At 74.7% G+C, this 57671-nt stretch carries 55 protein-coding genes and 1 pseudogene (2 of these 56 running past the window's edge); 19 read left to right on the top strand and 37 right to left on the bottom strand.

The annotated features are described in order from the left end of the window. From fliG to WAB14_RS09690, 10 genes are all read right to left on the bottom strand, one after another. Positions 1-1107, bottom strand: partial view of a flagellar motor switch protein FliG gene (gene fliG / locus WAB14_RS09735; protein ID WP_340269388.1) — the 5' portion only. Its footprint begins 12 nt before the window's first position; the window shows 1107 of its 1119 coding nt (coding positions 1-1107); it begins with the start codon at positions 1105-1107; its stop codon lies beyond the left edge, outside the window. After that, the gene (gene fliF, locus WAB14_RS09730; protein WP_340269387.1) at positions 1104-2762 is read right to left on the bottom strand and encodes a flagellar basal-body MS-ring/collar protein FliF; all 1659 of its coding nucleotides are present in this window, start codon (positions 2760-2762) and stop codon (positions 1104-1106) included. Before fliF ends, fliG begins: the two co-directional genes overlap by 4 nt. Further along, on the bottom strand, positions 2759-3118 hold the full coding sequence (gene fliE, locus WAB14_RS09725; protein ID WP_340269385.1) for a flagellar hook-basal body complex protein FliE: 360 nt from the start codon (positions 3116-3118) through the stop codon (positions 2759-2761). The genes fliF and fliE overlap by 4 nt, the downstream gene beginning before the upstream one ends. Continuing rightward, complete coding sequence (locus WAB14_RS09720) at positions 3115-3522, bottom strand: flagellar basal body rod protein FlgC (RefSeq protein WP_340269384.1); 408 nt, start codon at positions 3520-3522, stop codon at positions 3115-3117. The genes fliE and WAB14_RS09720 overlap by 4 nt, the downstream gene beginning before the upstream one ends. Before the next feature lie 5 nt (positions 3523-3527). Then, a complete protein-coding gene (locus WAB14_RS09715; protein WP_340269383.1) occupies positions 3528-3881 on the bottom strand; it encodes a flagellar basal body rod protein FlgB in 354 nt (117 codons plus the stop codon). Between the two features lie 166 nt (positions 3882-4047). Next, positions 4048-4395, bottom strand: coding sequence for a hypothetical protein (locus WAB14_RS09710; RefSeq protein ID WP_340269382.1), 348 nt, complete (start codon positions 4393-4395; stop codon positions 4048-4050). 4 nt (positions 4396-4399) lie between these two features. Continuing rightward, on the bottom strand, positions 4400-4867 hold the full coding sequence (locus WAB14_RS09705) for a flagellar export chaperone FliS (RefSeq protein WP_340269381.1): 468 nt from the start codon (positions 4865-4867) through the stop codon (positions 4400-4402). Beyond that, entirely contained in the window at positions 4864-6207 is a 1344-nt protein-coding gene (gene fliD, locus WAB14_RS09700) for a flagellar filament capping protein FliD (protein WP_340269380.1), read from the bottom strand. Before fliD ends, WAB14_RS09705 begins: the two co-directional genes overlap by 4 nt. 111 nt (positions 6208-6318) lie before the next feature. Next, complete coding sequence (locus tag WAB14_RS09695) at positions 6319-7140, bottom strand: flagellin N-terminal helical domain-containing protein (protein ID WP_340269379.1); 822 nt, start codon at positions 7138-7140, stop codon at positions 6319-6321. Between the two features lie 106 nt (positions 7141-7246). Then, positions 7247-8179, bottom strand: a complete 933-nt coding sequence (locus WAB14_RS09690) for a sigma-70 family RNA polymerase sigma factor (protein ID WP_340269378.1) — start codon at positions 8177-8179, stop codon at positions 7247-7249. A 138-nt stretch (positions 8180-8317) separates the two neighbouring features. Between WAB14_RS09690 and flgN the strand changes: the two genes are divergently transcribed. The 5 genes from flgN to WAB14_RS09665 all read left to right on the top strand — a co-directional run bounded on the left by flgN (position 8318) and on the right by WAB14_RS09665 (position 12571). Then, entirely contained in the window at positions 8318-8803 is a 486-nt protein-coding gene (gene flgN / locus WAB14_RS09685; RefSeq protein WP_340269377.1) for a flagellar export chaperone FlgN, read from the top strand. Next, positions 8803-10212, top strand: a complete 1410-nt coding sequence (flgK, locus tag WAB14_RS09680; RefSeq protein WP_340269376.1) for a flagellar hook-associated protein FlgK — start codon at positions 8803-8805, stop codon at positions 10210-10212. Before flgN ends, flgK begins: the two co-directional genes overlap by 1 nt. Then, the gene (gene flgL / locus WAB14_RS09675; RefSeq protein WP_340269375.1) at positions 10212-11090 is read left to right on the top strand and encodes a flagellar hook-associated protein FlgL; all 879 of its coding nucleotides are present in this window, start codon (positions 10212-10214) and stop codon (positions 11088-11090) included. Before flgK ends, flgL begins: the two co-directional genes overlap by 1 nt. Positions 11091-11152: 62 nt before the next feature. After that, a complete protein-coding gene (gene fliW / locus WAB14_RS09670; RefSeq protein WP_340269374.1) occupies positions 11153-11536 on the top strand; it encodes a flagellar assembly protein FliW in 384 nt (127 codons plus the stop codon). Between the two features lie 144 nt (positions 11537-11680). Further along, positions 11681-12571 (top strand): endonuclease domain-containing protein, encoded by an 891-nt coding sequence (locus WAB14_RS09665; RefSeq protein ID WP_340269373.1) that lies wholly within the window; start codon positions 11681-11683, stop codon positions 12569-12571. A 77-nt stretch (positions 12572-12648) separates the two neighbouring features. Here the strand turns inward: WAB14_RS09665 and purS are convergent, their stop codons facing one another. After that, entirely contained in the window at positions 12649-12894 is a 246-nt protein-coding gene (gene purS / locus WAB14_RS09660; protein WP_340269372.1) for a phosphoribosylformylglycinamidine synthase subunit PurS, read from the bottom strand. A 9-nt stretch (positions 12895-12903) separates the two neighbouring features. After that, positions 12904-13542 carry a hypothetical protein gene (locus WAB14_RS09655; RefSeq protein ID WP_340269371.1) on the bottom strand — a complete coding sequence of 213 codons (639 nt, stop codon included), beginning with the start codon at positions 13540-13542 and terminating at the stop codon, positions 12904-12906. An 84-nt stretch (positions 13543-13626) separates the two neighbouring features. Here WAB14_RS09655 and WAB14_RS09650 point away from each other — a divergent pair, with 84 nt between their 5' ends. Then, a complete protein-coding gene (locus tag WAB14_RS09650; RefSeq protein ID WP_340269370.1) occupies positions 13627-14289 on the top strand; it encodes an MBL fold metallo-hydrolase in 663 nt (220 codons plus the stop codon). 24 nt (positions 14290-14313) lie between these two features. On the opposite strand, the gene WAB14_RS09645 is transcribed toward WAB14_RS09650, so the two are convergent. Then, a complete protein-coding gene (locus WAB14_RS09645) occupies positions 14314-15219 on the bottom strand; it encodes a phosphoribosylaminoimidazolesuccinocarboxamide synthase (RefSeq protein ID WP_340269369.1) in 906 nt (301 codons plus the stop codon). A 35-nt stretch (positions 15220-15254) separates the two neighbouring features. Between WAB14_RS09645 and WAB14_RS09640 the strand changes: the two genes are divergently transcribed. Beyond that, complete coding sequence (locus tag WAB14_RS09640) at positions 15255-16799, top strand: S10 family peptidase (protein ID WP_340269368.1); 1545 nt, start codon at positions 15255-15257, stop codon at positions 16797-16799. Positions 16800-16812: 13 nt separating this feature from the next. On the opposite strand, the gene purD is transcribed toward WAB14_RS09640, so the two are convergent. Next, the gene (gene purD, locus WAB14_RS09635; RefSeq protein WP_340269367.1) at positions 16813-18078 is read right to left on the bottom strand and encodes a phosphoribosylamine--glycine ligase; all 1266 of its coding nucleotides are present in this window, start codon (positions 18076-18078) and stop codon (positions 16813-16815) included. Positions 18079-18146: 68 nt separating this feature from the next. Here purD and WAB14_RS09630 point away from each other — a divergent pair, with 68 nt between their 5' ends. Then, positions 18147-19178 carry a zinc-binding dehydrogenase gene (locus WAB14_RS09630; protein ID WP_340269366.1) on the top strand — a complete coding sequence of 344 codons (1032 nt, stop codon included), beginning with the start codon at positions 18147-18149 and terminating at the stop codon, positions 19176-19178. Between the two features lie 25 nt (positions 19179-19203). Here WAB14_RS09630 and WAB14_RS09625 read toward each other — a convergent pair whose 3' ends face one another. The 5 genes from WAB14_RS09625 to WAB14_RS09605 form a co-directional block, all read right to left on the bottom strand. Beyond that, entirely contained in the window at positions 19204-20487 is a 1284-nt protein-coding gene (locus tag WAB14_RS09625; RefSeq protein ID WP_340269365.1) for a multidrug effflux MFS transporter, read from the bottom strand. A gap of 81 nt (positions 20488-20568) precedes the next feature. Beyond that, entirely contained in the window at positions 20569-21858 is a 1290-nt protein-coding gene (locus WAB14_RS09620; RefSeq protein WP_340269364.1) for an adenylosuccinate synthase, read from the bottom strand. 84 nt (positions 21859-21942) lie between these two features. Continuing rightward, entirely contained in the window at positions 21943-23043 is a 1101-nt protein-coding gene (locus WAB14_RS09615; RefSeq protein WP_340269363.1) for an NAD(P)/FAD-dependent oxidoreductase, read from the bottom strand. 112 nt (positions 23044-23155) lie between these two features. Beyond that, positions 23156-23617 (bottom strand): DUF3151 family protein, encoded by a 462-nt coding sequence (locus WAB14_RS09610; protein ID WP_340269362.1) that lies wholly within the window; start codon positions 23615-23617, stop codon positions 23156-23158. Continuing rightward, a complete protein-coding gene (locus WAB14_RS09605) occupies positions 23614-26295 on the bottom strand; it encodes a SpoIIE family protein phosphatase (protein ID WP_340269361.1) in 2682 nt (893 codons plus the stop codon). Before WAB14_RS09605 ends, WAB14_RS09610 begins: the two co-directional genes overlap by 4 nt. Before the next feature lie 196 nt (positions 26296-26491). Between WAB14_RS09605 and WAB14_RS09600 the strand changes: the two genes are divergently transcribed. After that, entirely contained in the window at positions 26492-26878 is a 387-nt protein-coding gene (locus WAB14_RS09600) for an STAS domain-containing protein (protein ID WP_340269360.1), read from the top strand. Between the two features lie 29 nt (positions 26879-26907). Here WAB14_RS09600 and fbaA read toward each other — a convergent pair whose 3' ends face one another. After that, a complete protein-coding gene (gene fbaA, locus WAB14_RS09595; protein WP_340269359.1) occupies positions 26908-27942 on the bottom strand; it encodes a class II fructose-bisphosphate aldolase in 1035 nt (344 codons plus the stop codon). Positions 27943-27983: 41 nt separating this feature from the next. On the opposite strand from fbaA, the gene WAB14_RS09590 reads away from it, so the two are divergent. Next, positions 27984-30428: an HAD-IB family hydrolase gene (locus WAB14_RS09590; RefSeq protein ID WP_340269358.1), complete on the top strand. Its 2445-nt coding sequence runs from the start codon at positions 27984-27986 to the stop codon at positions 30426-30428. A 38-nt stretch (positions 30429-30466) separates the two neighbouring features. On the opposite strand, the gene WAB14_RS09585 is transcribed toward WAB14_RS09590, so the two are convergent. Genes WAB14_RS09585 through WAB14_RS09575 form a run of 3 tightly spaced genes read right to left on the bottom strand, consistent with a single transcriptional unit; the run spans position 30467 to position 32513 of the window. Then, positions 30467-30841, bottom strand: coding sequence for a hypothetical protein (locus WAB14_RS09585; protein WP_340269357.1), 375 nt, complete (start codon positions 30839-30841; stop codon positions 30467-30469). Beyond that, positions 30838-31572: a DUF4386 domain-containing protein gene (locus WAB14_RS09580; RefSeq protein WP_340269356.1), complete on the bottom strand. Its 735-nt coding sequence runs from the start codon at positions 31570-31572 to the stop codon at positions 30838-30840. Before WAB14_RS09580 ends, WAB14_RS09585 begins: the two co-directional genes overlap by 4 nt. After that, entirely contained in the window at positions 31572-32513 is a 942-nt protein-coding gene (locus tag WAB14_RS09575) for an NAD-dependent epimerase/dehydratase family protein (protein WP_340269355.1), read from the bottom strand. The genes WAB14_RS09580 and WAB14_RS09575 overlap by 1 nt, the downstream gene beginning before the upstream one ends. A 127-nt stretch (positions 32514-32640) precedes the next feature. On the opposite strand from WAB14_RS09575, the gene WAB14_RS09570 reads away from it, so the two are divergent. After that, a complete protein-coding gene (locus WAB14_RS09570) occupies positions 32641-33372 on the top strand; it encodes a TetR/AcrR family transcriptional regulator (protein WP_340269354.1) in 732 nt (243 codons plus the stop codon). 26 nt (positions 33373-33398) lie between these two features. Beyond that, positions 33399-34622: a zinc-dependent alcohol dehydrogenase gene (locus WAB14_RS09565; RefSeq protein ID WP_340269651.1), complete on the top strand. Its 1224-nt coding sequence runs from the start codon at positions 33399-33401 to the stop codon at positions 34620-34622. A gap of 19 nt (positions 34623-34641) precedes the next feature. Here the strand turns inward: WAB14_RS09565 and WAB14_RS09560 are convergent, their stop codons facing one another. From WAB14_RS09560 to WAB14_RS09545, 4 genes are all read right to left on the bottom strand, one after another. Further along, entirely contained in the window at positions 34642-35547 is a 906-nt protein-coding gene (locus tag WAB14_RS09560; protein WP_340269353.1) for a molybdopterin-binding protein, read from the bottom strand. Continuing rightward, complete coding sequence (locus tag WAB14_RS09555) at positions 35544-36440, bottom strand: NTP transferase domain-containing protein (RefSeq protein WP_340269352.1); 897 nt, start codon at positions 36438-36440, stop codon at positions 35544-35546. The genes WAB14_RS09560 and WAB14_RS09555 overlap by 4 nt, the downstream gene beginning before the upstream one ends. Positions 36441-36486: 46 nt before the next feature. Next, positions 36487-37572, bottom strand: coding sequence for a hypothetical protein (locus WAB14_RS09550; protein ID WP_340269351.1), 1086 nt, complete (start codon positions 37570-37572; stop codon positions 36487-36489). 98 nt (positions 37573-37670) lie between these two features. Then, positions 37671-39260, bottom strand: coding sequence for an adenylate/guanylate cyclase domain-containing protein (locus WAB14_RS09545; RefSeq protein ID WP_340269350.1), 1590 nt, complete (start codon positions 39258-39260; stop codon positions 37671-37673). A 35-nt stretch (positions 39261-39295) separates the two neighbouring features. Here WAB14_RS09545 and WAB14_RS09540 point away from each other — a divergent pair, with 35 nt between their 5' ends. The 5 genes from WAB14_RS09540 (at position 39296) to WAB14_RS09520 (ending at position 45103) form a co-directional block, all read left to right on the top strand. Beyond that, the gene (locus WAB14_RS09540; RefSeq protein WP_340269349.1) at positions 39296-40297 is read left to right on the top strand and encodes a cyclic nucleotide-binding domain-containing protein; all 1002 of its coding nucleotides are present in this window, start codon (positions 39296-39298) and stop codon (positions 40295-40297) included. A gap of 39 nt (positions 40298-40336) precedes the next feature. Then, a complete protein-coding gene (larAH, locus tag WAB14_RS09535) occupies positions 40337-41968 on the top strand; it encodes an NPN-dependent hydroxyacid isomerase, LarAH14/15/16 family (RefSeq protein WP_340269348.1) in 1632 nt (543 codons plus the stop codon). Further along, on the top strand, positions 41965-42909 hold the full coding sequence (locus WAB14_RS09530; RefSeq protein ID WP_340269347.1) for a lysophospholipid acyltransferase family protein: 945 nt from the start codon (positions 41965-41967) through the stop codon (positions 42907-42909). The genes larAH and WAB14_RS09530 overlap by 4 nt, the downstream gene beginning before the upstream one ends. 1 nt (position 42910) lies before the next feature. Next, positions 42911-43888 (top strand): type I phosphomannose isomerase catalytic subunit, encoded by a 978-nt coding sequence (locus WAB14_RS09525; protein WP_340269346.1) that lies wholly within the window; start codon positions 42911-42913, stop codon positions 43886-43888. 63 nt (positions 43889-43951) lie between these two features. Beyond that, entirely contained in the window at positions 43952-45103 is a 1152-nt protein-coding gene (locus WAB14_RS09520) for a beta-carotene 15,15'-dioxygenase, Brp/Blh family (RefSeq protein WP_340269345.1), read from the top strand. 408 nt (positions 45104-45511) lie between these two features. Here the strand turns inward: WAB14_RS09520 and WAB14_RS09515 are convergent. From WAB14_RS09515 to WAB14_RS09495, 5 genes and pseudogenes are all read right to left on the bottom strand, one after another. Next, a pseudogene (locus WAB14_RS09515) lies at positions 45512-46060 on the bottom strand (TrmH family RNA methyltransferase); the annotation flags it as partial. A gap of 24 nt (positions 46061-46084) precedes the next feature. Continuing rightward, on the bottom strand, positions 46085-46660 hold the full coding sequence (locus WAB14_RS09510) for a LemA family protein (protein WP_340269344.1): 576 nt from the start codon (positions 46658-46660) through the stop codon (positions 46085-46087). Positions 46661-46669: 9 nt separating this feature from the next. After that, positions 46670-47434 (bottom strand): hypothetical protein, encoded by a 765-nt coding sequence (locus tag WAB14_RS09505; protein WP_340269343.1) that lies wholly within the window; start codon positions 47432-47434, stop codon positions 46670-46672. After that, complete coding sequence (pyrE, locus tag WAB14_RS09500) at positions 47431-47997, bottom strand: orotate phosphoribosyltransferase (protein ID WP_340269342.1); 567 nt, start codon at positions 47995-47997, stop codon at positions 47431-47433. The genes WAB14_RS09505 and pyrE overlap by 4 nt, the downstream gene beginning before the upstream one ends. Next, a complete protein-coding gene (locus WAB14_RS09495) occupies positions 47994-48803 on the bottom strand; it encodes an SDR family NAD(P)-dependent oxidoreductase (protein ID WP_340269341.1) in 810 nt (269 codons plus the stop codon). The genes pyrE and WAB14_RS09495 overlap by 4 nt, the downstream gene beginning before the upstream one ends. 61 nt (positions 48804-48864) lie before the next feature. On the opposite strand from WAB14_RS09495, the gene WAB14_RS09490 reads away from it, so the two are divergent. Continuing rightward, positions 48865-49698 (top strand): exodeoxyribonuclease III, encoded by an 834-nt coding sequence (locus WAB14_RS09490; protein WP_340269340.1) that lies wholly within the window; start codon positions 48865-48867, stop codon positions 49696-49698. Then, on the top strand, positions 49695-50663 hold the full coding sequence (locus WAB14_RS09485; protein WP_340269339.1) for a DUF368 domain-containing protein: 969 nt from the start codon (positions 49695-49697) through the stop codon (positions 50661-50663). The genes WAB14_RS09490 and WAB14_RS09485 overlap by 4 nt, the downstream gene beginning before the upstream one ends. A gap of 39 nt (positions 50664-50702) precedes the next feature. Here the strand turns inward: WAB14_RS09485 and WAB14_RS09480 are convergent, their stop codons facing one another. The 5 genes from WAB14_RS09480 to clpB form a co-directional block, all read right to left on the bottom strand. Continuing rightward, positions 50703-51467 (bottom strand): AMIN-like domain-containing (lipo)protein, encoded by a 765-nt coding sequence (locus WAB14_RS09480; protein ID WP_340269338.1) that lies wholly within the window; start codon positions 51465-51467, stop codon positions 50703-50705. A gap of 119 nt (positions 51468-51586) precedes the next feature. Continuing rightward, positions 51587-53188 carry a M28 family metallopeptidase gene (locus WAB14_RS09475; protein ID WP_340269337.1) on the bottom strand — a complete coding sequence of 534 codons (1602 nt, stop codon included), beginning with the start codon at positions 53186-53188 and terminating at the stop codon, positions 51587-51589. A gap of 201 nt (positions 53189-53389) precedes the next feature. Next, a complete protein-coding gene (locus WAB14_RS09470) occupies positions 53390-55258 on the bottom strand; it encodes a PA domain-containing protein (RefSeq protein ID WP_340269336.1) in 1869 nt (622 codons plus the stop codon). 130 nt (positions 55259-55388) lie between these two features. After that, on the bottom strand, positions 55389-56906 hold the full coding sequence (locus WAB14_RS09465) for a sugar porter family MFS transporter (RefSeq protein ID WP_340269335.1): 1518 nt from the start codon (positions 56904-56906) through the stop codon (positions 55389-55391). Positions 56907-57008: 102 nt separating this feature from the next. Then, positions 57009-57671 carry the end of an ATP-dependent chaperone ClpB gene (clpB, locus tag WAB14_RS09460; RefSeq protein ID WP_340269334.1) on the bottom strand. It continues 1941 nt past the right edge of the window, so only the last 663 of its 2604 coding nucleotides appear in the window; its start codon lies off the right edge, out of view — the gene reads right to left on this strand; the stop codon is at positions 57009-57011.

Raw genomic sequence — 57671 nt, 5'->3', positions numbered from 1 at the left:
CTCGTCGTCCCCTCCGCCGCGCCGGACCACGAGCTGGCCCGACTCCTCGAGGGCGCGGATGACCTGGACGATCGTCGCCTGGGCCTCCTCGACCGCGCTGACCCGGACCGCACCCATGACCTCGATCTCCTCGAGGAGGTCGGCGCGGGCACGCTCGGAGACGTTCTGCAGGACCTTGTCGCGGACGTTCTGCGCGACGCTCTTGAGGGCCGTCGCGAGGACGACGGAGTCGACCTGCCGCAGCACCATCTGCACGGCCCGGTCCTCGAGGCCGACGATGTCGGCGAAGACGAACAGGCGCGCCTTGACCTCGTCGGCGAGGGCGGCGTCGGTCGCCTCGAGCCCCTCGAGGATGGACTTCTCCGTCGCGGCGTCGGCGCGGTTGATGACCTCGACGAGGGACTGCACGCCTCCGGTCGCGGTCTCGCTCTGCGACTGGGGCAGCACCGACGACGTGCGGGCCTTGAGGGCGTCCTGGAGCACGACGAGGGCGTGCGGGGAGAACCGGCCCGTGGTGGCGATGCGACGGGCGACGGCGGCCTGGTCGGCCGGCGACAGACCGGCCATCACGACGGAGGCCTGGTCGGGACGCAGGTGGACGAGCACCGCCGCGAGGGTCTGGGGGTGCTCGCCGCGCAGGATGCTCATGAGCTGCTGCGGGTCGATGTCCTGGAGGAACTTCAGGGGCCGCTCCGCGACGACGGAGGCGATCCGGCGCATGACGTCGCCCGCGGACTCCTTGCCGAGGGACCGCTCGAGGACCTCGCGGGCGAACCCCTCGCCACCGGCCCCGACCACGCCCTGCCGGACGGCGAGGGAGTGGAACTGGCTCAGCACCTCGCCGGCGACGACGGGCGGCACGTCCCGCAGCCGCACGACCTGTGCGACGAGCTCGTCGAGGTCGGTGCCCTTGAGGTGGGTGAGGACGCTGGCGGCACGGTCCTTGCCGAGCATGACGAGGAGCACGGCGGCCTTCTGCAGCCCGCTGAGGTCGACTGCGGGTGCGGGCCGGGCGGCCGCCTCGACGGCGGCCAGGGCCTGCTCGACGGTCGGGGCGGTACCGGCGGCACCGGTGGCACCGACCGCCTCGGCGACGGGCGCGGTCACGAGCTCCTCCGGTCGGCGAGCCAGGAGCGGAGGAGCTCGGCCACCTCGGCCGGCTCGCGGTCGACGAGCTCGAGGACCTCCTCGCGCTGCCGCGACAGGGCGTCTAGCTGCATGCGCTCGGCGTCCGCGGCCGGCGGCAGGGCCTCCCGGGGAGCCGGGACGGGCGGCAGGGGCGCGGGCTCCGGCTCCTCCTCGAGGGGGGCGTAGAGGCCGAGGTCGACGGGCTCGCTGCGACGGCGGCGCCCGCGGGCCCCGAGGATGATCGAGAGGATCACGACGACGAGGACGAGCCCGGCGAGGGCGGCGTTCCAGATCGTCTGCTGCTGGCCGGCCGCGGCCTCCGCGGCCTCCGCGGCCTCGAGCTCCTCGGCGACGGCCTCCGCGTCACCGGTGTCGAACGGCATCTGCGTGACGTTGATCTGGTCCCCGCGTGCGGCGTCGAACCCGACGGCGGCGGACACCGTGTTCTGGAGGGCGAGCATGTCGGTCCGGGCGACGGCGTCACGGTCGACGACGACGGAGACGTTGAGCCGCTGCACCGCGCCGGGCGCGGACTGGACCTTCTCCGTCACCTTGCCGACGGCGTTGTTGACGGTGCGGGACTCCGACTCGTACGCCGACTCGGCGCCTCCGAGCGTCCCGTTGGGGACGACGATGTTGTCGGGGCCGAGCACCCCGGCCTCGCCGCTGCCGGCGCCGGTGTACGTCTCGGTGTCGCTGGTCTCGCTGAGCGGCGGGACGCCGTCCTCGGCGATGAAGCGCTCGGTGGTGGTGTCGCGGGCGTCGAAGTCGAGGTCGGCGGTGACGGTCGCGACGGCCTTGCCGCGGCCCACGACGGTGTCGAGGAGGGTCTGGAGGCTGCCCGCGACGCGCTGCTCGTACTCGGCCGTCATGTCGGCGGCCTCGCCGCCGCCCATGGAGCCCGCACCGCCGACTCCCGTGCCGGAGGCCGACAGCAGGGTGCCCTCGCCGTCGACGACCGTGACGGCGTCCGGCTCCATGCCCTCGACCGAGGACGAGACGAGGTTGACGACCGCCTGGACCTGCCCCTTCTCGAGGCTGCGGCCGGCCTGCGTCTTCACGAGGACGCTGGCGGTGGGGGCGTCGTCGGCCTCGAGGAAGACGTCCTTCTCCGGGATCGCGAGGTGGACGACCGCCGCCTCGACGCCGTCGATGGCCTGGATCGTGCTCGCGAGCTCGCCCTCGACCGCGCGCTGGTAGGCGACCTTCTGCTGGAACTGCGACGCCGTCACACCCTGCTCGTCGAGGAGGGAGTAGCCGCCGCCGTCACCGGAGGGAAGGCCCGCGGCCGACATCTGGAGGCGCTGCTCGTAGACCTGGTCGCTGGGGACGAGGACGGTGGCGCCGCCGTCGGTCAGCTTGTAGGGCACACCCGCGGCCTGGAGCTGCTGGACGACCGCGCCGCCGTCGCTGCTCGACATCCCCGTGAACAGCGGGCCGTAGGCGGGCGTGCTCTGCCACTGCCAGAAGGCGTAGCCGCCCGCGAGGAGCGCGACGAGCACGACCGTCGCGACGGTCTTCTGGGCGCCGGGAAGCTCCGACCACGCCGAGCGGGCCTGGCGGGCCTTCTGCGTGGCGAGGACCCGGGGGTCGTTGCTCACGACCTGGCCCTGACGGGGTCCGCGGGGGCTCACAGCTGCATCCTCATGATCTCCGAGTAGGCCTCGACGGCCTTGTTGCGCAGCGCCACCGTCATCTGCGTCGCGAGGTTCGCCTCGGTGGCGGCGATCGTGTACTGGCTGGGGTCGGCGAGCTGGCCGGTGACGGCCTTGACGGCGAGGTCGTCGCTCGTCGCGTGCAGGCGCTGGAGGTCCTCGAGCCGGCCGACGGCCGACGCCCCGAGGCTGCTGCCGGTGGCCTGCGCGAGGGCCGCGTCGAAGCGGCCGCCGGCGGCGGGGTCGGCGTCGAGCGCCGGCAGGGCGGGCGTGAGGCCCGCGACGGGTCCGGTCGGCGCGGTGGGGGCCACGGAGGTGATGGGCTGGAGGCTCATGCGTTCCGCCCGACGTTGATGGCGGCGCTGTAGGCGTCGCGGGCGCGGTCGACGACGGCGAGGTTCGCCTGGTAGCCGCGCTGGGCCATCATCAGCTGGGTCATCTGGCTGCCGAGGTCGATGTCGGGCAGGCGCACGTAGCCGCCCTCGTCGGCGAAGGGGTGCGTGGGGTCGTAGACCATGCGGCCCTCGGCGCTGCCGAGCCGGATGCCGCCGACGGTGACGCCCCCGACGCCGGGCTCGAGCTGCGTGGCCTGCGCGATGACGTACCGGGCCCGGAACGCGGCCTCGCTCGTCGGGCGGACCGTGTTGATGTTGGAGATGTTGTCGCTGACCGCGTCGAGCCACTTGCGGTAGACCGCGACACCGGAGCCGGCGACGCCGAAGACGGGGAAGGTCGTCATGGTGCTCAGCCCTGGGTCCGCAGCGCGGCACGGACGAGACCGAACCGGTCGTCGACGGCGCGGAGCGCGAGCTGGTAGCGCAGGCCGGTGTCGATGGACTGCAGCGTCTCGGTGTCGAGGTTGACGTTGTTGCCGTCGAGGCGGGTCGGCTCGAGCGAGAGCGCCTGCGTGAACCCGGTGCGCTCACGGGAGCCGGACCGGGCGGCCGCGGCGACGGCCTCCTCGAACGCGACGCGACGCGACTGGAAGCCGGGCGTCTGGACGTTCGCGATGTTGTCGGCGATGGCGCGGCTGCGCGCGCCGAGGCCGTCGACGGCGCTGCGGAGGGCGGCGCCGGTCACGGACGCGATGGCGGTCACGGGGGCTCCGATCGGCGGACCCCGCGCCCGGTGGAGCCGGTGCGGGGTGGATCGACGTGGCCTGTCCGTGGCCGGTGCGGGGCGCGGTCCGTGCGTCCCGGGTGCTGCGTTGTGTCTCTCGTCCCGTCGGGGCCGGGAGTTCATGCGCCGTTCGGGTGAGTCGCGCTCAGAGCCGCGCGTCGACGTACATGGGCCGCGGTTCGCGCTCGACGAGCCGGCCGACGACGTCCTGGTGCTTGCGTGAGGCGGTCATCGCGGTGCTGAGGCGTCCGGCGACGCTCAGCTGGCGCTCGAGGAGGAGCTCGGCGCGCTCGCGCAGCGACTCCGGCAGCGGGGCGCCGATGGCCGGCGGCGTCCACCCGCCCGGCGGGACGGGGTCCGCGGCGCCGGCCGGGGAGTGCAGCGCGTGCAGGAGCGCCTCGGCCCGGTCGACCTCCAGCTCGAGGTCGTCGAGGGCGGCGTGCCAGGCGGCCGTGAAGTCGTGGCCGACGTCGGTCGCCGTCCTCGTGGTCACGGTGTCACCCGACGGCGCTGATGCGCTGGGCGGGGACGCCGGTCTGCTGGGCGGCGGGCGGGGCGCCCTGCTGGCTCGCGGCCTCGCGCCACGCCTCCGCGAGCGGCGCGACGAGCGCGCGGCACGCGAGCGTGCGGTCCGGGGCCTTCTCGACGTTGGCGCGGACGAGCTCGGCGAGGAGGAACGTGTAGATCGACATGAGGCGCGGCCCGCCGTCCCACGCGTCGACGTCGAGGGTGCTCGCGAGCTCGCTGACGATCGCCTGGGCGTGGACGAGCTGCGTGCCGGCCGCCAGGTGGTCGCCGGCGGTCTGCGCCTCGTGCGCCCGGTCGATGTCGAGCAGCAGCCGGTCGTAGAGCCGCACGAGCAGCTGACCCGGGGTCGCGGTCGTGACGGCGTCGGCCTTGAACTGGTCGAGGCGCGCGGCGGCGGGCCGGCCGAGCGCGTACCCGAAGCCGGTGGCGGTGGTCACGAGTCCCTCCCGAGGCCGGCGTTGAGGCCGGCGAGCTGACCGGCGAGCCAGCTCGACTGCGAGTTGAGGCGCCCGAGCGAGACCTCGAGCGCGGAGAACTGGCGCTGCAGGGTCGCCTTCCGGAGCTCGAGCCGGCGGTCCCAGGAGTCGATCTGCGTCTGCAGGTCGCGCTTGGTCGTCTCCCGGCCCTGGATCGCCGTGGTGATGAAGCCGCTCCCGGCGTTGGTGGCGGCGTCGACGACGGCCCGCAGGCGCGCGACGACCCCCGGGCCGCCGTCGGCCGGCGCGAGGAGCCCGCGCACCGCCGCGGGGTCTGCCGCGAGCGCGGACCCGAGCGTCTCCTTGTCGAGGACGAGGGTGCCGTCACGCGTCGACTGCAGGCCGACGGTGGCGGCGCTCGCGCCGCCCAGCGCATCGGTGACCGCCTGGACGATGCGGCCCGTCAGTGCGCGCACCTGCGTGTCGGACGCGAGCGGGCCGCGGGACGACGCGTTCGGGTCGGTCGCCGTCTGCTTCTTCAGGACGGCGATGGCGTCGTTCGCCGCGGTGACGAGGGCCTCGACCGCGGAGACCGTGGTCGGGGTGTCCGCAGCCAGCGCGATGCTGGCGGCGCCGGGGCGGCGCAGGGTCGCGTCCACGCCCGTCACGAGGTCGATGATCGAGTTCGAGGGGGACGTCGCGACGATCCCGCCGGTGCCGTCGGTGCTGCCGACGCGGTACTGCGCGTCCTGGCCGGCGGCGCGGACGAGGTCACCGGCGGCGAAGCCGGTGATGCTCGTGGGACCGCCCGCCGCGCCGGTGGTCGTCGACACGATCTGCAGCCGGTAGGTGTCGGTGGAGACGCGCACCGCGACGGCGCGGACACCGAGCCCGTCGGCGCTGTTGATGGCGGACATGACGTCCTGCAGCGACCCGGAGGCCGGCTGGAGGGAGACGAGGGTCCCATCGGCCCTGGTCACGTCGATGGTCGGCGCGGGCACGACCTGGTCCTCGAGCCGGTAGGCGGCCTGGGTGGTGAACGCCGTCGCGGTCGCGAGCTGCTCGACCCAGACGTCGACCGGCGCGGTGGGAGCGCCCGGCTTCGCGGTGGCGGCGAGCGCGTCACCTGTGACGGACGCGGTGACCCCCGTCCACGTCCTCGTGTCGGTGAGGGCCCTCGCGGCGTCGTCGAGCTTCTTCAGTGCGCTCGCGACGGCCTGGTACGCGGTGATGGTCGAGGTCTGCTGGGTGACCTGGTTCTGCAGCCGGTTGCGGGGGATCCGCTCGATCTGCATGAGCTGGCCGATGAGCGCAGTGGTGTCGAGGCCGCTGACGAGGCCGTCGACCGCGAACGAGCTCATGTCGCCTCCGGGTCTGGGTGCGCAGGTGTGGCGCGGGGGATACGGGCGACCGCCGGGGACCTCGCGGGTCCCCGGCGGTCGGCCGTCAGGCTGCTACCGGGGTGGCCGGGATCAGCGGAGGAGCTGCAGGACGCCCTGGGGGGCCTGGTTGGCCTGCGCGAGCATCGCGGTGCCGGCCTGGGACAGGATCTGGTTCTTCGTGAAGTTGACCATCTCGAGCGCCATGTCGGTGTCGCGGATGCGGCTCTCGGACGCGGACAGGTTCTCGACCGCGACGTTGAGGGACTTGATCGTCGACTCGAAGCGGTTCTGCGAGGCGCCGAGGGTGGAACGGGCGGTGGAGACCGCGGTGATCTGGGCGTCCGCGGCGGTGATGCCCGCGGCACCGCCGCCGGCGGCCGTGACGTCGATCGCAGCGACGGCCGTGGCGACGGCCGTGATGTCGGTGAGCGCGACGTCGACCGTGTCACCGGAGTTGGCGCCGGTCTGGAAGGTGAGGGTGGCGTTGGTGCCGTCGAGCAGGGCCTTGCCGTTGAACTTCGTGCGGGTGGCGATGTCGCTGACGGCCTCGCCGAGCTGGTCGATCTCGCCCTGGATCGCGGCGAGGGAGTCCGCGTTGTTCGAGCCGTCGTTGGCGGCCTGCACCGAGAGGTCACGGACGCGCTGGAGGATCGAGTGGACCTCGGTGAGCGCGCCCTCCGCGGTCTGGACGACGCTGATGCCGTCCTGGGCGTTGCGGACGGCCTGCTTGAGCCCACCGACCTGGGCGCGGAGACCCTCGGAGATCGAGAGGCCGGCCGCGTCGTCGGCCGCGCGGTTGATGCGGAGACCGCTCGAGAGCTTCTCCAGCGACTTCTCCATCTGCCCCTGGGTGACCGAGAGGTTCCGGTAGCTGTTGAACGCCGCGATGTTGTTGTTGATCTGAAGACCCATGGTCTGTGTGCTCCTCCGTGATGGTGGTGGGTGGCCTTCCGTGGCCGGGGTGGTGATCGGCGCTAGCGGTGTCGACCTGAGGCGCTCGGGACTTGAGCGGCCCTGATCACCCGATCGCCGAGAGCGTGCTGGTCGCCCACCGGCTGCGTGGCGCCGGGACACGGCCGCTGAGGACGCTCGCGCCCGTCGCGACGCTCGCGCGGACGTCGGCGGCGGCGGCGACCGTCGCGACGTACGCCTGCGTGCGCGCCGTCGCACGCTCCGCCGCGGGCCGGTCGCCTTCTGCGGCGAGGGCCGCACGGAGCATCGCGATGCCCTCGGCTCGTAGCTGGGAGACGCGGGACTCCGTCACCCCGAGGCGGGCGGCGATCGCCGCCATCGGCTCCTCGTCGATGTAGTGGCCGCGCACGGCCTCCCGGACGCGCTCCGGGAGCAGGTCGACGGCGGCGAAGAGCGCTCCGACGTGCTCGGCGAGAACCACGTGGTCCTCCGGCGAGCGACCCGGGTCCGCGACGGTGTCGTGGGCGCCGCCCTCCCCCGCCTCACGCGCCTCGTCGAGGCTCGTGAGGTAGGCGCGGTGGGTCTCCGCCCGTACCCGGTGCACCTGGTCGGCGGCGACACCCATGGCGTCGGCGACCTCGTCCGTCGTCGGCACCCGGCCGAGGTGGGCCGTCAGGTGCTCCTGCGTCTGCTGCGTCTGCCGGGCGCGCGACCTTGCGCCGCGCGAGGCCCAGTCGGCGGCGCGGAGCTCGTCGACGATGGCGCCGCGGATCCTCGTGCGGGCGTGCGCGGAGAACGGGACGCCCGTCTCGGGCCGCCAGCTGCGGGCGGCCTGCACGAGCCCCTCGACGCCGGCGCCGGCGAGGTCGTCGCGGTCGACGTGGGACGGCAGCCGCGAGATCACCTCACCGACGCAGTGCCCGACGAGCGGCAGGTGCGCGAGGACGAGGGCCTCGGGGTCCGTGCGCTCGGCGGCGGCGGGCGGGGTCTGCACCCTGCCGATGTCGTCGCCGACCTGAGACCGCTTGAGGATTTCCACGCCTCCGGCGCAGCGCTGCGCCGAACGGGTGACGGCACGGCCCGGGGGCGCCCGGATGCCCTCGAGCCCTCAGATCGGCCCTCTGCCCGCCGACCCCGTCCACGTGACGGACCGGCCGTCGCACCGAGGGGAGGCGTCGTGGCGCTCGCTGACTTCTGCCGCATCCTGTGGCGTGAGCGGGAGCTGCTCGAGCTGCTCCTGTTCAAGCTCGAGGAGGAGCAGCTCGTGCTCGCCTCCGGCCGCAGCCGCTGGCTCGCCCACGCGACCCGCGAGGTCGAGGCGGTCCTCGAGCAGATCCGGAGGTCCGAGCAGGTCCGCTCCCTCGAGACCGACGTCGTCGCGCTCGAGCTGGGGCTGCCCGTCGGACCGTCGCTGGCGGCGATCGCCCGCGTCGCGCCGGAGCCCTACAGCGCGATGCTGCTCGCCCACCGGGACTCCTTCCTCGCCCTCACCGCGGAGATCACCGAGCTCGCCCAGGCCAACCGCCGCCTGCTCCACGAGGGCATGGTGAGCCTGTCCGAGGCGCTCGCCGCCGTGGAGGAGCCGGTCGGGACGTACGGGCCGGGCGCGTCCCGCAGCGTCCCCCGGCAGGGCGCAGGCCGCCTGGTCGACGAGGCGCTCTGATGTCGTCGTTCGCCGGCCTCCACACCGCCCTGTCGGGTCTGGTCGCCCAGCGCTACGGGCTCGACGTCACGGGCGCGAACGTCGCGAACGCCAACACCCCCGGCTACTCCCGCCAGCGCGCGGTCCTCGACCCGAGCACGCCCGTGACGACCGGCACGGCCGTCTTCTCGCGCTGGGACGGTCCCGGCACCGGCGTCCGGGTCACGGACCTGCAGCGCGTCGCGGACGAGCTCGTCGTCCAGCGCGTGCGCCAGGAGACGTCGACGGCGGCGTTCATCGACGTCGACCGCGCGGCCTGGTCGCGGCTCGAGGTCGCCCTCGGCGAGCCCGGCGACAACGGGCTGCAGGCCCGGCTCTCGGGCTTCTGGGCGGCGTGGGAGGACCTCGCGAACTCCCCCGGCAGCACCGCCGCCCGGTCGCAGGTCCTCCAGGTGGGCACGGGCGTCACGGACACCCTCAACACGTTCGGCGCGTCGGTCGCGCAGGCGTGGACGGACGCCCGCACGCAGGTGGGGCAGCTCGTGGCCGAGGTCAACGCGACCGCAGCCGCCGTCGCCGACCTCAACTCCGCCATCAGGGACGCGACCGCCGCGGGCGGCAGCGTCAACGAGCTGCTGGACCGCCGCGACCAGCTCGTCCTCCGGCTCAGCGAGCTGACCGGTGCGACGGTCCGGCCGACCGAGCTCGGCATGGTCGACGTCTTCGTCGGCGGCACCGCCGTCGTCCGCGCCGACCGCACGACGCCGCTGGCGCTCGACGCGACGTCCGCCGGCAGCATCGACGAGGTCCTCGCCGGGGGCGCGGTGCGCGTGACGGGCGCGGCAGGTGCTCCCGTCGACGTCGCCGGCGGCCGGGTCGGGGCGCTCCTCGACAGCCTGCACCGGACCTGGCCCGGCATAATGCGCCGGCTCGACGCGACGGCCGCCGACGTCGCCGCCCGGGTCGACGCCGTCCACAGCAGCGGGCAGACGCAGGACGGTGCCGTCGCCGGCGCCTTCTTCACCAGCCGCGGCGGCGGTCCCGTGACCGCCCGGACGATCGCCGTCGGGGTGACCGACACCCGTGCCGTCGCCGCCGCGGCCGCCGGTGCGGGCGCCCTGGACGGCAGCCTCGCCGACCGGCTCTCCCAGGTGGGCAACGGCCCGGCGTCGCCGGACGCCGCCTGGCGGCGCCTCGTCGGCGACGTCGGCTCGGCCGCCCAGTCCGCGACCCGCCGCTCGGAGGCCCAGTCGGTCGTCGTGCGGGACGTGAACGCCGCCCGCGAGGCCGCGAGCGGCGTCGACATCGACGAGGAGCTCACCAACATGGTCATGTTCCAGCGCGCCTACGAGGGTGCGGCCCGCATGCTGACCGCGGTCGACGAGGCGCTCGACACCCTCATCAACCGCACCGGGCTGGTGGGTCGCTGATGCTCCGGATCACCCAGCGGACGATGGCCGACACCACGTACGCCAACCTCCAGGCCTCCCTCGCCCGCAGCTCCGCGCTGCAGGAGCAGCTGTCGAGCGGCAAGCGCGTCGGCGTGCCGTCGGACTCCCCCACCGGCGCGACCGACGTCCTCCAGCTGCGCTCGGAGCGAGCGGCGACCGACCAGCACGTCCGCAACGCCGACAACGGGCTGTCGTGGCTCGGCACCGCGGACCAGGCGCTCCAGCAGGCGAGCGCGCTCGTCCGCCGCGCCCGCGACCTCACCGTCCAGGGCGGCAACGGCGCCCTGCCGCAGGCCGGCCGCGACGCCGTGGCCAGGGAGCTCCGGGCGGCCCGCGACGGCCTCCTCGAGCTCGCCAACACGCAGTACCTCGGACGACCCGTCTTCGGGGGCACGACGGCCGGCGGGGTCGCCTTCGACGCGACCGGCGCCTACGTGGGGGACGGCGGCGTGGTCGAGCGCCGCGTGGGACCGGGCTCGGTGGTCCGCGTCGACGCGGACGGCCGCACGGCGTTCGGGGACGGCGCCGCCAGCGTGTTCGCGGTGATCGACGCGGTCGTCGCCGACCTCGAGGGCGGCTCGCAGCCGGGTGCGACGCGGCTCGCCGACCTCGACGGCCACCTCGACCGCGTCCTGGGGACGCTGTCGGACGTCGGCGCCCGCGCCAACCGGATCGACACGCTCAAGGCCACGGCCACCGACCTCGCGATCACGCTGCGCTCGTCGCAGTCGCAGATCGAGGACGTCGACCTGCCGGGCACGATCCTCGAGCTCCAGCTGCAGCAGACGGCGTACCAGGCGGCGCTCGGCGCCACGGCCCGCGTGATCCAGCCGACGCTCCTGGACTTCCTCCGGTGAGCGCCGTCCCGGCGGTCGCGCCCCGGTTGACCGAGGTCCGGGCCGTGGGATTGGGTGATCAGGTGAGCGACGGACGTCAGGTGCGGTTCGTGACGCCCCTGCCCGGGCTGCCGCGGCACACGGACTACGTGCTCCGTGGTCTCGAGGCGAGCGGGACGCTGTTCTCGCTCGAGTCGCCCGACGACGAGGTCTCGCTCCTCCTGGCGGCGCCGTGGGCGTTCTTCCCCGACTACGCCCCCGTGCTGTCGGACGAGGACGTCGACCTCCTCGGCCTCCACGGCGCCGAGGACGCGCTGCTGTTCGTCGTTCTGACGCCCGGGGAGTCCGCGGCCGCGTCGACGGCCAACCTGCTCGCCCCCGTCGTGCTCAACCAGCGCGACGGCTCGGCGCTCCAGGTGCTCCTCACCGGCACGGACCACCCGGTCCGCGCCCCTCTCGCCGCCTGACTCCCGCCGCGCGCCCGGTCCCGTCCGCGGCGAAAGGGGGATCCGTCCCGGGACACGCCGGGGTGGCTGGTCCACATCCTCCTGTCGTCGTCCACAGGCGGCACACCTGGGCCATCCCGGCCTTGCCCGTCGCAGGCTCGGTGGGTGCCGCTGAGCGACCGGGTCTGGACCCACGAGCGCGCCCGTCATGAGGGTCTCAGCCGCCGACGGCTCACGGCGGGTCGGGAGTTCGTCCGGGTCGTCACCGGGCACTACGTCGAGGCCTGCTGGGCCGAGCACCTGCCCACCCGCTGCGCCGCCGCCGTGGCCGCCGTGCCCGGGTCGGTCGTCAGCCACTGGACGGCGCTCGAGCTGGCAGGGCTACCGGTTCCGACCGACCGACGGGGTGCGCTGCATGTCGCGGGCCCACCGAGCCTGGGCCGGCGCCCCGGTGGTGTGATCGTGCACCGGTGCACCGACCCGCCCGTGTCCCTGCGTACCGACCCGCGTCGTAGCGGACCGGGTCGCGCGTGGTGCGACGCCGCAGCCCTCGTGGTGCGCTCGGGAGCACGTCCGCCTCACGGCGACCTCGCCGACCTCGTCGCAGCGGCGGACGTGCTCTTCGCCGACCGACCCGAGACGCTTGCCCGTGTCCTCGACCACCTCGCGTCGCGACCGGGCGAGCGGGGTGTCGCGGAGGCGCGGGAAGCCCTCGCGCTCGTCGACACGCGCGCCGAGTCGCCGCCGGAGTCGCGGCTGCGCGTGCTCATGGTGAGGGGCGGCCTCGCTCCGGTCCCCCAGCACGAGGTCAGGACCCCCGAAGGCCACTTCGTCGCGCGAGTGGACCTGGCGTTTCCCGTAGAGAAGGTCGCCGTCGAGTACGACGGGGACCACCACCGCTACGACCGCACTCAGTGGCGTTCGGACCTCCGCCGCCGCGAGGCTCTCGACGCCCTGGGCTGGCGCGTCGTCGTCGTCACCGGAGCCGACCTGCTGGGCCGACCGGACCGGGTCCTCACCCGAGTGCGATCCGCCCTGCGCTCCCCCCGGCGGTGAACGGTGGGTCTGTCCCACCGTCGGCGGCGTGTCGCGGGACGAATCCCCCTTTCATGCCGGTCGGCCGCGGCTCGCGCTCAGTCGGCGGCGCGGACCGCCACCACGTCCTCGATCACCGGGTTGCTCAGCAGGGTCTCGGCAGCCTCGCGGACGCGGGCGAGGGTGGCGTCGTCGACCGCGTCGACGGCCACCTCGAAGCGCTTGCCCTGCCGGACCTCGCCGAGCCCCTCGAAGCCGAGCCGGCCCAGGGCGTGGGTGATGGCGGTGCCCTGGGGGTCGAGGATCTCGGGCTTCGGCATGACCTCGACGACGATGCGCGGCATGCCGCGAGCCTAATCGCGTCGGGCGTGCTGCCTGCCCTCGGTGAAGAACGCGGCGAGCGAGGCGGCGTCGGGCACCTGGTCCCACGTGCGGACGGCACCGAAGGGCGCGTCGAAGAACGGGTCGTCGACCGGGGAGTGGGGGCCGACGTAGGCGTACGGCGTGGCGGAGAACCCGTCGCCGGGTGAGACGCCGTAGTTCACCCCGTCGACCGTGACGGCGAGGTCGAAGTGCTCCGGCCACAGCACGGGCGTCTCCTCCGGGGCGAAGGTCACGAGGGCGGCGGCCCCGACGGCGAACCACTCGAGGACCACGGTGGCGGCATCGGCGCTCACGGCGACGGGCTCGTCCGGCCCGAGCTCCGCGTGGTCGGTGTAGAGGTCGACCGGGACGCCCGCGGTGACGCCGACCGCGGCGCCCACCTCGGCGAGCGTCCGGCCGCCGTCGAGCACGACCTCGCCGCCCGGCCCGACGACCCGGTCGCCGAGCAGCCGGACCGCCGGCGGCGCCACGGTCTCGATCGCGCCGGGCGTGACCTGCAACCGGATGGTGCCGCTGTCGCGGTGCTGCGGCCCGGACATGACGTGCTCGGCGACGGCGTGCAGGGCGACGACGGTGCGGCGCAGGTCATCGGCGGAGGGGCTCGACACGTCCCCCATCGCAGCACCCGGCGGCCGCCCGCACAAGGCTCGCGCCGTGCTGCGCCGGCGCCCGCGCGGGTGTAGGACCGCTGCATGCGCGTGACGTCGCTCGGCCACTCGTGCCTGCTCGTCGAGGAGGGCGGCAGCCGGCTGCTCGTCGACCCCGGCGCCTTCTCCCCCGACGTGCCGGGCCGCCTCGCCGCTCTCCTCGACGGCGCCGCCCTCGACGCGGTCCTCGTGACCCACACCCACGCCGACCACTGCGACCCCGCGACCGTCCGCGCGCTCGCCGACGCGCACCCCGCCGCGCGCCTGCTCGCCGAGGCCGGGGCGCAGGAGACCCTCGCGGCCGAGGGCGTCACCGCGGAGACGCTGGCGGTGGCCGACCGGCTCGACCTCGGCGACCTCCACGTGACAGCCGTCGGTGGTCGGCACGCCCTCATCCACGCGGACGTGCCGCGCGTCGGCAACGTCGGTCTCGTCGTCCGCGGGGACCGCGCGACGCTGTTCCACCCGGGCGACTCCTACGAGGCGACGCCCGGCAGCGTCGACGCTCTCGCGGTGCCGCTCAACGCCCCGTGGGCCGCGGTGAAGGAGACGGTCGAGTTCGTCCGGACCGTCGAGCCGCGGGTCGTGCTCCCCGTCCACGACGCGCTGCTGCGGGAGGAGCGACGCGAGGTGTACCTCGGCCACGTCCGCCGGCTCGGCAGGGCCGCCGTCCACGACCTCGCGACCGAGGGCCCCTGGTCCGCCTGACCCGCCTGACCCGCCACGGCTCCGCTAGAGATCGGCTCCCGTGAGCCGCCGGTACACCTCCCGGTAGCCCGCCGCCGTGCGGTCGACGACGTCGTCGGGCAGCGGCGGCGGGGCCTCGCCGGAGTCCCGGTCCCAGCCCGAGGCAGGCGAGGTGAGCCAGTCGCGCACCACCTGCTTGTCGAGGCTCGGCTGCGGCCGGCCGGGCGACCACGCGTCGGCGGGCCAGTAGCGGCTGGAGTCCGGTGTCAGGACCTCGTCGCCCAGCACGAGGCGGCCGTCGCCGCCGGGCACGCGGCCCAGCTCGAGCTTCGTGTCGGCGACGATGATCCCCGCGCGCGCGGCGACCTCGACGGCGCGGGCGTACACGGCGAGGGTGATCCGCCGCAGCTCCTCAGCCGTGTCGCGGCCGACGGTCCCGACGACGTGCTCGAAGGTGACGTTCTCGTCGTGGTCGCCGAGGGCGGCCTTCGTGGCCGGGGTGAACACCGGCTCCGGCAGGCGCGAGCCCTCGGTGAGCCCTGCCGGCAGCGGCACGCCGCACACCGCGCCGCTCGCGCGGTACTCCGCGGTGCCGGAGCCGGACAGCCACCCGCGCGCGACGCACTCGACCGGGACCATGTCGAGGGCGCGGACGACGACCGCCCGCCCGGCCACGGCAGCGGGCACCGGCGCGTCGACGACGTGGTGGTCGACGAGATCGGCCAGCTGCTCGAACCACCACCGCGACAGGGCGGTGAGCACGGCGCCCTTGCCCGGCACGGGCGTCGACAGCACGTGGTCGTACGCGCTCACCCGGTCGCTGGCGACCAGGAGCAGGACGTCACCGGCCGGGTGCGGCGTCGCGGGCGCGTAGACGTCGCGGACCTTGCCGGAGAAGCGGTGCACCCAGCCGTCGAGGTCGGGCGGCGCGGGCAGGGAGGGTGCGGGCACCTGCGCGATCGTAGGGCGCTCGTAGGGTGGCCCGCGTGAGCGAGGAGACGACGCCCGACCCCGGTCCCGACACCGCGCACGACGACGCGACCGCGGGCGCAGGCACGGCACCGGAGCGGCCCAGCACGACCACCACCCTGGCCGAGGAGCCCGCCGACACCCTCGTCACCACCGAGCACACCCTCGCCACCGGCACCGGCGACCTGCGGTACCGGGCGCGCTCGGGCCGCCTCGTGCTCCGCCGGGAGACCTCCGGGGAGAAGGGGTTCGAGGGCCACACGGCGGTCGCAGAGATCGCCGTCACGAGCTACGAGGTCCTCGACGGCGGCGGCTCCCCCGACCCGGCCCGCCCCGTGACGTTCGTCTTCAACGGCGGTCCCGGCGCCTCGAGCGTGTGGCTCCACCTCGGTCTGCTCGGCCCGCGCCGGGTCGTGCTCGGCGACGCCGGCGACCTCCTGCCGCCGCCCGGCCGCCTCGCCGACAACCCGCAGACCCTGCTCGCCGTCAGCGACCTCGTGTTCATCGACCCCGTCTCGACGGGCTGGTCGCGCGTGCGGTCCGGGCGGGACGCCAAGGAGTTCCACGGCTACGGCGGCGACGTCGAGTCGGTGTCGGAGCTCATCCGGCTGTGGACCACCCGCAACGACCGGTGGCTGTCGCCGAAGCTCCTCGCGGGCGAGTCCTACGGGACCCTGCGCGCGGTCGCCGTCGCCTCCCACCTCCAGCAGCGCCACCACCTGCACGTCAACGGGATCATGCTCATCAGCATGGTCCTCGACATGGGGACCATCCGGTTCCACCCCGGCGACGACCGCGCGTACGTCGGCTTCCTCCCGACGTACGCGGCCATCGCGCACTACCACGGCGCGGCCGGGCAGGGGGTGGCGCTCGCCGACCACCTCGCCGCGGCCGCCGACTTCGCCCGCGGCGCGTACGCCGCCGCGCTCGCCGCCGGCTCCCACCTCGATGCCGAGGAGCGCGCCCGCGTCGTCGCCCGCGCCGCCGAGCTCACCGGGCTGTCGGAGGACTACCTCGACCGCGCGGGCCTGCGGGTGGAGCACCAGCGGTTCTACGCGGAGCTGCTGCGCCACGAGCGGAAGGTCGTCGGGCGCCTCGACGGCCGCTTCGTCGGGCACGAGGACGACGCCGTCCACGAGCGCCCGAGCGTCGACCCCTTTATCACCGCGACCGGCGGGCCCTACACCGCCGCGTACCTCCACTACTCCGCGACGGAGCTCGGCTACCGCAACGACCTGCCGTACAAGGTGCTGAGCGAGCTCGTCCACCCGTGGAGCTACAAGGAGTTCGAGGGTCGCGCTGTCAGCGTGACGGAGGACCTCGGGGCGCTGCTGCGGCGCAACCCCCACCTGCGCGTCCACGTCGCGTGCGGCTACTACGACGGCGCGACGCCCTTCGCGGCCGCGGAGGACACGGTCGCGCAGCTGCGGGTGCCCGCCGAGGCGCTCGAGCGGGTGGAGACCGCGTACTACGAGAGCGGGCACATGATGTACCTGCACGAGCCCTCGCGGCTGCAGCAGTGCGAGGACCTCCGGGCGTTCGTGGCCCGCGCGACCGGCTGAGCGGCGCGGGGCCTCAGACCCCGGCGGCGACGTCGAGCCGCAGCTGGCCGCCCGGCACGTGCACCCGCTCCACCGCCCGGTAGGCGGTGTCGCGGGCCGCGGCGACGTCCGCTCCGGTCCCGACGACCGTCACGACCCGCCCGCCGGCGGTCACGACGTGGCCGTCGCGGACCGCGGTGCCGGCGTGGAGGACGTGGGCGCCCGCGACGTCGTCGACGGACTCGAGCCCGAGGACGGCGTCGCCGGTGCGGGGCGACTCCGGGTAGCCGGCCGCGGCGAGGACCACCCCGACGGCCGCCGCGGCCGACTCCCGCAGCCCGCCCGCCGCACGCACGTGCTCGGCGAGCCGGCCCTGCGCGGCGGCGAGGAGCAGGTGGCCGAGCGGCGTCCCGAGCCGGGCGAGGACGACCTGCGCCTCCGGGTCGCCGAGCCGCACGTTGAACTCGACGACGCGGATGCCCTCCGCGGTGAGGGCGAGCCCGCAGTAGAGGACGCCCGTGAACGGCGTGCCCCGCCGGTCCATCTCCGCGAGCACCGGCCGGGCCACGTGCTCGACGACGTCGTCGACGACACCCTCCGGCAGCCACGGCACCGGCGAGTACGCGCCCATCCCACCCGTGTTCGGGCCCTGGCCGCCGTCGCGGAGCCGCTTGAAGTCCTGCGCGGGCGGGAGCGCGACGACGTCGCGCCCGTCGCACACGCAGAACACCGACAGCTCGGGCCCGTCGAGGTACTCCTCGACGACGACCGTCGAGTGCGGCTGCTCGAGGCACGCCCGCGCGTGGGCGAGGGCGACCTCGCGGCTGTCGGTGACGACGACGCCCTTGCCGGCGGCGAGCCCGTCGTCCTTCACCACGTGGGGGGCACCGAGCTCGTCGAGGGCGGCCTCCACCTCCGCGAGGTCCCGGCACACCCGCGGCCGGGCCGTCGCGACGCCGGCGTCGGCCATGACCTCCTTCGCGAACGCCTTGCTCGCCTCGAGCCGGGCCGCGGCGGCCGACGGCCCGAAGCACGGGATGCCCGCGGCACGGACGGCGTCGGCGACCCCGGCGACGAGCGGCGCCTCCGGTCCGACGACGACGAGGTCCGCCTGCACGCCGACGGCGAGCTCGGCGACACCGGCGACGTCGACCGGGTCGTGGTCACGGCACTCCGCGCCGGCCGCTGCCATGCCGGGGTTGCCCGGCGCCGCGACGACGTGGTCGACGCCCTCCTCGGCCAGCAGCGACCGGACGATGGCGTGCTCCCTGGCACCTGACCCGACGACGAGGACCCGCACGGTCCGCGAGGCTAGCGCCAGGAGCACCCGGCGGGTCGGTCCGCCCGGATGCCCGTATGGTCACGGGCGTGCGCGCCACCGTCATCCACGCCCCCCGTGACGTCCGCTCCGAGACCCGGCCCGACGCGGCGGTCGTCGAGCCGACCGACGCCGTGGTCCGGGTCCTCGCCGCCTGCGTGTGCGGCTCGGACCTGTGGCCCTACCGAGGCGAGAGCCCGGTGCGCGAGCCCCGGCCGATCGGGCACGAGCACGTCGGGGTGGTGGCGGAGGTGGGGCGCGACGTCCGCGCCGTCCGCCCCGGGCAGGTCGTCGTCTCGCCCTTCACCTACAGCTGCGGGCACTGCGCCCACTGCCTCGCCGGGGTCCAGACCTCGTGCGTCGTCGGGGGCGGCGTCAACGGCTGCCAGGCGGAGCTCGTGCGCGTGCCGATGGCGGACGGCACCCTCGTGGCGGTCGACGGCTACGACGCGGCCTCCCCGCCGCCCGACGACGTGCTTCGGGACCTGCTCGCCTGCAGCGACGTCATGGGGACCGGTTGGCACGCCGCACGTGCCGCGGGCGTGCGGGAGGGGTCGTCGGTCGTCGTGGTGGGCGACGGCGCGGTCGGGCTGTGCGGCGTCCTCGCGGCCCGGGAGCAGGGGGCCGGGCGCATCGTCGCGATGAGCCGTCATGCGGACCGGCAGGCGCTCGCGCGGGCCTTCGGCGCCACCGACGTCGTCGAGGAGCGCGGCGAGGCCGGCGAGCAGGCGGTGCTCGGCCTCACCGACGGCGTGGGCGCCGACGCCGTGCTGGAGTGCGTCGGCACCGGCCAGGCGATGTCGACGGCGTTCGCCGTGGCCCGGCCGGGCGCGACGGTCGGCTTCGTCGGGGTCCCGCACGGCGTCGAGGTGCCGGTCCGGCAGATGTTCGGCCGCAACGTCGGGCTCGCCGGGGGTGTCGCGTCCGTCCGCGCCTACCTGCCGACGCTGCTGCCGAAGGTCCTCGACGGTGCCCTGCGCCCCGGGGCGGTCTTCGACACCGAGCTCCCGCTCGAGCAGGCGCCGGAGGCCTACCGGCGGATGGACGCCCGGGAGTCGGTCAAGGTCCTGCTGCGGCCCTGACGCCCGCGGGCCGCGGCGCCCGCCGTCAGGCCTCGAGGAGGTCGGCCGGGTCCCGCGCCGGCTCGGGCTCCGCGCGCACGAGCACGGCCATGGCGGCGGAGGCGGCGAACAGCACCGCCATGAGACCCGTCATGGTCGTGGGCGTCACGGCGCCGAACGCGGAGGCGAGCGGGCTGATCGTGCCGCCGACGGCGAACTGCAGGACGCCGACGAGCCCGGAGGCGAGTCCGGCCCGGTGCGGCGGCTGGCCGCTCAGCACGTGGGCGGAGGCGGCCGGCATCGCGAGGCCGACGACGCCCATGGCGACGGCGAGCCCGACGACGAGCACCGGCAGGGGCAGCGTGCCGAGCACCGACACGACGGCGAGCGCGCCGATCGTCACGGCGCCGACCACGGGGGCGCCCCGCAGGACGGCGAGCAGGCCGACCCTGCCGACGAGCCAGCTCGAGATCTGGCTGCCGGTGATGAGGGCGACCGTCACGACGGCGAAGACGAACCCGTACGCGAGGCTCGAGATCCCGTACTCCTCCTGCAGGACGAACGAGGAGCCGTTGATGTAGACGAAGAGCCCGGCGAAAGCGAGCGAGGCGACGAGCGCGGGCGCGATGAAGTCGCGGTCCACGAGGAGGCGGCCGTACTCGCGGCCGAGCGAGCGGACGGGCACCGGCCGGCGCTGCTCCCTCGGCAGCGTCTCCGGCAGCAGCAGCGCCGTCACGCACGCGAGCACCACGCCGATGACGGCGAGGACGACGAACACCCCGCGCCAGCTCGTCACCTCGAGGACGAGGGAGCCGAGGAACGGGGCGACCATCGGGACGGCGCCGACGACGAGGAACAGCCGGGCGAAGGCCCGTGCGAGGTCGCGCCCCTCGGACAGGTCGCGCAGGACCGCACGCGCGGTCACCATGCCGGCGGAGACGACGAACCCCTGGAGGAAGCGGCCGACGGTCATGAGCGTGAGCGTCGGGGCGAGAGCGACGAGCAGCGACGACACCGCCCAGCCGGCGAGCCCGACGACGACGGGCAGGCGCCGACCGACCCGGTCCGCGACCGGACCGATGACGAGCTGGCCGAGGGCGAGGCCGAGGACGCACGCCGTGAGGGTGAGCTGGATCTGGGTCTCGGCGACGCCGAACTCCGCCGCGAGCGTGGGGTACGCCGGCAGGTAGAGGTCGATCGTCAGCGGCCCGGCCGCCGTGATCATGCCGAGGAGGACGAGCTCGCGGACGCCGAGGCGCGAGAAGAAGCCCGTGCGGGGGCGCGCGGGGGCGCCGGCGGGCGGGGACGAGAGGATGGTGTCGGTACGCACTGGTTAGCGACGGTAACAGTTACCGCGGCTAACGACAATTCGGGGGCCCGTCCGGCGTAATGCCGCTCCGCGGGCCTGAGGTCAGCCGCCGAGCAGGTCGTGCCGCACGACGGTCTGGTCCCGGCCCGGCCCGACCCCGATGGCGCTGATCCGCGCGCCGCTCATCTCCTCCAGCGCCTCGACGTAGCGCTGGGCGGTGACGGGCAGGTCGGCGAACTCGCGGACGTGGGAGATGTCCTCCGTCCACCCGTCGAGGTGCTCGTACACGGGCACCGCGTGGTGGAAGTCGCTCTGCGAGGCCGGCATCTCGTCGTGCCGGACGCCGTCGACGTCGTACGCGACGCACACCGGCACCGTCTCGAAGCCCGTCAGCGTGTCGAGCTTCGTGAGGACGAAGTCCGTCACGCCGTTGACCCGCGCCGCGTACCGGGCGATGACGGCGTCGTACCACCCGCAGCGACGGGGTCGGCCCGTCGTGGTCCCGAACTCGTGGCCGACGGTCCGCAGCCGCTCGCCGTCGGCGTCGAGCAGCTCCGTCGGGAACGGCCCCTCCCCGACCCGCGTCGTGTACGCCTTGACGACGGCGATGACGCGGTCGACGCGCGTGGGGCCGATGCCGCTGCCGGTGCACGCGCCGCCCGCGGTCGCGTTGGACGAGGTGACGAAGGGGTACGTGCCGTGGTCGACGTCGAGCAGCGTCGCCTGGCCGCCCTCGAAGAGCACCGTCCTCCCGGCGTCGAGCGCGCGGGACAGCTCGAGCGCGGTGTCGGCGACGTAGGGGCGCAGGCGGTCGGCGTGGGACAGCAGCTGGTCGGCGATCTCGTCGACCCCGAACGCGCGGCGGTTGTAGACCTTGAGCAGCAGGTGGTTCTTCTGGTCGAGGGCGCCGGCGATCTTCTGCCGGAGGATCTTCTCGTCGAAGAGGTCCTGGACGCGGATGCCGACCCGGTTGATCTTGTCGGCGTACGCCGGGCCGATGCCCCGGCCCGTCGTGCCGATGCGGCGCGTGCCGAGGAACCGCTCCGTCACCTTGTCGAGCGTGCGGTGGTACGTCGTGATGACGTGGGCGTTGCTCGACACGAGCAGCCGCGAGCAGTCGACGCCGCGGGCCTCGAGGCCGTCGATCTCCTCGAAGAGCACCTCCGGGTCGACGACGACGCCGTTCGCGATGACCGGCACGACGCCGGGGCTGAGGATTCCCGACGGCAGCAGGTGGAGGGCGTACTTCTCCTCACCGACGACGACGGTGTGGCCGGCGTTGTTGCCGCCGTTGAACTTGACGACGTGGTCGACGCGCGAGCCGAGCGCGTCGGTCGCCTTGCCCTTGCCCTCGTCGCCCCACTGGGCGCCGATGAGGACGACTCCGGGCATGCCGCGGCTCCCCTCTCGTGGCCGCCCGTCGCGGCCCGGCGCGACCGGCCTTCGGCGGCGCCGCCCCGAGGGTAGTGCAGCGGGTCAGACGGCCTGCTCGACGCGACCGCCCAGCCGGGCGGCCAGCTCGCGGCCGAGGCGGTGCCCCGACAGCCACGCCGCCTCCACCCGGGACCGCTCGCCCCAGCCGTCGCCGCACACCCCGACCGTGCCGGTCGTGTCGAGGACGAAGTCGGGCGCGGGCCGGGGGCGGGTGGGGCTCGCGAGCGACCAGCGGTGCGCGCGGGCCCACTCGGGCTCCGGGACGGGCTGGTGACGGCCCAGCACCTCCCCGAGCGCGGCGAGGACGGGGGTCACTGCCTCGGCGGGGTCGTCGAGGTGGCGGGCGGCGAACACGCCGGTGGTGTGGGCGACGAGGACGGGCGCGTCGTCACCGCGGCGCCTGCCGTCGTCGGCGACCCACTCGACGACGGGAGAGTCCGAGACGAACACGCCGTCCAGCTCGGGCCACCAGCGCCCGGACCAGCCGGCGAGGACGGCGACGGTCGGCCGCCACGCCCACGCCTCCGACCCGAGCAGCTCGTCGCCGAGCGCCGGGTCGACGAGGTCGCGCACCTGCGGGTCGGGCATCGCGAGCACCGCGGCCCGGTAGCGCTGCCCGTCGACGCGGACCCCGTCGCCGTCGCGGACGACCTCCACCGCGTCGTACGGGTGGACGACGTCGAGGCCGTCGGCGAGGTCCTCCACGAGGGAGCGCAGCCCGCCGCCGGCCGCCCACCGCACGGGACCGACCTTCGTGCCGACGAGGCGCGTGCCGTCGGAGAGGTGGAAGGTGTCGGTCCACGGTCGCGCGAGCCCGCGCCGCTCCCAGTCGTCGGCGACCTCCCGGAACTCGTCGTCGCGGACGGTGAAGTACGACGCGCCGAGGTCGACGACGTGGCGGCCCTGGACGCTGTCGACGGTCCGGGCGCCCATCCGGCCGGAGATCCGGTGCCCCCGGTCGAGGAGCCGGACGGGCACGCCCGCACGGTGCAGCTGCCGGGCGCACTCGACGCCGGCGATGCCCGCACCGACGACGACGACCGTGCCGGAGGTGTCGAGGAGGGTCACCGGGTCAGTGTCGGGTGCGTCGCGCCGGGCGGCACCCGGAGCGGCGCCTTCCGGAGCGGGGGTCGCGCACGTCACACTGGGCGCGCGCCGGGTTGCTGCGAGGTGGCCGGCGGGTGGTCCCGAAGGGGTCCGGGACCGCCGGGGGCCGCGACGCCGACGGCGCGCGGCCCCTCAGCCCCCGATACGCTCAGGCGATCGAGGGGTCGCCGTCGCGCAGCAGGTCACCGAGCCGCTCGACCTCCGCGGTCTCCCCGACGTGCGCCGCCGCGCCGGCGAGCGCCCGCACGCTGCGCAGGTAGCCGCGGTTGGGCGCGTGCTCCCACGGCACGGGGCCACGGCCCTTCCACCCCGCACGACGCAGCGCGTCGAGCCCCCGGTGGTAGCCGGTGCGGGCGTAGGCGTACGCCGCGACCGCGTGGGCGAGCCGGGCGGCGTCGTCGCCGGCCGCGCGGGCGTCGTCGGCGCCCGCGAGGGCCTGCTCGGCGAGCACGGCCCACGGCAGGCTGGAGGCGGGCTGCGCGGCGGCGACGGAGGCTGCGGGCTCACCGGCCCCCAGGGCCGCCTCGGCCGGCTCCGACAGCTCCGCGGGCAGGTACGTGGGGGCGGGTCCGCCGAGCAGGTCGGCGCCGGGCTGGTGGGGCGTGGTCACGGGGAGGCCTCCGGGCCGGTCTGGGACGTGGTGTGGGTGGTGGACGAGAAGCCGGTCCGGGCGCCCGTCGCGTCGTGGTGGGCAGCCTCGGTGGCGAGGTGCGCCCACACGAGCTTGCCGGTGCGCGTCGGCGACCAGCCCCAGCGGGCGACCTCCCCGACGACGTGCAGGCCGTGGCCGCCCTCGCCGAGCGGGCGGGCCGGCACGAGCCGCGGCGGCTCCGGGTTGCCGTCCTCGACCTCGACGCGCAGTCCGGTGCCCGTCTCGAAGAGGCGGAGCTGGACGACCCCCCACCCGTGGAGCACCGCGTTGGCGACGAGCTCGGAGACGACGACCTCCGCCACCTGCGCCCGCGGCACCCCCCACACCGCGCACGCGCGCAGGGTCGCGTGCCGCGCCTTGCCGACGCTGCTGGGGTCGCTCGGCAGCTGCCAGCGCCGCTGCCGCGGGGCGGCGCTGCGCGGCGACGGCAGCTCCGTGACGTCGACGGGCACGCGGAGCACGACGACGGCGGTGTCGTCCTCCGGGGAGTCCCCGAGCTCGGCGAGCAGCCGCTCCCCGACCGCGGCCGCGTCCCGGGCGGTCGTCCGCCGCAGGACGTCCTCCAGCAGCCGCAGCCCGTCGGGCATCGGCCGGGAGCGGCGCTCGATGAGCCCGTCGGTGTAGGCGACGACGACGTCGCCCGGGTGCAGCCGCGTGGCGCCGGACTGCCGCGGGCCGTCGACGAGGCCGATGAGGGTGCCGACCGCGTCGGACAGCGCCCGCACGGTGTACCCCGCCGCCCCGTCGCCCGCCGTCCCGGTCGGTCGGCACAGCAGCGGCGGCAGGTGCCCCGCGGAGGACCACGAGAGGTCCCACTCCCCGTCGTCGCGCCGGTGCAGGCTCATGAGGACGACGCTCGCCATGCGGGCGATGCCCATGCCGCTCGCGAGGTGGTCGACGCGCATGAGGACGCTGCCGGGGTCCTCGAGCTCGTAGGCGTAGGAGCGCACGACCGAGCGGAGCTGGCCCATCGTCGCGGCGGCCTCGACGTCGTGCCCGACGACGTCCCCCACGACGACGCCGGCGATGTCGTCGGCGATCGGCAGGACGTCGAACCAGTCGCCGCCGACCTGGGCGTGGTCGACGTTCGGCATGTAGTGCGCCCACACGTCGAGGCCGGGGATGCTCGAGCGCTCGGGCAGCATCGAGCGCTGGAGGGTCTCGGCGAGCGCGTGCTCGCGGGCGTACAGGCGGGCGTTCTCCAGGGCGAGCCCGGTGCGCCGGGCGGCGACGCGGATGAGCTTGCGCTGGTCCTCGTCGGCGGTCAGCGCGGCCTCGAGCTCGTCGTCGGCCCCGCCGCCGAGCCCGACCAGCAGCACCGCGATGACGTTCCCGCGGCCCACCAGCGGCAGCGCGACGTACAGCCCCTCGGCCCGGCCCGCGACCGTCGCGGCGAACCAGCCCGTCACGGTGCCCGTGCCGTACGGCCGCGACAGGTCGACGACGGCCTCGTCGGCGCCGCCGTCGAGGACCGCGCGCAGGGGGTCCTCCTCCGGGTCCTCGTCACGAGGCGGACCGACGCGCCGCTGCACCCCGACGAGCTCGGGCAGCCCGGGCCCGGAGGCCGCGACGACCTCGACCGAGCGGTCGAGCTGGACGACGGCCGCCCAGGGGGCGATGGTCTCGGTGAGCACCCGCGCGAGCCGCGTCATCGACGCCGCGGCGTCGAGCTCGATGACGGCGTCGCTCACGCGGTCGAGCAGCACGAGCCCGGCGCGGGCGCGCTTCTCCGCGGCGAGGGCCCGCTCGCGCTGCTCCTGCACGAGGACGCGCTCGGTGACGTCGGCCTGCACCCCGACGAAGTTGACGAGCCGGCCCTCGGCGTCGAGGACGGGGCTGATCGACACCTGGTTCCAGAAGGCGGTGCCGTCCTTGCGGTAGTTGAGGAGCGTCTCGACGATCGGCTCGCCCGCGCGCAGCGCCTCGCGGATGCGGTTGACGGCGGCGCGGTCGGTGTCCGGGCCCTGGAGGAAGCGGCAGTTGAGCCCCAGGACGTCGTCGACGCCGTAGCCCGTCGTCCGCGTGAACGCGGGGTTGACCCACACGAGGGGGTTGTCCGGCTTCGACGGGTCGGAGATCGTGAAGGACAGGTCGGTGGCGATGACGGCGCGGTCCCGCAGCGCCGCCGCCTGGACGCGGGCCTCCTCCGCGGCCCGCCCGGCGGCGTCGGCGGCCTCCTGCGCAGCCGGGCCGAGGTCGGGTCGGGAGGACGCCGTCAGCCGCATGAAGACGACGAGCGCGCGGCCACCGAGGTCGGCTCCCAGGGGGAAGCCCGTCACCCACAGCGGGCCGACGACGTCGTCGACGACGCCGCCCGCCTCGGCGCTCTGGCGCTCCTGCTCGTCCCCCGCCGCGTCGGAGGCACGACCGGGTTCACGTCGGATGAGCTCCCCGGCGACGGGCTCGCCGCGCGCGACGCGCGAGAGGGGGCCGTCGGTGCCCGCGAGGTCCTCGCCCTCGGGGTCGACGAGCCCCGCGAGCCGGCCCCACTCGTCGACCCCGACGGGCAGGGCGTGGTTGCCGGCCATGGCGACGGCCTTGAGGTTGGCGTACTCGACCCGGCTCGTCGCGAGGTCGACGACGAGCACCGCGGCGTCGGCCTCGTGCATGACGCGCGGCAGGTTGCTCAACGGCACGCCGGCTCCTCGTCTCTTCCCCCCGGGGCTGGGGGCCCCGGCATCCTCGCGGTCTTGCTAGCGTGCCCGCAACGCGCGCAGCGGTCGCGACACCGCACCAGGGAGCAGGATGACACCGGATGACCAGACGGGTCAGCCGACCGGGCAACCGGGCGGTCGCCCCGCGTCGGACCCCCGAGCGGGCGACGCCTACCCCGTGCGTCCGGTCGACCCCGGCTCCGTGCACGTGCTCTTCGAGCCCGGCACGACCCGGGTCGTCCTCACGGGCGAGATCGACGCCGAGCTGGGACCGGACCTCCTCGAGGCCGCGGAGGACGCGCTCTCGACGTCGCGGCCCATCGAGGTCGACAGCCACCTCGTGACGTTCATGGACTCCACGGGCGTCGCGTTCCTCGCACGGCTCGCCTCCCGCGCGCCGCGTCGGGTGGTGCTCATCGACCCGCCCGACGTCGTGCAGTTCCTCATCGACACCACGCGGATCTCGTCGCTGCTCGACGTCGTCCGCAGCGGCGACCCCGGTGGTGCGGACCGCGCCGGGAGCGGCGGCCGGGGCGAGGAGCAGGAGGCGGGCGGCGACGCCTGAGCGCCGCCACCCGCCACCCGGCGCCCCGGTCAGGCGCTGAGGCTCGTCCCCGCGCTGCGGAGCGCCTCGCACGCCTCGACCACGCGGGCCGCGAGCCCGGCCTCGGCCGACTTCCCCCACGCGCGCGGGTCGTACATCTTCTTGTTGCCGACCTCGCCGTCGATCTTGAGCACGCCGTCGTAGTTGCGGAACATGTGCTCGACGACCGGGCGCGTGAACGCGTACTGGGTGTCGGTGTCGATGTTCATCTTCACGCAGCCGTGGTCGACGGCCTCGCTGATCTCCTCCGGCAGCGAGCCGGACCCGCCGTGGAACACGAGCAGGGCGGGCTTGCTGCCCTCGGCGGCGCCGACGTGCGCGGCGATGGCGTCCTGCGCCTGGCGGAGGATCTCCGGGCGGAGCCTGACGTTGCCCGGCTTGTAGACGCCGTGGACGTTGCCGAACGTGAGGGCGGCCATGTAGACGCCCTTCTCGCCGGTGCCGAGCGCGTCCACCATGGCGATGGCGTCCTCGGTCGTCGTGTAGAGCTTGTCGTTGATCTCGTTGGCGACGCCGTCCTCCTCGCCGCCGACGACACCGACCTCGATCTCGAGGACGACCTTCGCCTCGGCGCAGTGCCCGAGGAGCTCCTCCGCGATCCGGAGGTTCTCGTCGAGGGGGACCGCGGAGCCGTCCCACATGTGCGACTGGAAGAGCGGGCCCATGCCGTTGCGGACCCGGTCCTTGCTCGCCTCGAGGAGCGGGCGGACGAAGCCGTCGAGCTTGTCCTCGGGGCAGTGGTCGGTGTGGAGGGCGATCTGGACGTCGTACGCACGGGCGACCTCGTGGGCGTACTGCGCGAGGGCGGTGGCGCCCGTGACCATGTTCTTGACGGTGGGACCGGACAGGTACTCCGCGCCGCCCGTCGACACCTGGACGATCCCGTCGGACCCGGCCTCGGCGAAGCCGCGGATCGCGGCGTTGAGGGTCTGCGACGACGTGACGTTGATGGCGGGGTAGGCGAAGGAGCCGTCCTTCGCGCGGTTGAGCATCTCGGCGTAGGTCTCGGGGGTGGCGATGGGCATCGCGTGCCTCCTCAGGGCTCGGGGGTGCCTCGTCGTGGCCTGTGGCCCAGGTCACGCTCGGGCCCGATCCTTCCACGCACGGCGCCCGGTTCCTCGCCGGTGTCCCGACGGCCGGGCGGGCGGGCGCCGCCCAGGACGACCCCACGCCAGGTGGTTGGATGCCGGGCATGCGCGTGGCCGACAGACTCGCCGGGAAGCGGATCCTCCTCACCGGCGTGACGGGGTTCGTCGGCGAGGCCCTCCTCCACAAGCTGCTCGTCGCGGTGCCCGGCTGCACGGTCGTCGCGATGGTGCGCCCGAAGTCCGGCCAGCCCGCGGAGGACCGCGTCGCGAAGCTCCTCGCGAAGCCGATCTTCGCCGACCTCGACGACGCCGCGAGGGCGCGCGTCGAGACGCTGTCCGGCGACCTCTACGACGTCCCGCCGCTGCCGACGGACCTCGACGTCGTCGTCCACTGCGCGGGCGACGTCAGCTTCGACCCCCCGATCCAGTCGGCCTTCCAGACGAACGTCGTCGGGGTCAAGGGGCTCGTCGACCGGGTCGTCGAGGCCGCCCGGCGCGACGACGGCACGTACCGCCCGCTCCACTACGTCCACGTCTCCACCGCCTACGTCGGCGGGCGCCGCCGCGGTCCCGTCATGGAGGCGTCCGTCGAGCACACCGTCGACTGGCGCAGCGAGCGCGAGGCCGCCGAGCGGGTCGCCGCGCGCATCGAGGACACCTCCCGCACCCCTGCCGTGCTGTCGAGGCTCCTCGCGCGCGCCGAGAAGGACCACGACCGCGCGGGGCCGCTCGCCGTGGCCGCCGACGCCGAGCGCCGCCGCACCGAGTGGGTGCTCGAGCAGCAGAAGGCCGCCGGCGGCGAGCGCGCCCGCACCCTCGGCTGGACCGACGTCTACACGTTCACCAAGGCGCTCGGCGAGCGCGTCGTCGAGGAGGTCGCCGCCCCCGTCCTCCCGACGACGGTCTACCGCCCGAGCATCATCGAGTCCGCCCTCACCACGCCCCACCCGGGCTGGATCGAGGGGTTCAAGATGGCGGACCCGATCATCCTCGCGTACGGCCGCGGGGAGCTGCCGGAGCTGCCGGCGGCGCCGGACTCGGTGATGGACATCGTCCCCATCGACCTCGTCGTCAACTCCATCGTCGTCGTGGCGGCGACGCCGCCGCCGGTCGGCGCGCCGGCGTACTTCCACCTCGCCTCGGGTGCGCGGAACCCGCTGACGTTCCGGCAGCTGTACTCCTACGTCCGGGAGTACTTCGCCCGGCACCCCTTCGACATGGACGCCCGCGGCGCCGTGCGGCTCGCCGAGTGGCGGTTCCCCGGCGCGAGGATCGTCGAGCGGGCGCTCGCGACGGGCGAGCGCGCGTACTCGGTGGCGGAGGGCGCGCTGTCGCTCGCCCCGCGCAGCGACCGCGTGCGGGGATGGGCGCGCTCCCTCGACACACAGAAGCGGCGCCTCGACTTCCTCCGCAAGTACATGGACCTCTACCGCGCCTACGTGCAGGTCGAGCTCTACTTCGTCGACGACCGCATGCTCGCCCTCCACGAGGCCCTCGACGACGCCGACAAGGCCGAGCTCGGCTTCGACACCGCCGTCGTCGACTGGGAGCACTACCTCGTCGACGTCCACTGCCCTGCGGTGACGAAGGCCGTCCGCGACTACGACGTCATCCGCAAGCGGCGCAACAAGCAGGGCGGGCCGACCGCCCGGGTCGTCACGCCGCGGGACCCGGCGGAGCCGCTCGATCCGGCGGCACCGCCGGTGCTCGCGGTCTTCGACATGGACGGCACCCTGCTGTCGTCCAACATCATCGAGACGTACCTGTGGGTGCGCCTGCCGGAGCTGTCGGCGCGCGGCCGCGCGAAGGAGCTCGCCGCGGTCGCGGCGAGGCTGCCGCTGTACCTGCGCGCCGAGCGCCGCGACCGCGGGGCGCTCATCCGCAGCGCCTACCGCCGGTACGCGGGCGCCGACCTGCGGCTGCTCGAGGAGATGGTCGACGAGACCCTCACCCCGCACGTCCTCGAGCGCGTGAGCGGCGCGGCGATCCGACGCGTCCGGGAGCACCGCGCCGCCGGGCACCGGACGGTCCTCATCACCGGCGCGGTCACGCCCATCACCCGACCGCTCGCACCGCTGTTCGACGAGATCGTGTCCGCCGAGCTCGACGTCGACTCCCGCGGCCGCTGCACGGGGTTCCTCACGCGCCCGCCGCTGGTCGGAGAGGCGCGGGCGGCGTGGCTGCGCCGCTACGCCGGCCTGGTCGGAGCCGACCTGTCGCAGGCGTACGGCTACGCCGACAGCCACTCCGACCTGCCGATGCTCCAGGCGGTCGGGAAGCCGACCGCCGTGAGCCCGGACGTCACGCTGTTCCGGGAGGCCCGCAGGGCCCGATGGCCGATCGAGGAGTGGCGGACGGCCGGTCGCACGGCCCGCCTCTCGCTGCCGTCGGTCGACACGTCGCAGGCCCACCTGCCGGGCTGACAGGTGGACCCACGCCCGTCCCGGTGCCGGAGGGCCGGTCAGAACCGGGGGTCGAACCCTGCCGCCTCGCACGCCTCGCGCGGGCGGTGGACGACGATGGCCCGCTCGCTCACGACGCGGAAGTCGACGGACACCCCCCAGACGCCGAACCCGATCATCCCCGTCGTGCAGTCGAGGGTCGTGTCGACGACGCGTCCCGGGTCGAGGAAGCCGGTCGGGGTGACGGCGCCCGCGGCCCAGTCGATCGGCTCGCCGGTCCACCCCTCGTAGGGCGGCTCGTAGCCGCCGCGGGTCCGGTCGAAGCCGGCCGCGTCGACCGCCGCACCGACGACCGTCAGGACGAGGAGGACCGCGCCGACGCCGGCGAGGACGCGCACGCCCCAGCGACCGGCGGTGCGCAGGGCGCCCCTCACGCCGTCACCGCCACAGGGGCGTGGCCGCTCTCCGCGGCCGGTGGCCCGACCCGGCGCGCGACGAGCAGCGCACCGAGCGCGAGGACCCACAGGTACCAGGCCGTGTAGACGTTGAGCGCCCAGAACTCGAGCGTGGCCGCCTCGAACGCGGTCGCGACGGGGACGAGGACCGCCCACAGGGCGGCGATCGGGACGCCGAGGGCGCCGAACCACCGCGGCAGGCCGGCGGCCCGGAGCACGATGAGCGACAGCCCGACGGCCCACACGCCCTGGAACAGCCACCCGAGGTGCTCCCCGAGCGCGCCGCCCGCGTAGGTGTTGACGAGGTCGTAGGTGGCGGCGGTCGCCGCGCGCTCGCTCTCCGACAGCGACGGGTCGCTCCACCGGTCGGCGAGACCGGGGACGGTGATGGGCCAGCGCACCCAGCCGAGCGTCTGCGCGAACGCACCGAGCACCCCGAACGCGGTCACGACCTTCGCGGCGGTCTCGCCGCGGGTGAGCGCGTCCTGCACGCCGATGGCGGCGGGGACGAGAACGACGCTGGAGAGGAGGAACACGTAGAAGCCCGCGCGCACCCACTGCTCGGCGCCGACGAAGTCGTCGAGGGCGCTCGTGCCGGGTTCGTCGAGGACCGCCGGCCAGCCGAACTGCGTGCCGAGGATCGCGTAGCCGACGAGCGCGAGGACCCCCGAGGCGAGGAGGAACCCACCGGTCGCGGGGAGCCGGCGCATCAGGCGGCCCGCCCCGGGCGCTGGGCGCGGGCGTCGGCGACGACCCGGGCGAGGACGTCCTCCCACGGCTCCGGCTCGAGGCCGAAGCAGGCGCGGGCGGCGGAGTCGTCGAGGACGAACGGGGCACTGAACTGGTAGACGGTGCCGGCGAGCTCCCGCACGAACGGCACCACCACCCCGAGGGTCCGCACGGCGCGGGGGCCGAGGACGGAGACGCGCGGCGCGCGGACCCCGGCGACGCGCGCGAGGTCGGCGAGCGCCTCCCGCTGGGTCCGGGGCGGGTTGCTCGGGACGTGCCACACCCGGCCGTGGGCGTCGGGGTCGGCAGCCGCTGCGACGAGGAGCCGGGCGACGTCACGTGTGCTCGTCCACGTGTGGGGCTGGTCGGCGGAGCCCATGACGGTCGCGCGCCTGCCCGCGAGGACGGCGCCGGCGTTGCGCGCGAGGTGCGACTGGTCGCCGGCGTCGGCGAAGTCGCTCGCGCGGACCTCGACCGCGCGGACCCTGCCGGCGGTGTGCGCGGCGAGGGCGTCGGCCCACATCCGGGCCCGGACGGCGCCCTTCGCGTCGTGCGGGCGCTCGGGGGTGTCCTCGCTGATCGGACCGTCGACGACGCCGTATGCGTAGAGGTTGCTGACCGTCGCGAGGACGGCGTCGTGCGCCTGTGCGGCTGCGAGCAGGGAGTCCGCGACAGGCGGCCAGTCGGTCGTCCACCGCTCGTACGGCGGGTTCACGCAGTTGTAGATCACGGCGGCACCGGCGCTCACCTCGCGGAAGCGTTCGGCGTCGGAGGCGTCGGCGCGGACGCGGGCGACGCGGGGGTGCTCCGGCCCGGAGCCGGAGCGGGTGACGACGCGGACGTCGTGCCCGGCGTCGGCGAGGAGCAGCGCGACGGCGGTACCGACGGGGCCGGCGCCGACGACGACGTGGCGGACGGTCATGACAGGTCCTCTCGATGAGAGAGAGCGGTGCTCTCCGCTGAGAGCAGTAGACACGGCTACGCGGGCAAAAGCAAGAGCAGCGCTCTCCTTCGTGTGCGGCGCTCACATCAGTGGTTCACTGACCTCCGTGGGAACGCAGACGACGGCGGGAGGCGTGCGGGCGCGCGCACGGGCCGAGATGCGGCAGGCGATCCTCGACGCGGCCCGGGACCACCTCGCCGTGGACGGCGCGGCGTCGCTGTCGCTGCGGGCGGTCGCCCGCGACGTCGGCATGGTGTCGTCGGCGGTCTACCGGTACTTCGAGAGCCGGGACGCGCTCCTCACCGCGCTCATCATCGACGCCTACAACGCGCTCGGCGAGGCCGCGGAGGCCGCGGAGGCCGCGGTCGACCGGTCCGACGTCGCCGGTCGCTGGCGGGCGACGGCGACGGCGGTGCGGTCGTGGGCGCTGGCGAACCCCCACCAGTACGCGCTGGTGTACGGCTCGCCCGTGCCCGGGTACGTCGCCCCGCAGGACACCGTCGGCCCCGCGACGCGCGTGACGGCCCTGCTCGCCGGGATCCTCCGCGACGTCGCCCGGGAGCAGCCCGGCGCGTCGGGGTCGGGGGCGCAGTCGGGGACGGACGACGCGCTCGTCGCGATCGCCCCCATGCGCGAGTACCTCGGGCCGGAGGTCCCGGCGGACCTCGCCCAGCGGGGCCTCCTCGCGTGGACGAGCGTCTTCGGCTGGGTGTCGTTCGAGCTGTTCGGCCAGCTCCACCGGGTCGTCGAGCCCGACGGTCGCGCGACCGCCTTCGTCGCACAGGTCGACCGGCTCGGCGCGGAGATGCTCGGCGTACCGGTGGTCCCGAGCGACTGACGGCGTGCGGTTGGATGGCGCCCGTGATGCTGGCGCTGGAGCTCTTCCGCTCGGTCCCCCGCTACGCCGCCGCGCGCGCGGTGAGCGCCGTGGGCAGCCTGCCGGGCCTGCTCGTCGGCCCGATGGCCCCGCTGCGGCTGCTCACGACGTCGGAGCCGGTCGTGCGACACGACGGCTGGGCCGGGGTGAAGGTCCACCTCGCCGGGATCTGCGGGTCCGACCTCGGGGCCGTCACCGGCTCCACGTCCCTGTACTTCGCCGGCGTCTCGTCGATGCCGTGCATCCCGGGCCACGAGGTCGTCGGCACCCTGACGGAGGACTCCGGCGACCTCGCCGCGGGCACGCGGGTCGTCGTCGACCCGGTCCTCGCGTGCGCCGCCCGTGGGCTCGAGCCCTGTGAGCAGTGCGCCGCCGGCCGCACGAACCTCTGCGACCGCGTGACGGTCGGGCACCTCCGCCCCGGGCTGCAGACCGGGTACTGCCGCTCGACGGGCGGCGGCTGGGGCGAGCGCCTCGTCGCCCACCGCTCCCAGCTGCACGCGGTCCCCGACGACCTGCCGGACGAGCGTGCCGTGCTCGTCGAGCCGCTCGCGTGCGCCGTCCGGCTCGCCGAGCGCGCCGCGGTCGCCGACGGGCAGACGGTCCTCGTCTCCGGCGCCGGCGCCGTGGGCCTCTTCGCCACCCTCGCCCTGCGCGAGCTCACGGCCGCCGGCCGCATCGTCGTGGTCGCGAAGCACGGCGCCCAGGCGGCCCTCGCCCGCCGTTTCGGCGCCACGGACGTCGTCGCCCCCGGCGAGGCCCTGCGCGGCGTGCGCCGGGTCACCCAGGCGCTGACGGTCCGCACCCAGCTCCCGGGCCTCGCGTCGCGGGCCGACCAGGAGTACCTGCTGGGCGGCGTCGACGTCGCCGTCGACGCGGTCGGCTCGACGACCTCGCTCGACCTCGCCCTCCGCGCCACCCGGGCCGGCGGTCGTGTCGTCCTCTCGGGGATGCCCGCCCGCGGCGCCGACCTCAGCCCCGCCTGGTTCCGCGAGCTGGACGTCGTCGGCACGTACGCCTCCTCCGGGGACGCCTTCCCGACCGCCCTGCGTCTCGCGGCGACGGCGCCGCTCGGGGACGGCGTCGGCGGCGAGGGCGACGTGCTCGGCGCCGTGTACCCGCTGCACCGGTGGCGGGAGGCGCTCGACCACGCCTCGAGCGCCGGGCGGCTCGGCACCGTCAAGGTCGCGTTCGACCCGCGGCAGCGCTGACCCGGCCTCGTTCCCGCGGTCACCCGGCGACGGGAAGGGGCACCCACCGCGCCGCGCCGCCCCGGCCGACGACGACGACGCCGGTCGCCCCCGCGAGCCCGACCGCACCCGGGTCGCGGGCCTCGACGCGGCCCTGCGCGACGTCGAGACGAGCCGGGAGCACCCGTGGCCACGGGCCGGCGGTCACCTGACCGGCCAGCGCCACCTCGGCGAGGCCCGCGTCCGGCACACCGAGCCAGCCGCCGAGCAGCGGTCCCGCGAGCAGGAGGCCCAGGGCGACCGCAGCGACAGGTCGGCCCGGGAGCCCCACGACGAGCGGACCGTCGGGGACGGCGGCGACGAGCGCGGAGCCGCCGGGCTCGACGTCGACCCCCGGCACGACGAGCCGGGCCCGGACCCGCCGGAGCACCCCGCGGAGCCGGTCCTCCGCACCCCCGCCGGTGCCTCCCGTCGTCACGAGCACGTCGACCGTGCCGCGGTAGGGGCCCGCGACGGCGTCGAGGACGGCAGCCCCGTCGGCACCGGTCGACGCCACGCCGGCCTCCCCCGGGCCCAGGTCCCCGCCGAGCGCGACGAGCAGGTCGGGCAGCACGTGGGACAGGACGTCGCGGGTACGCCCGCCGCGCGAGGCGCCCGCGGCGAGGAGGCCGTCACCGGTGACGAGGAGCGCCACGCGCGGCGGGACGACCACGTGCACGGCGTCCGCGCCCGCAGCCGCGGCGGCACCGACCGCCAGGGGACCCAGCCGGGACCCGCGCGGCACGACCACGTGACCGGTGGGGTCGCGGACGTCGACGGCGAGGACGCGGCCGTGCGCCCGGTCGAGCGCGACCGGCACGTGCCGCGGCACGCGTGCCGCGCCGAGCGCCCGTGCCGCCGAGCGGGCCTCGTCGACCGTGAACGGCCCCGGCGCGGCTCCCGTCAACGGTCGGGGGTGCCGGCGTCCTCGCCGTGCTCGCGCAGCGCCTCCGCGAGCTCGCCGCGCAGCGCCGCGAGGTCCTCGCCGGCGGCCGGGGAGTCCTCCAGCGCCGCCCTGGCTGCGAGCGCCGCCCCCAGCAGGAAGGTCGTGAGGGGTGCGGCGGGCCGCGCGACGGTGTGCGCGGCGTCCTTCGCGACGTCGAGGACGTCGGCCACCAGCACGCCCGGGTCGTCGAGCAGGTCCCTCAGCTGGGGCTCGAGCCCCCAGCGGGCCGCCAGCGCGACGGTCCAGGCCTCGAGGTGGGCGCGGCTCAGCTGCTCGGGGGTGTCCACGTCCGACAGCCTGCCCGACAGCACCGGATCCGTCGCGGCCGTCCACCGCACCCGCGGGACGACGTCACGCAGGCCCGGGCCGCGCCCCTCCGGACCCACCGGCCGGGCGGCGAGCGCCGCCTCCAGCGCCGCCCGCAGCGGAGCGGTCCGGTACGCCGCCGCGAGCCACTGCTCCCGGCCGTGCCCGTCGACGGGGACGACCGCGTCGACGGCCGGTCCCGCCTCGTGGAGACAGCGGAGCAGCCCCTCGACGAGGCGCGCGTCCGCCCGGGGCAGGTCCGCCGCGAGCACGACGACCACGGGAGCGACCACGAGCTCGAGCCCCGCCAGGAGGGCCGTGACGGGCCCCGATCCCGGCGGTTCCTCCCGGGTGAGGACGACGTCGGCTCCGCCCGGCGCGGCGTCCTCGGGCAGCGACGGACCCACGACGGCGACCCGGCCGGCTCCCGCCAGGGCGGTGACGGCCGTGCCGAGCAGGCTGCGTCCGCCCACCCGCAGCGCCGGCTTGTCGGTGCCGCCCATGCGCCGGGCGGCGCCTCCTGCCAGCACGACGCCGTCGACCCGCACGTCCCCATCATGTCGCGGGTCGTGCGGGTCGACGCGGTAGCGCGCGTCAGCTCTCGATGCTGATCACCGGGCAGTTGACGATGACGCCGACCGGTCCCCACGGGGCTCCGCCCGGACCGGTGACGAGACCCTCGGCGACGAGCTCGCGGATGTCGTCGACGTCCGTCTGGACGGTGTCGAGACCGGCGGCGACCGCGGCGTCGGTCCACTCGGCGGCGTGGACGTCCCACAGCGGGCTGTACTCGTCGTCGTTCCCGTTCTCCGGCAGGGAGTCGATGACGTTGAGCGGGTCGCCCTCGCCGAGCAGTGCGCTCGTGAGGCCCTGCCGGTCGGGGTCGTCCGCACCGGTCCGCCCGTTGGTGAAGGGGACGATCGCGGACCGGGCGCTGTCGTCGTCGTCGGAGCCGGCCGAGGGCGCTGCGGCGAGCGCGGGGGCGTACGTGGCGTTCTCGAGCGCCGCGATCACGGGGTCCGTCGCCTCGAAGGACACGTAGTACACCTCCTCGCCCTCGTAGAAGCCCTCGCTCTCGCGGAAAACCCCGCGCTCGACGCCGCGCCCGACGCCGCGGCGACCGGGCTCCGTCCGCAGCAGCTTGTCGTGGGTGCCGGTCGCGTTGGCGACGTGCGACGCGTTGAGCACGGTGCCGTCCGGCAGCTGCACGAGCGGGGAGTAGCCGGCCTCGCCGACGGACCCGGGCTCGGCGACCGCGGGCGGGAAGGCGGTGGGACCGGGTTCGACGCGCAGGTGCGGGGAGAAGTCGACCGTCGCGGGGAAGACGACGACGCCGTCGACGACGTCGACCTGCTGGACGGCCTCCGTCCCCGCGGCCGCCGCGAGCCGCGGCGCGTGGTTGACCCCGCGCCGGGAGGCGTCCCCCCGGCGCGAGGACTCGGTGACGACGTACCGGACGACGGGGCCGTCCACCGACCCGACGCGACCGACGTGCAGCGGGAGCGAGGCGGTGTCCGCGACGACGTCCTCGATCGCGGACCGCGGCAGGACGTCGCGCTCCTCCTCCGTCGCGGGGCCGGAGGCCAGTGCGGGCGGGGCGAAGGCCAGCGCGGCCCCGGAGAGGCCGAGCGCGACGACGGCAGCCGCCGACCGGGGGGAGGTGCGGGCGAGGTGGGACATGAGGGCTCCTCGTGTCGGGTGACCCGGCCTACCTGACCGGTCCCTCCATCGAAGGTCGGTGCGGACCGGCAGGACAGAACGGGACGGTGACGAAGGGCTTACCGACCCGTGACGTGGTCAGTGCCCCCACGGACACCATCGGAGCGCCGTGCCGTCCGGGCCGGGACCTCCTGCCCCAGAGACAAGAGTTCGTAGGCGACGACCGGCTGCTCGTACCCCTTGAGCTCCAGCTCACGGGGGATCGTGTGTGTGCCTCCGGGCAGTCGCTCGGCCGTGGCCCGGCCGACGAGGACTCCCCCGACGGGAGCATGGGCCTCGAGCCTCGAGCCGAGATTGACCGCGTCCCCGACGGCCGGGTAAACGACATACCCGTCGCCGCCGAGCTCGCAGATGACGACCTCACCGGTGTTGACTCCGACGCGGAGGCCGGGCCAGTCGCGATGCGAGCGCCGCACGCGAGCCACCTCCGCCTGCAACGCCAGAGCAGCCCGACAGGCGGTCGTGGCGTGGTCGAGGTCCCGACCGTCACGGTTGAAGGTCGCGAACACACCGTCGCCCATGAACTTCTCGACCTCTGCGCCGAATGTCCGGTGCAGCAACGGCGCCGCCATCTCGTAGAAGGCGCGGAGCATGGCCGCCACCTCGGACGCCGGGTGCCGAGCGGTGTAGGTGGTGAAGCCGGCGAGGTCGGAGAACAGGACCGTCACCTCCTGACGGTGTTCGCGTGTCGCGGGCAGGTAGAGGCCCCGAAAGCGCTCCTCGCGCCACTGCCGCTGCGCGGCCACGATCACGAGCGCGAACGCACAGACGATCATTGCGTGCCAGAGCCACCAGGCGCCGTGCCACGTGCGCTCCCCGGCCAGAGCGACCCCCACCAAGGACTCGGCCAAGAGCACGAAGCACCCGACGACGCTGGTGACGAGAAGTCCCAGGTGTTCGCGGTGCCGCCACCCGAGCCTCGCGGCGGCCACGAGGTAGCAGGCGGCGGACAGGGCGTAGAACCAGGTCAGGACGTCACCTGGTCCCTCGCTGCCGGCCGATGCGACCGGCCACAGGCCGACGACCGACCACACCAGCCACGCCCCGAGCGACACTACGACGCCCCACAGCAGCCAGGACCGGTACCGCACGACCAGCCCCGGCCACGAAGGGCGCGAGTCGACCCATGCCGCGGCCAGTGCCCAGATCGACGCGACAGCGACCCCGACCGAGATGGCCACCGTCAGCCCCGGCCGACCGGCGATGAGCACACCGGGCGTTCCGAGCGCGTGGAGCGCCATGAAGCCGCCGATCACGAAGAAGGCGATCGCGAGCAGCAGGACCCTGGCGTCCCCGCGACGCGTGGCAGCCCGCACTGCACCGAGGGCCAGGCCGGTCGCGGTGGAGCCGACCAGGAGGAAGACGGTGAAGTGCACCCCGGCCTGGTGCCAGCGAAGGTCCTCGGGCGCCACGAGGAGGAGGGCGACGAGACCGGCGAGAGGGAGGAGGAGGGCGGCCCCCGTCGCGACCCTCACCCACGGGCTCCGACGGCCCTGTCGTCCCATGAGCCTGGTACGCACCTCACGGACCTCGACCACGACGACCCCCTTCGCCAGCATGCGGGACTCGGGCGTGAGCGCATCAAACACCCGCCTGGGGAACCGGGCCAGGACCTTGTCGTGGGGCGTCGAGCGGAGGAGCATCGGCATCTGCGGTCAGCGCCGACGACGGCGCCGGAGGAGCCATGGACCTGGTGGAAGGCTCGGTGACGAGCGTCAGCTGGATCCCGTCCGAGCTCGTCGACGGGATTCTGCGGGCGGGATTCGACGTCGGTCTCGGCCACTATGACCGGCCACCAGGCCCCCGGCTGCCGCCGGGTGCTCTTCGAGATCTAGTGGACAGCGACGCTGTGCGGGTCGTGCACCGGGTGTCCGGTCGGCTCCGACGGCGCAACGGCAGGGTGGACGCGGCGTTCGGGGCCGACAGCGACGGCTTTGCAGGCGGAACGACCTTGACGCTCGGGCCGGCGCGGCTCCGCTTCCCCGCCGTGTCCATGCCGCTGACGCGCCGCCCACCGGTCATCACGTCGTCCGGGGCGAGCTTCGTCCAGACCTTCGGAGCTCGTACCGCCGTGCCCCTCCCACGGACCCACCGGACCTGGCCATACCTGCGCCTCCGGCCGCCTCTGGTCTGGACGACCCTCGAGCTGCGACTCGATTGGGAGGGCGGAGTGCGGTGGCGCCTGCTGGACGCGAGCGACTTCCCGCGGCACTGGGTCTTCGACGCCGAGGGGGCTCTCGTCGGGCGGAGTGCCACGGCGGACTGGTCGTCGTGGTTGAGGGGGCAAGCGGGTGCGGGAGCAGATGCGCAGGAGCCTGCGGTGGCCGCTGCGACGTCGGACTTCGAACAGCGGCTCGCCGACCTGGTCATGAGCGTCCGTTCGCGACGCTTCGTACGGGTCTCCGCCGGCGAGTGCCTGATCAGACAGGGGGACCCTGACACCTCGGTGGCACTCGTGCTCGACGGGATCGCCGACGTCCTCATCGACGGAGAGGTCGTCGGCGTCGTCGGCCCCGGCGCGGTGGTCGGGGAACGTGCCGGACTCGGCACGGGCCTGCGGACAGCGAGTGTGGTCGCCCGCACGCAGTTGCGTGCGGCAGTCGTCCCGGCAGGGGCACTGGCCCGCCACGCACGCGAGGACCTCGCCGAGAGTCACGGCCTGGAGCGATCGGCACCAGAGACGTGACGTGCGGGGGCATCTGTGGACGGTGGTTGGATACCCCGCATGACCCGTCCCGGATTCGTGCTCGAGGTCGACGACCGGACCCCACCGCTCGTGGTCCACGAGGGCGAGGGGTTCCGGCTCGAGCGCTTCCCGCGCGGCACCCGGGTGGTCTACCCGCCGGAGAGCCTGCCCGGGGTGCCCGACGTCGACGAGGCCATCGAGCAGGCGCTGCTGCACCCGGTCGACAGCGAGCCGCTGCCGGCGCTGCTCACGGCGGGCATGCGTCTCACCATCGCCTTCGACGACATCTCGATCCCGCTCCCGCCGATGAAGGCCCCCGACATCCGCCAACGGGTCATCGAGGCGGTGCTCGAGCTCGCCGCCCAGGCCGGCGTCGACGACGTCGAGCTCGTGAGCGCCAACGCCCTGCACCGCAGGCTCACCCCCGACGAGCTCAAGCACATCGTCGGCGAGCGGGTGTTCCGCAGCTTCTTCCCGCAGGGGGCGCTCTACAACTTCGACGCCGAGGACAAGGACACCATCGCCCACCTCGGGCGGACGAGGCACGGCGAGGACGTCGACATCCACAAGCGGTCGGCGGAGTCCGACCTGCTCGTCTACGTCAACGTCAACCTCGTCGCGATGGACGGCGGGCACAAGTCCGTCGCGATCGGCCTCGCCCCGTACTCGAGCCTGCGCCACCACCACAACAGCCACACGATGGTCCAGAGCCGCTCGTTCATGGACCACACCCGCTCCGCCCTCCACGGCAGCGCGTGGCGGATGGGCCGCGTCGTCGCGGAGCACGTCAAGGTGTTCCAGATCGAGACGACGCTCAACAACACGATCTTCCCGGACGCCTACTCGTTCCTGCAGAAGCGCGAGTGGGAGTGGAACATCAGCGACCAGGCCCGCTTCGTCGGCGTGCGGCGCGGGCTCGCGGTCGCGCCGAAGCGGCTGCGGCACCGCGCGTTCCACGGCATCCGCTCCGAGTACAGCCTCACGGGCATCACCGCCGGCGAGGTCGAGGCGGTCCACGCCCGGACCATCGAGGCCGTCCACCGCCAGCAGCTCGTACCGGTGCAGGGCCAGAGCGACGTCATGGTGCTCGGCGTGCCGTTCGTCGGGCCGTACAACGTCGACTCGGTGATGAACCCGATCCTCGCCGCGTGCATGGGGCTCGGGTACTACTTCAACTCCTACCGGGGCGCACCCGTGGTGCGCCCCGGCGGCGCGGTGATCCTCTACCACCCGGTCGAGCAGGAGTTCCACCAGCTGCACCACCCCAGCTACGTCGACTTCTTCGAGGAGGTCCTGTCGACGTCGACGGAGCCCTCCGTCATCGAGAAGCAGTTCGAGGAGCGGTACGCGACGGACCCCTGGTACGTCCACCTGTACCGGACGAGCCACGCCTACCACGGCGTCCACCCGTTCTACATGTGGTACTGGATCGCCCACGCCCTCGACCACCTCGGCGGCGGCCGCAACGTCGTGTGGGTCGGCGGCAACCGCGCCGCGTGCGCCCGGATGGGCTTCCGCGCCGCGTCGAGCCTGCAGGACGCCCTCGAGATGGTGTCCGACACCGTCGGACCGGACCCGTCCATCACGTACCTGCACAACCCCCCGCACCTCGTGGCGGACGTGTCGGTCCCGGACCTCGCCGCGGCGGGCGGCCTGGTGGGCGGCGCGTGAGCGGAACGGCGATGACGCCGTGGCGGTTCGTCCGCGACGGCTACCGCGACGTCCGCACCGTCGCGCGCGGCTGGCGCTGGGGCGTCGGGCGGCGTGCCCTCGTCCCCCGCTCCGCCGAGCCGTTCGTGCCGCCGCGCTCGACCAAGGTGTTCCCCACCCGCTGGGCGCGCGGCCCCGTCGCCCGCGCGGTCCGCGAGGTGGCGCTCGGCGTCGGCATGAACGCCCTCCTGCGCTCGCAGGTGAGCGTCCGGGCCCACGGTCTCGACGTGCTCGACCGGATCGACGGGCCCGTCGTCTTCGTCGCCAACCACTCCAGCCACGTCGACACCCCGCTCATCCTCAACACGCTGCCGCCCCGCTGGCGCCGCCGCACGGCCGTCGCCGCCGCCGCGGACTACTTCTTCGACACGTGGTGGCGGGCCGCGGGCTCCGCCGTGCTGTTCAACACGTTCCCCATCGAGCGACGCGGCGGGACGCTGTCGAACACGCCCGGCTACCTGCTGAAGGACGGCTGGTCGATCGTCGTCTACCCCGAGGGCACCCGCTCTCGCGACGGCTGGACGCAGCCGTTCAAGCTCGGTGCCGCCTTCATGGCGATCGGCGCCGGTGTCCCCGTGGTGCCGCTCGCGCTGCGCGGGACGTTCAACGCGATGCCCCACGAGCAGGGCTGGCCGAGTCCGGGCCGCCCGCCGGTCAGCGTCCGCTACGGCGAGCCGCTGCGACCGCGTGAGGGCGAGGGGCCGCGCGAGCTCGGCCGCCGCATCGAGGCGGCGATGGCCGCCCTGCTGGAGGAGGACTCCGGCGACTGGTACGGCTCGCGCCTCCGTGCGGCCGGAGGCGGGAGCGCCCCGACGAGCGGTCCGGACGTCGCCCGCTGGCGCCGGGTGTGGCAGACGAGCCGGCCGCCGCAGCGGCGGGCCCGCCGCACGGTCTGGAGATGACGTGGAGCACCTCGCGCCCCTCCTGCTGAGCCCGCTCCTCGTGCCGAAGCCGTGGGGCGGGCGCCGCCTGGGGGCGCTCGGCCGCTCCCTCCCCGACGGGGTCGACGTCGGGGAGTCGTGGGACGTCGTCGACCTCGACCCCGCGGACACCGTCGTGCCGGACAGCTCGAGCCGCGTCGCCCACGGTCCCCTCGCGGGCGCGACGCTGCACGACCTCGTGCGGGAGCACAGGGACGCGTTGCTCGGCACCACCGCCCCGGCGCCGGGCGACCGGTTCCCCCTCCTCGTCAAGCACCTCGACGCCCGGGAGCCGCTGTCGGTGCAGGTCCACCCGCCGGCCGCGGTCCTCGACGAGCTGCCCGGCGCGCGACTCAAGTGCGAGTCGTGGGTCGTGGTCGCCGCCGACCCCGGGGCCCACCTGGCGGTGGGTCTCCGGCCCGGGACGACGCCCGAGCAGCTCGCCGTCGCGGCCGGCACGCCGGAGGTGACCCGGCTGCTGCGCTGGGTGCCGGCCCGGGTGGGCGAGGTCCACCACGTGCCGCCCGGCACCGTCCACGCCCTCGGCGCGGGTGTCGTCGTCGCCGAGCCGCAGACCCCGAGCGACACCACGTACCGGCTCTACGACTGGTCGGTCGAGACCGGCCGCACGCCCCGCCCACTCCACACGGGTGAGGCGCTCGCGTGCGTGCGGGCGGCGTGGGAGGCGAACCTCGCCCCCGCCGACCCGGTCGACGGCGACGGGGTGCTCGTCGAGACCGAGCGCATGCGGCTGTCCCGCACCACCGCCCTCCTCGACGGCAGCGTCCACGCCCCGCAGCGGCTCACGCCGCGCGTCGTCGTGGTCGTGTCCGGCGAGCTGCGGCAGGAGCAGCTGCCCGCCCCGCTCGGGCCCGGCGCCGTGGTCCTGCTGCCGGCGGCGTGGGGCGGCACGTTCGACGTCGCCGCCGGCACCACCTGGCTCGACGTCGACGCCCTCTGAGGCCCGGCTCCCGGCGCACCCGGACGAGTTGCCGCCGACCGCCCGCGCCCGCAACCTGACAGCGTGAGGAGCAGCGCCGCCCCCCTCGTCGGCGACCCGGCCGTCGCCCGGGTCGGCACCGTCGCGCTCGTCGCAGCCGTCGCGCTGTCCCTGCTGCTCGCGCCTCTCGGCGAGCCGTGGCGCACGGGTGTCGCCGCGGTGGTCGCTGTCGTCGCACTGGCGCTCGGCAGCCCGCACGGGGCCCTCGACCACCTCGTCGACCTCACCCGGTCAGGTGCCGCGGAGCGTCGCCCGGCGGGACGGTTCGCGGGCGTCACGGGACTGCGTGCCCGCTTCGTCATCCCCTACGTCGCCGTCGCCGGGGCCGCGCTCGTCGGGTACCTCGCCGCCCCCCGGTCCGGCTTCGCCCTCTTCCTCCTCCTGAGCGTCGTGCACTTCGCGGCCGGGGAGGCCGGGGTGGCCGTCGAGCGCGGCCTCGCCCGGTCGTGGGGGGACCCGCTCGCGTGGAGCGCCGCCCTCGGTGGGGCCGTGGTCGTCGTCGTGCCCCTGGCGTCGCCGGAGGCGAGCGCCGCGCTCGCCGCGGTGGACCCGCGCCTCGCCCCCGTCCTCGCGCCCCTGCCCGCGCTCGCGCTCGTCGTCGCGGCGCTCGTGGCCACCGCCCTCGCCGTGTGCGCGGTCGCCGCCGTGCTCGGCGACGCCCGCGCCCGCACCGTCGGCCTCGAGCTCGGCGGTCTCACGGCGGTGGCGTGGCTCGCCGACCCCCTGCTCGCCTTCGCCGCGTTCTTCGCGGGCTGGCACGCGGTGCGCCACCAGGCGCGGCTCGCGACGCTGCTGCGCACGGAGGTGGGGACCCCGCCCCGCGGGCTGCGCGGCCGTCCCCTGCGCGAGGTGGTCCGCTCGGCCCGCGCGGGTCTGCCCGCGACTGCGGGGGTCCTCGCCGCGGCCGTGGCGGTCGCGCTCAGCGGCGCGACCGTGCTCGGGGCGCTCCTCGCGGTCGTGTGGGCGCTCACCGTGCCGCACGCGGCCGCGGTCGCGCTCCTCGAGGTGCGGTCCGCGCGGTCCCGTCGTCGCGCGCCGACGACCGCGGGGGCACCGGCGGGGGAACCGGCGGGCGGTCGGGACGCGTCCAAGCCGCATGACATCGCGACGACCACCTCGGGCCCGCCTGTGGCCGGTCCCCCTGCTGCTCCTGCTGAGCGCCTGCGGCGCGGCTGACGAGACGCCCGACGGCGCCGCGGGCGCCTGCCTCGAGGGCGCGACCGACTGCGCCGACATCCCGACCGGCACCGGCGGGGTGACGTCCCAGCCCGACGGCAGCGTCGCCGTGGCCGACGCCGCGACCACACCCATCGACGGCCCGTTCGTCGTGAGCGGCTACTGGGTCTCCGACGGCTCGGGCGGGCCCGACGGGCGCCTGTGCGAGGCGCTCGCCGAGTCGTTCCCCCCGCAGTGCGGCGGGGAGTCGATGCCGCTCGACCTCGCGGGCGCCGCGCTGGGCGCCGAGACCGAGTCGGAGGGGGAGGTGTCGTGGTCCCCAGCACCGGTGCGCGTCGAGGGCTCGATCGTCGACGGCGTGTTCGTCGCCGGGTCGCCCTCCTGAGGAGGGCCGGGGTGCTGGCCGAACACCCAGCGCCGCACCCAGGCGTGCATGACGACGGCGGCGGCCGCGCCCACGTTGACCGACCGGGTGGAGCCGAACTGGCTCACCTCGACGACGAGGTCGCAGTGCGCGAGCGCCTCCTCCGACAGGCCCGGGCCCTCCGCGCCGAACAGCAGCACGCACTCCCGCGGCAGCTCGACGGTCTCGACGGGTAGCGCACCCGGGACGTTGTCGACCCCGACCACCGGCAGGTGCTCCGTGCGGGCCCACGCGTGGAGCGCGGCCGCGTCCGGGTGGTGGCGGACGTCGAGGTAGCGGTCGGTCACCATCGCGCCGCGACGGTTCCAGCGCCGTCGTCCGACGACGTGCACGGCGCGCACGCCGAACGCGTTGGCACTGCGGACGACGGAGCCGATGTTGAAGTCGTGCGCAAGGTTCTCGACGGCGACGTGGAACGGGTGCGCGCGGGCGGCGAGGTCCGCGCGGATCGCCTCGACGCTCCAGCCACGGTAGCGGTCGACGACGTTGCGACGGTCGACCTCGGGGTCGACCGGCTCGTCGTCGGACACCATCAGGCGTGGACCGTCAGCGCCGGCTCACGTCCCGAACGACACGTCCGGGCGCGCCCGGACAGCGGGGTCGCGGACCTCGAAGTACTCGGCCCGGCCGATCCCTGCCGCGCCCGCGACGAACGTGCTGGGGACCACCTCGACCTTCGTGTTGAGCGCACGGACGTTCGCGTTGTAGAGCCGACGGCTCGCGGCGATCCGGTCCTCGGTGTCGGTGAGCTCGCGCTGCAGCCCGAGGAAGTTCTCGCTCGCGCGCAGCTGCGGGTAGTCCTCGGCGAGGGCGAACAGGCGGCCGAGCGCCCCGCTGAGCGCGTCCTCCTGCGTCGCCTGCTCCGCGACACCGCTGCCGGGCCGGGCGGCGAGCGACCGCGCGGCGACGACGTCCTCGAGCACCTGGCGCTCGTGGGCGGCGTAGCCCTTGACCGTCTCGACGAGGTTCGGGACGAGGTCGTGGCGGCGGTGGAGCTCGACGTCGACCTGCCGCCACGACTCCTGCACGAGGTTCCGCAGGCGGACGAGGCCGTTGTAGAGCGCGACCACCCACAGCGCGAGCACGACGACGGCGGCGACGAGGAGCACCACGAGCACGGTCGCGAGGTCCATGGCGAGAGGTTAGGGCCCGGGTGCGCGGTCGGGGGCGGCCTCCGGCTCGCCGCCACTCTCCCGCCACAACCAGTCCGGCACCGAGGCGACGATGCGGTCGAGCAGCACGAGGCGGTGCTGAAGCGCCGCCGGCTCGAGCGCGCCGGACCACCACGAGACGAGCACCGGCCCCTCGCTCGAGAAGTCGGTGCGCCACTCAGCCGGCTCGACGGTCGTGAGGAGCTCGACGAGGCGGGGGTGGAGGATCGCGACCGCCGCCCGGCGGTCGCGGGCCTCGACCCGGTAGCGGCGGTTGAAGTCGTGGCTCTCGACCTCGATGTCGTCGGCACCGAAGGCCTGCAGGACCCGGTCGAACACGCTCTCCGGGCCCACGTGCACCCGCGGGAGGGGCACGGGCAGGCGCAGCGCGACGACGGCGTGGTCGTAGGTGCGGGTTCGCCGGTTCTTCCCGGAGCCGGACGTCTGCTTGTAGCGGTAGTCGAGGGCGAGCGCCTCCCTGCTCCCCCACCGCCCGCGCAGGACCGTCCGGACCTCCCGGCTGTGGCCGCGGCCGAACGGCGCGCCCGGCAGCAGGTCGACGAGCCGCGGGTCGCCGGGGGCGAACGACCAGGCCCTGTCGACGGACCACGCGAACAGCGCCTCGCGGCGGCGTCGCTCCGCCACCCAGCCGAGGACCGCGACCCCGATGACGACGACGACGGCGAGCCCGAGGAGCACGGGCAGGAGGGTTCCGGGGACGCCGGCACCGGCCGTCGCGACGTCCCCTCCCGTCACGGCGCGAGGCCGAGGTCGGCGAGGCCCAGGGCGTAGCGGTACGGCAGCCCGGCGTCGCCGACGCGCTCGGCGGCGCCGGTGGCCCGGTCGACGATGACGGCGACCGCGACGACGTCGGCGCCCGCCTCGCGCAGCGCCTCGACCGCAGTGAGCACGGAGCCACCGGTCGTCGAGGTGTCCTCGACCGCGAGGACCCGCCGTCCGGCGACGTCCGGGCCCTCGATGCGGCGTTGGAGGCCGTGCGCCTTGCCGGCCTTGCGGACGACGAACGCGTCGAGGCGACGGCCACGGGCTGCGGCGACGTGGAGCATCGCCGTCGCGACCGGGTCCGCGCCGAGCGTGAGCCCGCCGACGGCGTCGAAGGCGAGGTCGTCGACGAGGTCGAGCATGACCTCGCCGACGAGCGGGGCGACCTCGCCGTCGAGGGTGACCCGGCGCAGGTCGACGTAGTACGGCGCCGTCGCGCCGGAGGCGAGCGTGACCTCGCCGTGGACGACGGCGCGCTGCGCGACGAGCGCCGCGAGGCGGCCCAGGGCGGTCGGGTCGGCGGTCGGGTCGGTCATCGGGTCTCCTCCCGGGAGGTGCCGGTGCGCCGGCGGGACGCGGTGAGCACGCGGGCGCGGTAGCCGCCGGGAGGTAGTGCGGACAGCAGGCCGGCGAGCGCCTTGTACCGCCGCGACGGCACGCTGAGGACGCGCCCCCGCCTCACGTCCGCGAGGCAGTCCTCGACGAGGTCGTCGGGGTCGAGCCACCAGCCCGACGACCGCGACCCGACGTCCATCCCCGCCCGCTCGTGGAACTCGGTCCGCACGAAGCCGGGGCACAGGGCGGTCACCGTGACCCCGGTGCCGCGCACGCTCGCCGCGAGGTGCTCGGTGAACGACGTGCACCACGCCTTGGCCGCGGAGTACGTGCCCATCGGCCCGAACCCCGCGACCGAGCTGACGTTGACGACGACGCCGCGGCGGCGCTCGACCATCCCGGGCACGGCGGCGTGGCACAGCACGAGCACCGCGGTGGCGAGGACGTCGAGCTGGCGGAGCTCGGCGTCGACGTCGCCACCGACGAAGCGCCCCCGCACTCCGAAGCCCGCGTTGTTGACGAGCACGTCGACCGGTCGCCCGGCGTCGCCGAGCCGCTCCGCGACGCGGTGCACGTCGGCGCGGTCCGACAGGTCGGCGGGCAGGACCTCGCACGTCACACCGTGGCGTGCCTCCAGCGACGCGGCGAGCGCGGCCAGGCGGTCGGCGTCGCGGCTCACGAGGACGAGGTCGTGGCCGTCGGCGGCGAGGCGACGGGCGAACGACTCCCCGATGCCGGAGGTGGGACCCGTGACGAGGGCCGTCGGACGGCGGTCTGGTCCTGGCACGGTCGCGAGCCTACTGACGGGCCCGGGCGGTCGCGTCCGACCCGTGGCCTACCGTGACCGCGTGCGCCTCGCGACGTGGAACGTCAACTCCCTCCGCTCCCGGCTCGACCGGGTGGTCGAGTGGCTGCAGACCTCCGGGACGGACGTGTGCGCGCTGCAGGAGACGAAGGTCCCGGACGCGAAGTTCCCCGTCATGGCGTTCGAGGCGGCCGGGTACGAGGTCGCCTTCCACGGACTGAACCAGTGGAACGGGGTCGCGGTCGTCTCCCGGGTCGGCATCGACGACGTGCAGCTCGGCTTCGACGGCTGCCCCGGCTTCGGCGACCCGCTCGCCACCGAGGCCCGCGCCATCGGCGCCACGTGCGGCGGGGTGCGGCTGTGGAGCCTCTACGTGCCGAACGGGCGCACGGTCGACGACCCCCACTACGCCTACAAGCTCGAGTGGCTGGCGGCGCTGCGGCGGGCGGCGTCGACGTGGGACGCCGAGCACCCCGGTCGCCCCCTCGCGCTCGTCGGCGACTGGAACATCGCCCCGACCGACGACGACGTGTGGGACCCGGCCGTGTTCGTCGGCTCCACCCACGTCACAGAGCCGGAGCGAGCGGCGCTGCGCGCGTTCCTCGACGACGGCTTCACCGACGTCGTGCTCCCGCGCACGGGTCCGGGTGTCTTCTCGTACTGGGACTACCAGCAGCTCGCGTTCCCGAAGAAGCGCGGCATGCGCATCGACCTCGTCCTCGGCAACGACGCCTTCACGGAGAAGGTGACCGGGGCGTTCGTCGACCGGGAGCAGCGGAAGCCGAAGGGGTCGAGCACGGGGCAGGGGCCGAGCGACCACGCGCCGGTCGTCGTCGACCTCGACATCGCCCCCGACCTGCCGGGCGCGGGCGCGTGAGCGGCCCCCGACCGCACCCGTCGCTGCGCGGCGGTCGCACCGACCTGCCGTACGGCGCCCGCCTCCCGGGCTACCTCGTCGCCGGCGGGCTCATCGGCGCCGCCGAGGTGGTGCCCGGTGTCTCCGGCGGCACGCTCGCTCTCGTCGTCGGCGTCTACGACCGGCTCATCACCGGCGCGGACCACGTCGTGCGCGCCGCCACCGCCCCCGTGCGGCGCGGCGCCGGCGCCGCGCGCGAGGAGCTCCGCCGGGTGCACTGGTCGGTGCTGCTGCCGGTCGGGGTCGGCATGGTGGCGGCGGTGCTGCTGGGCGCGGCCGCCATCGAACCGCTGCTCGAGGACCACCCCGTCGGCATGCGGGCCCTGTTCTTCGGGTTCATCGCCGCCTCGGTCGCCGTGCCGCTGCGGATGAGCGGCGGGCTGCGCCGCGCCCGGGACTGGGCCGTCCTCGTCGGCGCGGCCGCGGCGGCCGCCGTCCTCACGGGCCTGCCGCCCGGTGAGGTGACCGCACCCGCGCTGCCCCTCGTCGCCCTCGCGGCCGCCGTCGCCGTGTGCGCGCTGGTCCTGCCGGGCGTCAGCGGGTCGTTCTTCCTGCTGAGCGTCGGCCTCTACGACTCCACCATCGCCGCGGTCAACGACCGCGACCTCGTGTACCTCGGCGCCTTCTTCGTCGGGGCGGTGCTCGGTCTCGCGAGCTTCGTCCGCGTCGTCCGCTGGCTGCTGCACGCGCACCGTCACGTCACGCTCGTCGCCATGGCGGGGCTCATGATCGGGTCGCTGCGGGCCCTGTGGCCGTGGCAGGACGCCGACCGCGGCCTGCTCGCCCCGACCGACGGGGTGACGGGCGTCCTCGGTGTGGTGGCGGTCGCGGCGGTGGGCGCCATCGTCGTGGCCGGGCTGTCGGCCCTCGACGCCCGGCTCAGCCGGCAGGCGGCTGCGACGGGCCTGGAGCCGCCGGTCCACTGACCGGCGTCACCGGGCCGGTGCCGCGCGAGGCCCCTGCGGTCAGTTCTCGACGTCGAGGACCACGCGGGTCGGGTCCTCGAAGAGCCGGACCCGGAAGGGCTGCTCGCCCTCGACCCCGACGAACGCGTCGTAGGTCCCCTCGAACCAGTTCCCGACGAGCACCTCGGTGATCGTCTCGAACGAGGCGGCGGCCACCCGCTGGGCACCGTCGTACGGCGTGACGCCGGCAGGGGCGTCGGTCGGCAGCGCGGTGCCGTCGATCGCGACGGACAGCGTCCCGTCACCCTCGAGGTCGACCGGCTGCCCGGAGCCCTGCCGCGTCGGGTCGTCGACGTACTCCGCGCGCCAGCCGGGTGTGCCGTCGCCGGCGAACTCCCACACGACCCGGTCGTACTCCTCGTGGGAGCCGACCCGGACGTCGACGAGCGTGACCGGCTCCCCTGTCGCGTCGCGGGTGTCCGGCTCGGTGCTCGCGTCGATCCCGCCGTCCTCGTCGCCGGCGTCCACGGCGGAGCCGTCGTCGGCGTCGACGGTCTCGGTCTGCGTCTCGACGACGGTCTCCGTGTCGGTGACGGTGGACTCGTCCGTCACCGTGTCCGTGACCTCGTCCGTCACCTCGCCCGTCACCACGGTCGTCGCCTCGTCGGTCACGGTCGCGACGACGTCGGTGTCGACGACGTCCGGCGCGGCCGTGTCCGAGCCCTCGTCCCCGCACGCGGCGAGGAGGAGGGAGGCTCCCGCGACGGCGACGACCAGTGCTCGTCCGTGAGCTCGTGCGTGGGTTCGTCCCTGTGTGCGTGGCATGCCGTCCCACCGTCCTCGCGTGTTCCCCCGGCTGTCGATTCCGCACGAGGACGCGACAGGGCCCGCGAGCAGGTCGCTCGCGGGCCCCGTCGGGTGGTGCTCAGGTCACGTCACGACCGTCAGGACTCCTCGCCCTCGTGGTCGTGGTCGTGGTCGTGGTCGTGAGGGCCGTCGCCCCCCAAGGGGCCGGCGAAGGTGTACCGCGGACCGTCGACCTCGGCGGGGACCGAGAACCTGCCCGGGATCCTCGCGCCGCTGACGCCGTTGACGTCCTCCGTGGAGGCGGCGTAGGTGAAGACGGCGTACGCGACCGCGTCGGAGTTCACCGCGAGCGCGTGGGCGTCGTAGTTGTCGATCGTGTCGCACGCGAGGTGGTAGCAGGGGTCGAACTGCTCACCCGCGGTGCCGCCCCAGATCGCCTCCTGCTCGGGGGTCTTGACGACCTCGGCGCCGGTGAAGAGACCGCCGGAGGGGATGCCGTTCTCGATGAAGGCCTGGTAGTCACTGCGCCCGGAGTAGGCGGAGTCGTCGTACGGCTCGCCTGCCAGCGTGTAGTACTCCTCGAACGTCCGCTCGATGTCCTCGGAGCCCTCGGGCACGACGACGGGCGCCTCGAAGCTCGACTCGTTCGCGTCGTAGATGCCGAGGTAGTAGTTCGGCGACCCGATCATGTCGAAGTTGAGGTAGAGCGCGATCTCGTCGAGCTCCTCCTGCGTGCGCTGCTCGACCCACTCGGTCGAGCCGATCAGTCCGAACTCCTCCGCACCCCACCAGGCGAACCGGACCGTGTTGTACGGCTTCGACTTCGCCATCTGCTCCGCGATCTCGAGGAGCGCCGCGGATCCGCTGCCGTTGTCGTTGATGCCGGGGCCCTCGGGAACCGAGTCGAGGTGTGCACCGGCCATGACGACGTTGCCGTCGGTGCGACCGGGCAGCTCGGCGATGACGTTCTCCGACACGTTGGTCGGCACGAACACCCGCGCCGTGGAGCCCGGCTGGGCGAGCGACTCGCCTGCGGCGAACGTGGTGCCGACGACCGGGATCGGCGACTCGACGGGCTCGATCGTCGGGTTGATGGCGTTGTTGCGGTCCGGTGCCGCAGTGTCGCCCTGGTTGAAGATGATCACTGCGCTGGCGCCCGCGTCGATGGCGTTCTGAGCCTTGATCGCGAACGCGCAGCTGCCGCGCTGCACGAGCGCGATGGTCCCGGCCGGGAAGCCCGCGAAGTCGGCGGCCTCGCAGCCACTGCTGTTCGCCCGGTTGCCCGCGAGGTTGATGTCGACCGGCGTCACGGTGCCGGTGACGTCGCCCCCGCCGGTGCCGGTGGCGTCGTTCGTCTCGTACGTGGCCTGCACCGGCGAGAGCTGCTGCACGACGGTGTCGATCCCGCCGACGTACTCGAAGGGCACGCGCTCCACGTCCCAGCCCGCAGCAGTCATGACGTCGACGACGTAGTCGACGCTCGCCTCGTAGCCGGGGGTCTGGTCGGCGCGGGTGCCGTCGTTGGCGTCGGCGATGGCCTGGAAGGCCTCCATGTGGTCGACGACGCCCTCGACCCGGACGCACTCGAGGAGCTTGCTGTACGTGTTGTTCGTCCGGCTGTCGCAGCCGGCCTGGGCCGGGGCGGCGGTCGCAGGCAGGGCGGCCACCGAGGAGGCGACGAGCGCACCGGCGGCGGCGGCGACGGTGCCGACGCGCCAGGAGCGGGTGTGGGCAGGCATGACTCGGTTCCCTTCGCAGATGATTCCCCCCTGAACGGGGGAACATATCGGCGAATACCCGGCGGTAACAGGCCCTACGGCGAAAATACTCGTGTCGTGGCATAGGAGCGGGCGTTCGTGTGTCGACCGGATCGGCGAGGCGTGACGCGACAGGGCCCGCGAGCAGGTCGCTCGCGGGCCCTGTCGGGTGTGGTGCTCAGGTCACGGGGTCTGGAACACGTAGAGCCCGTAGTCGCGGTCGCTGGCGAGGACGTACGTCTCGCCGTCCCGCTCGATGACCTCGACACCCCAGAAGTTGTTGCCGCCCTCGTCGATGAAGGCGCCGACCTCCGTCATGCCGTCCTTGCCGTACTCGACGACCCGGAAGCCGGCGGCGTAGTACGACAGGTAGGCGAGGTTCTCGTCGGGGTCGATGGCGACCTCGTGGACCGACAGGTCGCCGTAGCCCTCGGCGTACGCGGGGTCCTGGGACTCCTCGACGGCGTAGGTGTCGATCTGGGAGATCGAGCCGGTGGTCTCCTTCGGGCTGCGCGGGATGTCCGTGCTGAAGAGGCGGACGTAGCCCCAGCCGTCGAAGATCGCCTCGATCGTGACGTCGGCGGACCCGCTGCCGACCGCGGGGCTGGCGACGGTGCACGGGCTCGACGTCGGGTCGATGCCGAGCATCTGCAGGCCCGTGGTGCGGTTGACGAAGACGAACGGGGTCGTCTCGCTGTCCGCGAGCATGTTGACGTACGTCTCGCAGTCGGCGCGCACCGCGTTGAACACGATGCCCGCGTCGTAGCCGGCCGCCGTGATGTTGTCGAGCTTGACCTGGAAGGCGCAGGTGCCTCGCTCCACCAGGGCGGTGCCGGACCCCGCGGGCAGTGCGGAGCACGCCTCACCGACGAAGGTCGTGGGGCCGGAGATCGACTGGTCCTCGCTGATCGCGGGGGTGCCGCCGGCCTGGACGGCGCGGAACTCGGTGCCGGCGTACGGACCCGAGTCGATGGTCGCGACGATGCGGAACGGGTTGAAGTCCTCGTCGGTACCGATGAGGAACTTGCCGTTGGGCGAGATCTCCGACTGGTGGGCGTTGCCCTCCGGCGAGATCTCCTGGCCGCGCGCGAGCCTCTCCTCGTCGAGCGCGGCGTAGTCGCTCTCGGCGATGAGCTTCACCGCACCGGGGCGCGGGTCGGAGACGTCGAGGACGACGTACCCGCCGTCCCAGTAGTTGAGCGACATCACGTACTTGCTGCCGAGCTTCACGACGTCCATGTCGTGGCTGAAGATCGACGTGAGGCCCGCGGGCGAGTCCTGGCTGACCCCGAAGAGGGCCTCCATGTCGAGGGTGTCGTTCACCATGACCGGGTTGGCCGGGTCGCTGATGTCCATGATGTCGACGTCGGCGAACTCCTCGTTGTCGACGAGCGCGGCCCAGGTGCGCTTCGACTTGTGGTCGTACCACGCGTAGAAGCTGTGGACGGTGTTGGCGGACGCGCCGCCGTCGGTGTCACCGGCGTGCGCAGCGAGCTGGACGGGGTTGGTGGGGTCCGTCACGTCCCAGAGGTTGATGCCGCCGAAGGTCCCGGCGTCCGGCGTCGCCCCCGGGCAGGTCTCGTTCTGGTGGATGAGGACGTCCCGCTTGCCGATCGTGATGACCTGGACGCCTTCGCCGGCGTACGAGCCGGGGCTGGTGGGGATGAAGGAGTCGGGCACCTCGGCGGGGTTCTCGAGGTCGGAGATGTCCATGACGAAGACGCCGCCGACGCACGCGTCGGTGCCGTTGCCGCGGAACGACGTGAGGTAGGCGTAGTCGCCCTTCGCGTACACGTCGGCCACGCGACCCTCGAGGCCGCCCTCGGTGGGGCTGACGGGCGCCTTGCCGACGACCTCGACCCCGTAGCTGACGGGGTCGAGGTGGCCCTCGTCACCCCCGTGCTGCTTGTCCCCCTCGACGATGACCCCCTCGCCGGGGAACATCTCCTTGCCGGACTGCTGCCCGTGGTCCGGGTGCGCGTAGGCGGCCATGGGCAGGAGCAGGGTGGCTGCTGCTCCGGCCGCGATCGCTGCCGGTAGTCGTCGTCTCATCCTCGACCTCATTCGTGGCTGAGGCGGCTCGTCCGCCGCCGTCGATGGCGGCGAACCTAGCGGGACGTACCCGGCGGTAACAGGCCTCCGGCAGAAGTTTGTGTTTCCAGACGGTCGGGTGGCAGGACGGTCACGTGCTGCCGACGAGGTCCTTGCGACGTCGTCCGGTCTCTCCCGTCATGTCCTCCAGCTCGCGCCCCTTGGTCTCCTGCACGACGGTCGCGACGAACAGCCCGGACAGGAGCGCGAAGGCCGCGTAGCCGCCGTAGGTCACGGCGAGACCCGCGTTCTCCGACAGCCACGGGAAGGTCGTGCTGACGGCGAAGTTCGCGACCCACTGCGCGGCCGCGGCGACCGCCAGGGCGGGCGCCCGGAGCCGGTTGGGGAACATCTCCCCGAGCAGCACCCACACGACCGGGCCCCACGAGACGCCGAACCCGACGACGAAGACGTTCGCCGCGACGAGGGCCACCGTCGACCACGGCTCCGCGAGGCTCACGTCCTCCCCCGACCCTGTCGCCTGCGAGAAGCACACGGCCATGGTGGCGAGTGCGGCGGTCATCGCCGTCGAGCCGATGAGCAGCAGCGGGCGCCTGCCGATCCTGTCGACCAGGAGGATCGCGACGACCGTCACGGCGACGTTCGTCACGGACGTGATGACGGTGACGGTGAGGGCGTCGGACTCCTCGAAGCCGACGGAGCGCCACAGCGTCGTGGAGTAGTAGAAGATCACGTTGATGCCGACGAGCTGCTGGAACAGCGACAGGGCGATCCCGACCCACACGATCGGCTGCAGCCCGAGCGCCGCGCCCCGCAGGTTCGACAGCCCGACGGCCTTCTGCCCCTGGAGCGACTTCTTGATCGCGTCGATGCGCTCGCGGGCGCTCTCGCCGGACATGAGCCGCAGCAGCACCGTGCGGGCGCGGCGGTCCTCGCCCCGCGCGACGAGGAAGCGCGGCGACTCCGGGATGGTGAGGGCGAGGAGGCCGTAGGCGACCGCGGGGACGAGCTCGGACAGGAACATCCACCGCCACGCGGTCAGCCCGAGCCACAGCTCCTCGGCGGCACCGCCGGCGGCCCCGGCGAGGAAGGCGTCGGACAGCAGCGCGACGAAGATGCCGGTGACGATCGCGAGCTGCTGGAGGGAGCCGAGCCGGCCGCGGATCGCCGCGGGCGCGATCTCCGCGATGTAGGCGGGAGCGATGACGGAGGCGGTCCCGACACCCAGACCGCCGACGACGCGCCAGAGGATGAGGTCCCACACGCCGAACGCGAGGCCGGACCCGATCGCGCTCGCGGTGAAGAGGACGCTCGCGATGATCATGACCTTGGGCCGACCGAACCGGTCGGCGGCGCCGCCGGCGAACCATGCCCCGGTGGCGCAGCCGAGCAGTGCGCTGGAGACGGCGAAGCCGGTGAGACCCGGGGACAGCTCGAAGTCGCCGCTGAGGGCGTCGACGGCGCCGTTGATGACGGCGGTGTCGAAGCCGAAGAGGAACCCGCCGATGGCGGCGACGACCGAGATGAGCACGGCGTTGGCGGTGTGGCTGCGGCCGCCCCCCTGCTCGCCGTCGCCGGGGTCGCCCGCGGCGGTCCGAGCCGCCGCGCTCGATGCGCCTGCCGTGGAGCCGCCGGGGCCGTCCGTCATCGTCGCCGCCTACCCGCACCGCCCGTCGTCCGCGGGCGCCTGGACGCCGGGTACCCGCGTGGGGTCGGGACGAAACGGACGGTCAGAGGGGGCGTGACCGGCTCACGCCTCGACGCGGGCCACCGGCAGGACGCTGAGCCCGGTCGCGCCCTCCCCCGAGGCGACGTCGACGACGACGGTGTCGCCGTCGACGACCTCGCCGGCGAGGAGCTCCTTCGCGAGCCGGTCCCCGATCTCGCGCTGGACGAGGCGCCGCAGCGGTCGGGCGCCGTAGGCGGGGTCGTAGCCGGTGAGGGCGAGCCACTCCCGGGCCGCGGGCGTCACCTCGAGGATGAGGCGCCGCTCGGCGAGGCGGGCGGCGAGGGCGTCGACGTGGAGGTCGACGACGTGCCCGAGCTCCTCGAGGCTCAGCGGGTCGAAGACGACGACCTCGTCGAGCCGGTTGACGAACTCCGGCTTGAACGCCATGCGCACCGCGTCGAGGACGGCGGCCCGGCGCTGCTCGCCCGTCAGCGACGTGTCCATGAGCGAGGCGGAGCCGAGGTTGCTCGTCAGCACGAGGATCGTGTTCCGGAAGTCGACCGTGCGGCCCTGCCCGTCGGTGAGGCGGCCGTCGTCGAGCACCTGCAGGAGCACGTCGAAGACCTCGGGGTGGGCCTTCTCGACCTCGTCGAGGAGGACGACGGAGTACGGCCGGCGCCGCACCGCCTCGGTGAGCTGGCCGCCCGACTCGTAGCCCACGTAGCCGGGGGGCGCACCGACGAG

Source organism: Aquipuribacter nitratireducens (genome assembly GCF_037860835.1).
Lineage (GTDB): Bacteria > Actinomycetota > Actinomycetes > Actinomycetales > JBBAYJ01 > Aquipuribacter > Aquipuribacter nitratireducens.
This window is presented reverse-complemented; position numbering and strand designations above follow the sequence as displayed.

Excerpts from the sequence above, each read along its gene's own strand:
- fliE (WP_340269385.1), bottom strand. The coding sequence starts at position 3,118 with ATGAGCCTCCAGCCCATCACCTCCGTGGCCCCCACCGCGCCGACCGGA.
- WAB14_RS09720 (WP_340269384.1), bottom strand. The coding sequence starts at position 3,522 with ATGACGACCTTCCCCGTCTTCGGCGTCGCCGGCTCCGGTGTCGCGGTC.
- fliD (WP_340269380.1), bottom strand. The coding sequence starts at position 6,207 with ATGAGCTCGTTCGCGGTCGACGGCCTCGTCAGCGGCCTCGACACCACT.
- WAB14_RS09695 (WP_340269379.1), bottom strand. The coding sequence starts at position 7,140 with ATGGGTCTTCAGATCAACAACAACATCGCGGCGTTCAACAGCTACCGG.
- flgK (WP_340269376.1), top strand. The coding sequence starts at position 8,803 with ATGTCGTCGTTCGCCGGCCTCCACACCGCCCTGTCGGGTCTGGTCGCC.
- flgL (WP_340269375.1), top strand. The coding sequence starts at position 10,212 with ATGCTCCGGATCACCCAGCGGACGATGGCCGACACCACGTACGCCAAC.
- purS (WP_340269372.1), bottom strand. The coding sequence starts at position 12,894 with ATGCCGCGCATCGTCGTCGAGGTCATGCCGAAGCCCGAGATCCTCGAC.
- WAB14_RS09650 (WP_340269370.1), top strand. The coding sequence starts at position 13,627 with ATGCGCGTGACGTCGCTCGGCCACTCGTGCCTGCTCGTCGAGGAGGGC.
- WAB14_RS09620 (WP_340269364.1), bottom strand. The coding sequence starts at position 21,858 with ATGCCCGGAGTCGTCCTCATCGGCGCCCAGTGGGGCGACGAGGGCAAG.
- fbaA (WP_340269359.1), bottom strand. The coding sequence starts at position 27,942 with ATGCCCATCGCCACCCCCGAGACCTACGCCGAGATGCTCAACCGCGCG.
- WAB14_RS09580 (WP_340269356.1), bottom strand. The coding sequence starts at position 31,572 with ATGCGCCGGCTCCCCGCGACCGGTGGGTTCCTCCTCGCCTCGGGGGTC.
- WAB14_RS09575 (WP_340269355.1), bottom strand. The coding sequence starts at position 32,513 with ATGACCGTCCGCCACGTCGTCGTCGGCGCCGGCCCCGTCGGTACCGCC.
- WAB14_RS09565 (WP_340269651.1), top strand. The coding sequence starts at position 33,399 with ATGCTGGCGCTGGAGCTCTTCCGCTCGGTCCCCCGCTACGCCGCCGCG.
- WAB14_RS09550 (WP_340269351.1), bottom strand. The coding sequence starts at position 37,572 with ATGTCCCACCTCGCCCGCACCTCCCCCCGGTCGGCGGCTGCCGTCGTC.
- WAB14_RS09545 (WP_340269350.1), bottom strand. The coding sequence starts at position 39,260 with ATGCCGATGCTCCTCCGCTCGACGCCCCACGACAAGGTCCTGGCCCGG.
- WAB14_RS09540 (WP_340269349.1), top strand. The coding sequence starts at position 39,296 with ATGGACCTGGTGGAAGGCTCGGTGACGAGCGTCAGCTGGATCCCGTCC.
- larAH (WP_340269348.1), top strand. The coding sequence starts at position 40,337 with ATGACCCGTCCCGGATTCGTGCTCGAGGTCGACGACCGGACCCCACCG.
- WAB14_RS09510 (WP_340269344.1), bottom strand. The coding sequence starts at position 46,660 with ATGGACCTCGCGACCGTGCTCGTGGTGCTCCTCGTCGCCGCCGTCGTC.
- pyrE (WP_340269342.1), bottom strand. The coding sequence starts at position 47,997 with ATGACCGACCCGACCGCCGACCCGACCGCCCTGGGCCGCCTCGCGGCG.
- WAB14_RS09480 (WP_340269338.1), bottom strand. The coding sequence starts at position 51,467 with ATGCCACGCACACAGGGACGAACCCACGCACGAGCTCACGGACGAGCA.
- WAB14_RS09475 (WP_340269337.1), bottom strand. The coding sequence starts at position 53,188 with ATGCCTGCCCACACCCGCTCCTGGCGCGTCGGCACCGTCGCCGCCGCC.
- WAB14_RS09470 (WP_340269336.1), bottom strand. The coding sequence starts at position 55,258 with ATGAGACGACGACTACCGGCAGCGATCGCGGCCGGAGCAGCAGCCACC.
- WAB14_RS09465 (WP_340269335.1), bottom strand. The coding sequence starts at position 56,906 with ATGACGGACGGCCCCGGCGGCTCCACGGCAGGCGCATCGAGCGCGGCG.